Source organism: Parafrankia irregularis (assembly GCF_001536285.1).
Taxonomy (GTDB): Bacteria; Actinomycetota; Actinomycetes; order Frankiales; family Frankiaceae; genus Parafrankia; species Parafrankia irregularis.
In genome coordinates this window covers 288,358-345,538 of sequence record NZ_FAOZ01000004.1, presented here as the reverse complement: position 1 = coordinate 345,538, position 57,181 = coordinate 288,358, and the positions used below count along the sequence as shown (strand labels likewise).

General features: G+C 70.7%; 55 protein-coding genes (2 of these 55 running past the window's edge). 36 read left to right on the top strand and 19 right to left on the bottom strand.

Translation table 11 applies throughout. The annotated features are described in order from the left end of the window. Nucleotides 1-77: the final stretch of an SDR family NAD(P)-dependent oxidoreductase gene (locus AWX74_RS08535; protein ID WP_193209773.1), read on the top strand. It extends 694 nt beyond the left edge of the window; 77 of the gene's 771 nt are visible here — the last part of the coding sequence; its start codon lies off the left edge, out of view; its stop codon occupies nt 75-77. A gap of 71 nt (nt 78-148) precedes the next feature. On the opposite strand, the gene AWX74_RS08530 is transcribed toward AWX74_RS08535, so the two are convergent. Then, nucleotides 149-1,126, bottom strand: a complete 978-nt coding sequence (locus tag AWX74_RS08530; protein WP_091273424.1) for a TIGR03621 family F420-dependent LLM class oxidoreductase — start codon at nt 1,124-1,126, stop codon at nt 149-151. 228 nt (nt 1,127-1,354) lie between these two features. On the opposite strand from AWX74_RS08530, the gene AWX74_RS08525 reads away from it, so the two are divergent. The 5 genes from AWX74_RS08525 (at nt 1,355) to AWX74_RS08505 (ending at nt 5,985) form a co-directional block, all read left to right on the top strand. Beyond that, on the top strand, nt 1,355-2,545 hold the full coding sequence (locus tag AWX74_RS08525) for a CaiB/BaiF CoA transferase family protein (protein ID WP_091273421.1): 1,191 nt from the start codon (nt 1,355-1,357) through the stop codon (nt 2,543-2,545). Between the two features lie 46 nt (nt 2,546-2,591). After that, a complete protein-coding gene (locus tag AWX74_RS08520) occupies nt 2,592-3,887 on the top strand; it encodes an aromatic ring-hydroxylating oxygenase subunit alpha (RefSeq protein WP_091273762.1) in 1,296 nt (431 codons plus the stop codon). A 14-nt stretch (nt 3,888-3,901) separates the two neighbouring features. After that, nucleotides 3,902-4,270, top strand: coding sequence for a hypothetical protein (locus AWX74_RS08515; RefSeq protein WP_091273419.1), 369 nt, complete (start codon nt 3,902-3,904; stop codon nt 4,268-4,270). Between the two features lie 16 nt (nt 4,271-4,286). After that, a complete protein-coding gene (locus AWX74_RS08510; RefSeq protein WP_091273417.1) occupies nt 4,287-5,120 on the top strand; it encodes a TauD/TfdA dioxygenase family protein in 834 nt (277 codons plus the stop codon). 112 nt (nt 5,121-5,232) lie between these two features. Next, nucleotides 5,233-5,985, top strand: coding sequence for an SDR family NAD(P)-dependent oxidoreductase (locus AWX74_RS08505; protein ID WP_054570853.1), 753 nt, complete (start codon nt 5,233-5,235; stop codon nt 5,983-5,985). A gap of 142 nt (nt 5,986-6,127) precedes the next feature. Here AWX74_RS08505 and AWX74_RS08500 read toward each other — a convergent pair whose 3' ends face one another. Both AWX74_RS08500 and AWX74_RS08495 read right to left on the bottom strand, forming a co-directional pair. Continuing rightward, a complete protein-coding gene (locus AWX74_RS08500; RefSeq protein WP_193209774.1) occupies nt 6,128-7,318 on the bottom strand; it encodes an amidohydrolase family protein in 1,191 nt (396 codons plus the stop codon). Nucleotides 7,319-7,717: 399 nt separating this feature from the next. Then, nucleotides 7,718-9,535 carry a protein kinase domain-containing protein gene (locus tag AWX74_RS08495; RefSeq protein WP_091273411.1) on the bottom strand — a complete coding sequence of 606 codons (1,818 nt, stop codon included), beginning with the start codon at nt 9,533-9,535 and terminating at the stop codon, nt 7,718-7,720. A 394-nt stretch (nt 9,536-9,929) separates the two neighbouring features. Between AWX74_RS08495 and AWX74_RS08490 the strand changes: the two genes are divergently transcribed. Continuing rightward, entirely contained in the window at nt 9,930-10,706 is a 777-nt protein-coding gene (locus AWX74_RS08490) for an enoyl-CoA hydratase/isomerase family protein (protein WP_091273408.1), read from the top strand. Between the two features lie 929 nt (nt 10,707-11,635). Here the strand turns inward: AWX74_RS08490 and AWX74_RS08485 are convergent. The 3 genes from AWX74_RS08485 to AWX74_RS08475 all read right to left on the bottom strand — a co-directional run bounded on the left by AWX74_RS08485 (nt 11,636) and on the right by AWX74_RS08475 (nt 14,846). Then, the gene (locus tag AWX74_RS08485; RefSeq protein WP_091273405.1) at nt 11,636-12,421 is read right to left on the bottom strand and encodes an SDR family NAD(P)-dependent oxidoreductase; all 786 of its coding nucleotides are present in this window, start codon (nt 12,419-12,421) and stop codon (nt 11,636-11,638) included. 129 nt (nt 12,422-12,550) lie between these two features. After that, a complete protein-coding gene (gene nhaA, locus AWX74_RS08480) occupies nt 12,551-13,909 on the bottom strand; it encodes a Na+/H+ antiporter NhaA (protein WP_091273759.1) in 1,359 nt (452 codons plus the stop codon). Nucleotides 13,910-14,096: 187 nt separating this feature from the next. Continuing rightward, nucleotides 14,097-14,846, bottom strand: coding sequence for a response regulator transcription factor (locus AWX74_RS08475; protein WP_091273403.1), 750 nt, complete (start codon nt 14,844-14,846; stop codon nt 14,097-14,099). Between the two features lie 262 nt (nt 14,847-15,108). Here AWX74_RS08475 and mpaB point away from each other — a divergent pair, with 262 nt between their 5' ends. From mpaB to AWX74_RS08410, 16 genes are all read left to right on the top strand, one after another. Beyond that, a complete protein-coding gene (gene mpaB, locus AWX74_RS39885; RefSeq protein ID WP_193209775.1) occupies nt 15,109-17,385 on the top strand; it encodes a daptide biosynthesis RiPP recognition protein in 2,277 nt (758 codons plus the stop codon). Continuing rightward, nucleotides 17,382-18,332: a daptide-type RiPP biosynthesis methyltransferase gene (gene mpaM / locus AWX74_RS08470; protein WP_165615526.1), complete on the top strand. Its 951-nt coding sequence runs from the start codon at nt 17,382-17,384 to the stop codon at nt 18,330-18,332. Before mpaB ends, mpaM begins: the two co-directional genes overlap by 4 nt. Beyond that, nucleotides 18,329-19,696, top strand: coding sequence for a daptide-type RiPP biosynthesis aminotransferase (gene mpaD, locus AWX74_RS08465; protein ID WP_091273398.1), 1,368 nt, complete (start codon nt 18,329-18,331; stop codon nt 19,694-19,696). Before mpaM ends, mpaD begins: the two co-directional genes overlap by 4 nt. After that, nucleotides 19,693-21,063 carry an iron-containing alcohol dehydrogenase gene (locus AWX74_RS08460; protein ID WP_091273396.1) on the top strand — a complete coding sequence of 457 codons (1,371 nt, stop codon included), beginning with the start codon at nt 19,693-19,695 and terminating at the stop codon, nt 21,061-21,063. Before mpaD ends, AWX74_RS08460 begins: the two co-directional genes overlap by 4 nt. After that, complete coding sequence (locus tag AWX74_RS08455; protein WP_091273394.1) at nt 21,060-22,445, top strand: YcaO-like family protein; 1,386 nt, start codon at nt 21,060-21,062, stop codon at nt 22,443-22,445. The genes AWX74_RS08460 and AWX74_RS08455 overlap by 4 nt, the downstream gene beginning before the upstream one ends. A gap of 85 nt (nt 22,446-22,530) precedes the next feature. Then, nucleotides 22,531-23,754, top strand: coding sequence for an IS701 family transposase (locus tag AWX74_RS08450; protein WP_091273393.1), 1,224 nt, complete (start codon nt 22,531-22,533; stop codon nt 23,752-23,754). A gap of 177 nt (nt 23,755-23,931) precedes the next feature. Continuing rightward, nucleotides 23,932-24,087: a daptide-type RiPP gene (locus AWX74_RS39880; protein ID WP_165615525.1), complete on the top strand. Its 156-nt coding sequence runs from the start codon at nt 23,932-23,934 to the stop codon at nt 24,085-24,087. 53 nt (nt 24,088-24,140) lie between these two features. Further along, complete coding sequence (locus AWX74_RS08445; RefSeq protein ID WP_054570841.1) at nt 24,141-24,320, top strand: daptide-type RiPP; 180 nt, start codon at nt 24,141-24,143, stop codon at nt 24,318-24,320. Nucleotides 24,321-24,366: 46 nt separating this feature from the next. Then, the gene (locus AWX74_RS08440; RefSeq protein ID WP_054570840.1) at nt 24,367-24,549 is read left to right on the top strand and encodes a hypothetical protein; all 183 of its coding nucleotides are present in this window, start codon (nt 24,367-24,369) and stop codon (nt 24,547-24,549) included. Nucleotides 24,550-24,673: 124 nt separating this feature from the next. After that, nucleotides 24,674-24,829, top strand: coding sequence for a daptide-type RiPP (locus AWX74_RS39875; protein ID WP_165615524.1), 156 nt, complete (start codon nt 24,674-24,676; stop codon nt 24,827-24,829). A gap of 135 nt (nt 24,830-24,964) precedes the next feature. Next, entirely contained in the window at nt 24,965-25,195 is a 231-nt protein-coding gene (locus AWX74_RS08435; RefSeq protein WP_091273391.1) for a hypothetical protein, read from the top strand. Beyond that, complete coding sequence (locus AWX74_RS08430) at nt 25,192-25,953, top strand: ABC transporter ATP-binding protein (protein WP_091273389.1); 762 nt, start codon at nt 25,192-25,194, stop codon at nt 25,951-25,953. The genes AWX74_RS08435 and AWX74_RS08430 overlap by 4 nt, the downstream gene beginning before the upstream one ends. Next, nucleotides 25,931-26,674 (top strand): ABC transporter permease, encoded by a 744-nt coding sequence (locus AWX74_RS08425; RefSeq protein ID WP_091273387.1) that lies wholly within the window; start codon nt 25,931-25,933, stop codon nt 26,672-26,674. The genes AWX74_RS08430 and AWX74_RS08425 overlap by 23 nt, the downstream gene beginning before the upstream one ends. Nucleotides 26,675-26,800: 126 nt before the next feature. Further along, nucleotides 26,801-28,585: a daptide biosynthesis intramembrane metalloprotease gene (gene mpaP / locus AWX74_RS08420; RefSeq protein ID WP_131799431.1), complete on the top strand. Its 1,785-nt coding sequence runs from the start codon at nt 26,801-26,803 to the stop codon at nt 28,583-28,585. A 16-nt stretch (nt 28,586-28,601) separates the two neighbouring features. Then, the gene (locus AWX74_RS08415; RefSeq protein ID WP_091273382.1) at nt 28,602-29,801 is read left to right on the top strand and encodes a glycosyltransferase family 2 protein; all 1,200 of its coding nucleotides are present in this window, start codon (nt 28,602-28,604) and stop codon (nt 29,799-29,801) included. Nucleotides 29,802-29,892: 91 nt separating this feature from the next. Next, nucleotides 29,893-30,564 (top strand): GOLPH3/VPS74 family protein, encoded by a 672-nt coding sequence (locus tag AWX74_RS08410; RefSeq protein ID WP_207550280.1) that lies wholly within the window; start codon nt 29,893-29,895, stop codon nt 30,562-30,564. Between the two features lie 12 nt (nt 30,565-30,576). On the opposite strand, the gene mdoC is transcribed toward AWX74_RS08410, so the two are convergent. From mdoC to AWX74_RS08385, 5 genes are all read right to left on the bottom strand, one after another. Next, nucleotides 30,577-31,815: a glucans biosynthesis protein MdoC gene (gene mdoC, locus AWX74_RS08405; protein WP_091273378.1), complete on the bottom strand. Its 1,239-nt coding sequence runs from the start codon at nt 31,813-31,815 to the stop codon at nt 30,577-30,579. A gap of 652 nt (nt 31,816-32,467) precedes the next feature. Continuing rightward, nucleotides 32,468-33,061, bottom strand: a complete 594-nt coding sequence (locus tag AWX74_RS08400) for an SLATT domain-containing protein (RefSeq protein WP_091273376.1) — start codon at nt 33,059-33,061, stop codon at nt 32,468-32,470. A gap of 49 nt (nt 33,062-33,110) precedes the next feature. Next, entirely contained in the window at nt 33,111-34,139 is a 1,029-nt protein-coding gene (locus AWX74_RS08395; RefSeq protein ID WP_091273374.1) for an alpha/beta fold hydrolase, read from the bottom strand. Between the two features lie 52 nt (nt 34,140-34,191). Beyond that, a complete protein-coding gene (locus AWX74_RS08390) occupies nt 34,192-35,007 on the bottom strand; it encodes an SDR family NAD(P)-dependent oxidoreductase (RefSeq protein WP_091273372.1) in 816 nt (271 codons plus the stop codon). 50 nt (nt 35,008-35,057) lie between these two features. Beyond that, complete coding sequence (locus AWX74_RS08385) at nt 35,058-35,855, bottom strand: enoyl-CoA hydratase/isomerase family protein (protein ID WP_091273370.1); 798 nt, start codon at nt 35,853-35,855, stop codon at nt 35,058-35,060. Nucleotides 35,856-36,058: 203 nt separating this feature from the next. Between AWX74_RS08385 and AWX74_RS08380 the strand changes: the two genes are divergently transcribed. Continuing rightward, the gene (locus tag AWX74_RS08380; RefSeq protein ID WP_054570828.1) at nt 36,059-36,406 is read left to right on the top strand and encodes a VOC family protein; all 348 of its coding nucleotides are present in this window, start codon (nt 36,059-36,061) and stop codon (nt 36,404-36,406) included. 194 nt (nt 36,407-36,600) lie between these two features. Next, a complete protein-coding gene (locus AWX74_RS08375; protein ID WP_091273368.1) occupies nt 36,601-37,047 on the top strand; it encodes a nuclear transport factor 2 family protein in 447 nt (148 codons plus the stop codon). A 104-nt stretch (nt 37,048-37,151) separates the two neighbouring features. Here AWX74_RS08375 and AWX74_RS08370 read toward each other — a convergent pair whose 3' ends face one another. From AWX74_RS08370 to AWX74_RS08355, 4 genes are read right to left on the bottom strand one after another with little or no spacing between them, the layout of a single operon-like run. Beyond that, a complete protein-coding gene (locus AWX74_RS08370; protein ID WP_091273366.1) occupies nt 37,152-38,009 on the bottom strand; it encodes an SRPBCC family protein in 858 nt (285 codons plus the stop codon). Then, nucleotides 38,006-38,509: a (2Fe-2S)-binding protein gene (locus AWX74_RS41180; RefSeq protein ID WP_054570825.1), complete on the bottom strand. Its 504-nt coding sequence runs from the start codon at nt 38,507-38,509 to the stop codon at nt 38,006-38,008. The genes AWX74_RS08370 and AWX74_RS41180 overlap by 4 nt, the downstream gene beginning before the upstream one ends. Continuing rightward, the gene (locus AWX74_RS41175; protein WP_091273364.1) at nt 38,502-39,374 is read right to left on the bottom strand and encodes an FAD binding domain-containing protein; all 873 of its coding nucleotides are present in this window, start codon (nt 39,372-39,374) and stop codon (nt 38,502-38,504) included. The genes AWX74_RS41180 and AWX74_RS41175 overlap by 8 nt, the downstream gene beginning before the upstream one ends. Further along, a complete protein-coding gene (locus AWX74_RS08355; protein ID WP_091273362.1) occupies nt 39,371-41,758 on the bottom strand; it encodes a xanthine dehydrogenase family protein molybdopterin-binding subunit in 2,388 nt (795 codons plus the stop codon). Before AWX74_RS08355 ends, AWX74_RS41175 begins: the two co-directional genes overlap by 4 nt. Nucleotides 41,759-41,973: 215 nt before the next feature. Here AWX74_RS08355 and mftA point away from each other — a divergent pair, with 215 nt between their 5' ends. From mftA to mftF, 7 genes are read left to right on the top strand one after another with little or no spacing between them, the layout of a single operon-like run. Then, a complete protein-coding gene (gene mftA, locus AWX74_RS40670; protein WP_063793256.1) occupies nt 41,974-42,138 on the top strand; it encodes a mycofactocin precursor MftA in 165 nt (54 codons plus the stop codon). Further along, nucleotides 42,128-42,472, top strand: a complete 345-nt coding sequence (gene mftB / locus AWX74_RS08345; protein WP_207550279.1) for a mycofactocin biosynthesis chaperone MftB — start codon at nt 42,128-42,130, stop codon at nt 42,470-42,472. The genes mftA and mftB overlap by 11 nt, the downstream gene beginning before the upstream one ends. A 35-nt stretch (nt 42,473-42,507) precedes the next feature. Further along, entirely contained in the window at nt 42,508-43,728 is a 1,221-nt protein-coding gene (gene mftC / locus AWX74_RS08340; RefSeq protein ID WP_091273755.1) for a mycofactocin radical SAM maturase, read from the top strand. A 38-nt stretch (nt 43,729-43,766) separates the two neighbouring features. Further along, a complete protein-coding gene (gene mftD / locus AWX74_RS08335; RefSeq protein ID WP_091273360.1) occupies nt 43,767-45,050 on the top strand; it encodes a pre-mycofactocin synthase MftD in 1,284 nt (427 codons plus the stop codon). Between the two features lie 20 nt (nt 45,051-45,070). Then, nucleotides 45,071-45,925, top strand: coding sequence for a mycofactocin biosynthesis peptidyl-dipeptidase MftE (gene mftE / locus AWX74_RS08330; protein WP_091273358.1), 855 nt, complete (start codon nt 45,071-45,073; stop codon nt 45,923-45,925). Then, entirely contained in the window at nt 45,922-46,785 is an 864-nt protein-coding gene (locus AWX74_RS08325) for a mycofactocin-coupled SDR family oxidoreductase (protein WP_207550277.1), read from the top strand. Before mftE ends, AWX74_RS08325 begins: the two co-directional genes overlap by 4 nt. Further along, nucleotides 46,782-48,263: a mycofactocin biosynthesis glycosyltransferase MftF gene (mftF, locus tag AWX74_RS08320; protein ID WP_091273355.1), complete on the top strand. Its 1,482-nt coding sequence runs from the start codon at nt 46,782-46,784 to the stop codon at nt 48,261-48,263. The genes AWX74_RS08325 and mftF overlap by 4 nt, the downstream gene beginning before the upstream one ends. Before the next feature lie 10 nt (nt 48,264-48,273). Here the strand turns inward: mftF and AWX74_RS39440 are convergent, their stop codons facing one another. Next, nucleotides 48,274-48,465 carry a hypothetical protein gene (locus AWX74_RS39440; RefSeq protein ID WP_131799430.1) on the bottom strand — a complete coding sequence of 64 codons (192 nt, stop codon included), beginning with the start codon at nt 48,463-48,465 and terminating at the stop codon, nt 48,274-48,276. A gap of 164 nt (nt 48,466-48,629) precedes the next feature. On the opposite strand from AWX74_RS39440, the gene mftR reads away from it, so the two are divergent. Further along, complete coding sequence (gene mftR / locus AWX74_RS08315) at nt 48,630-49,274, top strand: mycofactocin system transcriptional regulator (protein ID WP_091273352.1); 645 nt, start codon at nt 48,630-48,632, stop codon at nt 49,272-49,274. Between the two features lie 104 nt (nt 49,275-49,378). Next, nucleotides 49,379-50,212: an SAM-dependent methyltransferase gene (locus AWX74_RS08310; protein ID WP_091273349.1), complete on the top strand. Its 834-nt coding sequence runs from the start codon at nt 49,379-49,381 to the stop codon at nt 50,210-50,212. A gap of 85 nt (nt 50,213-50,297) precedes the next feature. On the opposite strand, the gene AWX74_RS08305 is transcribed toward AWX74_RS08310, so the two are convergent. After that, nucleotides 50,298-51,707 (bottom strand): MDR family MFS transporter, encoded by a 1,410-nt coding sequence (locus tag AWX74_RS08305; RefSeq protein ID WP_226931138.1) that lies wholly within the window; start codon nt 51,705-51,707, stop codon nt 50,298-50,300. 196 nt (nt 51,708-51,903) lie between these two features. Between AWX74_RS08305 and AWX74_RS08300 the strand changes: the two genes are divergently transcribed. After that, nucleotides 51,904-52,485, top strand: coding sequence for a TetR/AcrR family transcriptional regulator (locus AWX74_RS08300; RefSeq protein WP_091273344.1), 582 nt, complete (start codon nt 51,904-51,906; stop codon nt 52,483-52,485). Nucleotides 52,486-52,773: 288 nt separating this feature from the next. Then, nucleotides 52,774-54,204, top strand: a complete 1,431-nt coding sequence (locus AWX74_RS08295) for an alkaline phosphatase PhoX (protein WP_207550275.1) — start codon at nt 52,774-52,776, stop codon at nt 54,202-54,204. 108 nt (nt 54,205-54,312) lie between these two features. Here the strand turns inward: AWX74_RS08295 and AWX74_RS39870 are convergent, their stop codons facing one another. Both AWX74_RS39870 and AWX74_RS08285 read right to left on the bottom strand, forming a co-directional pair. Further along, nucleotides 54,313-56,712 carry a protein kinase domain-containing protein gene (locus AWX74_RS39870; RefSeq protein WP_165615522.1) on the bottom strand — a complete coding sequence of 800 codons (2,400 nt, stop codon included), beginning with the start codon at nt 56,710-56,712 and terminating at the stop codon, nt 54,313-54,315. Nucleotides 56,713-56,931: 219 nt separating this feature from the next. Continuing rightward, a protein-coding gene (locus AWX74_RS08285; protein WP_091273337.1) for an NADPH-dependent FMN reductase crosses the window boundary here: on the bottom strand, nt 56,932-57,181 show its final stretch. It continues 332 nt past the right edge of the window; 250 of the gene's 582 nt are visible here — the last part of the coding sequence; its start codon lies off the right edge, out of view — the gene reads right to left on this strand; its stop codon occupies nt 56,932-56,934.

The following is a 57,181-nucleotide window of genomic DNA, read 5'->3' as shown; positions in this document are numbered from 1 at the left end:
TGTTCCTCGCCAGCGACGAGGCCTCGTTCATCACCGGTACGGCGATCCCGGTCGACGGCGGTTACGTCGCCCGCTGATCTCGCCCGGGTGGCCGCTCGCCCTGTGCGGCCACCCGGACCACCGGTGCCGCGCCCCGCGGCGGTCAGCGTCACCTGCCGGTCAGCCGCTCGACCACGGAGGCGAAACTTTCGACCTCCGACTGCTGGATGCTGACGTAGTTCACCCCGAACGCCTCGCGGCGTTCCTGCAGCCGCTCGACGATCTCGTCGGAGGACCCCACCAGCACGTTCGGGTGCAGCATCAGGCCGCCCGCGTCCACCTTCATCGTGGCCGCGACCCGACCGACGGCCTCCACAGCCTCCTCGGCGCCCCTGGTCACCCGGGTGAAGAACGGCGAGCTCTCGATGTCGAGGCCACCGAAGCGCTCACCGGCGGCGTCGCGCACGTAGCCGACCCGGCGCACCGCCTCCTCGGCGGGCGTCAGGCCGTCGGAGTTCACCGGGACGAACGGCACGTTGGAGATGCTGACGATGTCGGCCACCTGCCCGGCGAGGGAGAGCACCCGCCGGCGGCCACCGCCGATCATGATCGGTGGGTGCGGGCGCTGCACCGGTCGCGGCAGCCCCGCGTAGCCGGTGACGTTGACGAACTCGCCCTTCTCGTCGATCTCCTCTCCGGACCAGTGCGCCTTGAACAAGGAGATCGCCTCGGCGAGCTTGCTGATCCGGCGCCCCGGCGCGTCGAAGGCCACGCCCATGGCCTGGTACTCGGGCTCGCTCCAGCCAGCGCCGATACCGAACTCGAGGCGCCCGTCGGAGAGCAGGTCGATCGTCGCCGCCTCCTTCGCGAGGACGGCGGGCACGTGGTAGTCGACGCAGAAGACCCGACAGCCCACGCGCAGCGTCGTCGTCACCGCGGCCGCGGTGGCCATGGCCGCGATGGGAGCGAGGTACTGCGGTGGCCACCTGGCTTCCCGCTGTGCCGGCCCCGGGCCCAGGTAGTGGTCGGCGAGAAACAGGGTGGAGAACCCGAGGTCCTCGACCCGGCGGGCCAGGTCACGCCACTCGGTCGCCGACTTCGCCTTCGTGGCCTGGACCGCGAAGCGGAAGGGTCGCTCGTTCGTCACGGCCGGAGAATAACATGCGCGTCCGACTATAGGACGACCTCACATCTCGTGGTAGCGTCGTTTCCGGTCAGCTAGATCGTCGTTCTCATCCACCTTCCGAGAGGACGGGCCCATGGTCAAGGGGTCAGGGGCAGGTGCCGCCGCCCCGTGGATCGTGGGACGAGAACTCCCGGCTGAGCTGGGAATCGGCGCACTGTCCAACCGCGGGCACACCGGGAGCTGAGCAGCATGCACGCACTGCAGGGCGTCAGAGTTCTCGATCTGGGCACCTACCTCGCCGGGCCGTTCTGCGCGACGGTGCTGGGCGAGTTCGGCGCCGACATCATCAAGGTCGAGCGCCCCGGCACCGGCGACAACCTGCGCCGGTTCGGCACCGACACGGACTGCGGCGACACCCTGGTCTGGCTCAGCGAGAGCCGCAACAAGCAGTCGGTCACCCTCAACCTCGCCGACCCGCGCGGCCTCGAGATCCTCCGCGAGCTCATCGCGACGGTGGACGTGGTGATCGAGAACTTCCGGCCCGGCGTCATGGAGCGCTGGGGGCTCGGCCCGGAGCAGATCGCCGAGCTGAACCCACGGGCGGTGCTGCTGCGGGTCTCGGCCTACGGGCAGTCCGGGCCGAACCGGGACCTTCCCGGCTTCGCCCGGATCGCGCACGCCTTCTCCGGCCTCGCCTACCTCGCCGGCGAGCCGGACGGACCCCCGGTGACCCCCGGCTCCACCTCCCTCGCCGACTACATGACCGGGCTGTACGGGGTCATCGGTGTGCTGATGGCGCTGCGGGCACGGGAGAGCACCGGGAAGGGCCAGGTGGTGGACCTGGCCCTGTACGAGTCGGTCTTCCGCGCGCTCGACGAGATCGCGCCGGCCTACCAGCAGCTCGGCTTCGTCCGGCAACGGATGGGCGCTGACACCGTGAACGTCCTGCCGCACAGCCACTACCGGACAAAGGACGATCGCTGGATCGCGATCGCCTGCTCCAACGACGACATGTTCGCCCGGCTGGCCCGGGCCATGGAGCGCCCGGAGCTGGCCGACGCCGACCAGCTCGGCCCGAAGGCGAACCGGCTCGCCGCCCGCGGCCTGGTCAACTCCCTGGTGGGCGAATGGGTCGGCTCGCTGCCCTGCGACGAGGTGCTGGCCCGCTGCCGGCAGGCCCAGGTCCCGGCCGGGCAGCTCTACTCCATCGCCGACATCTTCGACGATCCGCAGTACCGGCACCGGCAGACCATCACCGTCGAGGAGTCCCGGATCGGACCACTCGCCGTGCCCGGTGTCATTCCCGCGCTCTCCGACACCCCGGGCGAGATCCGCTGGCTCGGGCCCGAGCTCGGGGCGCACACCGACGCCGTACTCACCGAACTGCTGCAACGGCGCCCGGAGGAGATCACCCAGCTGCGCGCCGACGGGGTGATCTGAGCCAGCGAAGTGCACGAAATCGATTCCGTGAAAGGGGATGAAGCCGATGGCCATCCAGGAACGGCTGGCGACCGGTCGTGGGAAGTACACGCCGGGTTACCCGGATCTCGACACCGGTCCGGTCGACTACGAGGACTCGATCTCCGAGGAGTTCTTCCAGGCCGAGCGGGAGGCGATCTTCAAGCGGACCTGGCTGAAGGTCGGCCGGGTGGAGCAGCTGCCCCGCAACGGCACGTTCTTCACCCGCGAGCTGGTCGGCCTCGGCTCCATCGTGATCACCCGGCACACGGACGGGCAGGTGTACGCGCTGCACAACATCTGCGCGCACCGCGGGAACAAGGTCGTCTGGCAGGAGCACCCGGGTAACGAGACCCAGGGCACCGCCCGGCAGTTCGCCTGCAAGTACCACGGCTGGCGCTACGGCCTCGACGGCAAGTGCACCTACGTCACCAAGCGCAACGAGTTCTTCGAGTCGCTGCCCGACGACCAGCTCGCCATGCCGCCGCTGCGCTGCGAGGTCTTCGCCGGGTTCATCTTCGTGAACTTCAGCCAGGACGCCCCACCGCTGCGCGAGTTCCTCGGCGAGAAGCTCGTCTCCGAGCTGGAGAGCTGGCCGTTCGAGAAGTTCACCAACCACTGGTCCTTCCGGACCAAGGTCAAGGGCAACTGGAAGATCGGCATCGACGCGCTGCTGGAGTGGTACCACCCCGCCTACGTCCACGGCCGGTTCCTGAACACCAACGTGGCCGAGGCGGAGAAGCTCGTCCCGCCGATGGACTCCTACCACTACGACCTGTTCACCCCGCACATGCTGACCTCGGTGCCCGGCCCGCCCGTCCTGAAGAAGAAGGACGGCTCGGTCGGCCCCGCCGCCCGCGACATGAACTGGGCCTACCGGCTGTTCCGGGCTGGTCTCTTCGGCCCGGACGACGTCCGCGAGGATCTCGGCCACCTGGCCGACAACCGCAACCCGGGCGGGATCCGCGCCTGGAGCAACGACCAGTACTGGCTGTTCCCGAACCTGTCGATCCAGCTCTGGGGCCGCGGCTACTACATCACCTACCAGTACATCCCGGAGACGGTCGGTACCCACGCCTACGAGGTCGACATCTACTTCCCCGAGCCGAAGACCGCCTCCGAGCGGCTCGCGCAGGAGCTCGTCGTCGACAGCACCGTCGAGTTCGCGATGCAGGACACGAACACGGTGGAGGCGACCTGGTCGCAACTCAACAACCGGGCGCTGCAGACCTTCCACCTGTCCGACATGGAGCTGATGATCCGCCAGTTCCACAAGGTCGTCCGGGACGCCGTCGCGGCGCACCAGGCCGGCAGCGAGAAGTAGAGGGGCCCGCCGCCATGACCACCACCGTGGACGAATCCGGGAACGCAGCCGGGAGCGTCTCGCTGCCGGAGCGGTTCAGTGCCCTGGAGCCCTGGGTCGCCGACTGGGCGCTGGCCACCCGGGAGGAGCGTTACCAGAAGCGGCTGTCCAAGACCATCGACGAGCTGCAGGCGTTCTACGACGCGGTCGCCCCGCTCGCCGAGGACGCGATCGCCTATCTCGACACCCGCGACGTGCACGCGCTGTCCGACCAGGACACCCGCCTGCTGCACCTGCTCTACTCGATGATCATGACCTCCTACCCGGTCAACATCTTCAAGCAGCCGCGGATCCCGGACTCGGGCGCCGCGTACTTCGACACCGCCGTCGAACCGGCCCTCTGAGAAGGCGAACCGCGCCATGGGCGTCACCACAAAGAAGATCACCCCGAACACGGGGACGGAGTTCAGCGGCCTGACGGGCACCCAGCTCGTCGACAAGGGCGTCGCCGCGGACGCCCTCGCGGCCCTGGAGGAGAGCGGCGTCGTCGTCTTCCGGGAGGCCGACATCGACGACGAGAGCCTGGTCGCCTTCGGCCGGCTACTCGGAAATGTCCTGCCGCTGCCGATGGGCGGCCACCGGCTCAAGGAGATCCAGCGGATCACCCGCGACGCGTCGCAGAGCAAACTGGCGGCGTACCGCGAGGCCACGTTCTACTGGCACATCGACGGGACCACCGGCGAGGTGCCGGACAAGGCCACCCTGCTCACGGCACGCCAGATCTCGGGGAGCACGGAGGGCGACACCGAGTTCGCCAACACCTACGCCGCGTACGAGGCGCTGCCCGACGAGGAGAAGGCGCGGCTGGAGGGTGTGCGTGCCCTGCACAGCTTCGCCGCCTCCCAGCTCGTGGCCAACCCCGACCCCTCGCCCGAGGAACGGGCGGCCTGGGACCGCAACCCGACCCGGGAGCAGCCGGTGGTGTGGACCCGCCGCAACGGGCGTAAGTCGCTGCTGGTCGGGTCGACGGCGGGCGAGGTCGTCGGCCTGCCCGCGGACGAGGGCCGGACGCTGCTCGACCGCCTGCTGGACTGGGCGACCCAGCCGCAGTTCGTCCTCCGGCACCGCTGGACCCAGGGCGATCTGGTGATCTGGGACAACACCGGGATGCTGCACCGAGCCCTGCCCTACGGACCGACGTCCTCCAGACTGATGCACCGTGCATCACTGGCCGGCGAGGAGCCCGTCGCGTAATGCTGTTCGCATGGTGCGAGAGCGCGTCAACCGCCTGGTGGTTCACTCGCTCTCGCACCGTCGAGGGATCACAGCGACGTAGCAACCAGCTACCACAGGGAGGTTCGGCACAGTGACCGAACGACGCACGGCAGTCGTCACCGGGGGTGGCTCGGGCATCGGGCGCGCCATCAGCCTCCGGCTGGCCGAGGACGGCTTCGCGACCGCCGTACTCGACCTCAACGAGGAGGCCGCCCAGGTCGTGGCCGAGGAGGCCCGCCAGAAGGGCGGCGAAGCCACCGCGTTCGCTGTCGACGTCTCCGACCGCGCGAAGGTCGACGCCGCGCTCGAAAAGGTGCGGAACACCTACGGCCCCATCCTGGTCCTCGTCAACAACGCCGGGATCACCGGTTTCAAGGAGTTCCTGAAGATCACCGACCCGGTCTGGGACCGGATCATCGCGGTGAACCTCAGCGGGCCGCTCTACTGCACCCAGAACGCCGTGCCGGACATGATCGAGGCGGGTTGGGGGCGGATCGTCAACATCTCGTCGTCCAGCGCCCAGTCCGGGCAGCAGTACATGGTGCACTACGTGTCGACCAAGGCCGGCCTGATCGGTATGACCAAGTCGCTCGCCCTCGAGCTCGGGCCGAAGGGGATCACCGTCAACACGATCCCGCCGGGCTTCGTCGACACCCCGATGCTGCGGGCGTCCGAGGAGCGCGGCCTGCTCGGCGGAAGCGTCGACAAGCACGCCGACCTCACCCCCGTCCGGCGCCCCGGCAAGCCCGAGGACATCGCCGCGGCCGCGTCCTTCCTCATCTCCGAGGAGGCCGGCTACATCACCGGGCAGGTCATCGGCGTCAACGGCGGCCGCAACACCTGAGCGAACCGCCGTCAGCACCAGAGCCGGCACCGCGGTCAGGCACCGCGGCCCGGCACCGCGGTCAGGCACCGCCGCGGTCGGCACCGCGGTCAGCACCGCGGCCCGGCGCCGCACTCATCGATGCGGCGCCGGGCCGAGCTCGTCAGGCCGGCACGCCGACGCCCATGAGCTGGGCGAGGTTGCCACCCATGATCTTGCGGACGAGCTCCTCGGGCAGGTGGGACAGCTCGTCGATGTAGCTCACCGGGTTGGCGAGGCCCTCCGGGTGCGGATAGTCCGAGCCGAACAGGACGTTGTCCTCGCCCAGCAGCTGCGCGAGCTCGCCGAGGTCATCCTCCCAGAACGGGCTCACGTAGATGTTCCGCTTCACGACCTCGACCGGATTCTCCAGGAAGTCCTGCGGCATCTTCTTGTAGAGCGCCTTCATCGCGGTGAGCAGTGGGGCGACCCAGCTCATGCCGTTCTCGATGACCGCGACCTTGAGGCCCGGGAAGCGGGAGAGCGCACCATGGCAGACCAGCGCCGAGACCGCGTCCTCGATCGGCCGCCAGGACTGCAGCATGCGGAACGTGTTCGGCTGGAAGGGCAGCATCTCGGTGCTCGAGCCCATCCACTCGCTCTGGTACCGCGAGTAGCCGCTGTCGGACGAGTGCATCGCGACGAGGATGCCCGACTCCTGAACCCGCTCCCAGAACGGGTCGAACTCCGGCAGGCCGAACGAGCGCGGGCCGCGCAGGCCGGGGACCGGCGCAGGCCGGATGAGAACGGCGCGCGCACCGCGCTCCAGCACCCACTCCAGCTCCTCGATCGCCCTGTCCACGATCGGCAGGGTGATCACCGGAGTGGTGAAGATGCGGTCCAGGCCCTCGTAGTTGAACTGCCAGGTCTCGTACAGCCACTCGTTCAGGGAGTGGATGACGGCGTGCACCAGATCCGGGTCGTCGCGCATGCGCTCCTCGATGAGGCTCGCCAGCGTCGGGAACATCAGGGTGCGCTCGATCCCCTGCTCGTCGAGCAGCTGGAGCCGAGAGGCCGGCTCTCGCCAGGCGTCGATGCACTTCACCGGCTTGCCGAAGATCTCCCGCCGGGACAGCCCGCCGGGGTTTCCCTTCCGGTAGTAGTCCTCCTGCGCACCGGGCCGGGCCACGACGTCGAAGGTCGGGTTCGGGATGTACTCACTGACCTGACCACGAACCATGATCTTCGTGCGGCCACGGACCTCGACATAGTCGACCGCACCCTTGTACCGGTCGGGCAGGAATTTCGTCAACGCCTCACGCGTCTCGTACAGGTGATTATCGGCGTCGAACACCGGAATGTCTGAGCGGGGCACGCGGCACCCTCCCATGGGTAGTCGGTCCGTAGGCGTGGGTAGTCGGTCGCAGAAGTCGGCCGGGGCAGGCCAAAGGCGGTCGGCGCAGGCCGACCGTTCGCGATAAACACCCATATCCTGACTACACGGCGAGGCCGCCACGCGCCACCGGTCGGCCCCGCGCCGCATTGCTGCGGCACCGGCGCCGCAGCACGGGCACGGCGATGTCAGGCCCGATGCCCGCCGGACTGCCCGTCCTCTCGCCTCCGCCGACCGATGTGGAGGCACACCGCTGTCCGAAGGCTCGGTCCCGCGCGTGCCAAGCCCCTCGCCGAGCCCCTCGCCCGCGGCCAACAGCCCATGGCTCCTGGCTCCTGGCTCCTGGCTCCGATGGCCTGAAGGTTCAGGTGACGTGACGGTTCAGCTGGGAACCTCGTCCGCGGAGCCGATCACCTTCGCCTCCCCGAAAACCACCCGCGAGTCATACCTGGAGTATCCCTCACCGGTGTCTCCGTCCGTATGAGTGATCTCGAGACGGAGTCGCAGGATTCCCCTTACATCGATGTCGATCGGGACGGATTCACCGAGCCGAATCGTATGATCGGCCAGCCGTTGGTTGTCTCCATAGATACTGACCTGGTACACCGCAGTACTACGAGCGTCATCCGCAAGCCCGACCACCGCCTGAAACTTCTGGAAATGACGCCCGAGATCGTAGTCGACCTTCCCGACGCGGTAGTTTGCGGCATACTTGTCACCCACGGCCCGGATGAGAATGCTACGCGTCTGCTGCTGGCCGTTCACCGCCACGGCTCCGGTCTCCACCGCTCCGGCGCTCTCCAGCGCAGTGAACTCGGAAAGGTAACGATCGACGCCCTGGGAAGCGGGACCTGCACTCGTGTCCGGCGACGGGCCGCTGCCACGGGTCGCCGTGGAGCCGCTGGAGCTCGTGGGCTCGCTGGAAAACGTGGGCTCGCCGGAGAAGGTGGGCTCGCCGGCACTGACAGTCCGGGGCGTCAGGCCGTCACCGGTGGCCCCCTTGTCTGACGAGTCGTTGTTCAGCGCCGTGAACACGATTGCCAGAAGGAGCGCTGCCGCGCCCAGACCACCGACCGCCCAGGCCAGCTGTTTCCCGCGCGGAGACCCAGCAGATGAAGGTGCAGCAACTGGGGGCACCGGCGGCGGGCCCCACTGCGACGAACCCGGCGGAACGGGGCTGGTCGGAGCATGGCCGATGGGGCCGCCCGGTGGCACCGGCGGTGGCGGCGGCGGGGTGAGGCTGTACTGGGTGAGATCCGCGACCACGGTGGCCGGTAGCCAGCCCTCGCCGATACGCAGCCGCTCGTCGGTGGATGCCTCCCGGCACAGGTCGATCAGCGCCGCCGGGGAGGGCCGGCGCGCCGGATCCTTGTCCACACAGACTTCCAGGAGCCCGCGGATCTGGTCCGGGCAACGATCCCAGGCCGGTGGCTTGTTCTCGATGCGGTAGAAGACCGAGGCGTCCGCCCCGAACGGAAGCTCTCCGGTCACGGCGTAGTAGGCAGTGGCACCCAGGGCGAAAATGTCCACGGTCGGGCCGAGGAGTGCCCCCTGGACCTGTTCGGGAGACATGAAGGCCGGGGTACCGACCCGTACCCCGGTCTGGGTGATGGCCCCCGAGGAGGCCTCGACGGCCCGGGATATTCCGAAATCGATGACCCGGGGGCCGTCAGCAGCCAGTATGACATTTCCCGGCTTGAGGTCGCGGTGAATGATTTCGGCCGCGTGAATCGATTGCAATGCCTCGGCCACACCAGCAATCAGGACCAGGACGGTCTCCACCGGCAACGCACCCTGGCGGCCGACCGTCACAGCCAACGAAGGTGCCGCGACGTACGCCGTGGCCAGCCATGGCTGCGGGGCGTCGGGATCCGCGTCGATGACGGGGGCGGTGTAGAGGCCCTGCACCCGCTGCGCGATAGCGACTTCTGTCCTGAATCGGCGCCGGAACTCCGGATCGGCCGCGAACTCCGGCCGGGCCACCTTGAGCGCCACCGGCCGCCCGCCAGGTGTGTAGGAAAGGAATACCGCCCCCATGCCACCTTCGCCGATCCGGGCCCGGATCAGGTATCCGCCGACTACCCGGGGATCCTGTGGGACCAGCGGAGAGAAAACGGCGCCCGGCACGGACTCCGGCCTGCCTGGCTCACCCATGGGCGCGCCCGATGGCATATTGATCATCGTCTCCCCGTAGTACATGCATCCGTTACCGAGGAAAAATACAATAAGCAGATCGAACGGGATCTTAACAGTCACCCAGGACACAGGAGCCGATGACTGGACAACACAGTCGAGGCTATCCGGGCCACCTGGCCAGAAATTTGTGTCCGCCCAGGTCAGCCGACATTCGACCGCCGCAACGGGACACCCCGACCCCGGCCGGGCAACGCCGAGGGTCGCCAACATCATTCTCGGAGAACAGAAGTTGATTCGCCATCAGCGAGAATGTAGTTTGCAAGCGTTGGGGACGAGAAGATGCGGTTCCGGATCGTCGCGGTGACCACGCGGCGTCCGGTGGGCATCGTCGAGGGCCACGCACCGGGGCCGGCCACCGACACCATCGCTACCCGGACCAGCGGATTGGACGTATGACGTGTACGACATGCCGGAGGAGATCGAAGTCCGCGCCGACGGGTCGCTGCGGATCATCACTCTGAACCGACCCGACGAGCTCAACGCCGTCAACGACGCCCTGCACACCGGGCTCGCGAAGCTCTGGCCACAGCTGAACGAGGACCGCGAGGTCCGGGCCGCCGTACTCACCGGCAGCGGCCGGGCCTTCTCCGCGGGCGGCGACTTCACCTACCTGAACGAGCTGTTCCAGGACCGGGAGCTGCGCGCCAAGTCGATCGCACACGGCCGCGACATCGTCCTCAACATGGTGCGGTGCCGGGTCCCGGTCGTCGCCGCGGTGAACGGCCCCGCGGTCGGCCTCGGATGCAGCCTGGTCGCCCTCAGCGACATCGTCTACATCGGCGAGAAGGCCTTCCTCGCCGACCCGCACATCCAGGTCGGGCTGGTGGCCGCCGACGGCGGCCCGCTCACCTGGCCGCTGAACACCAGCCTGCACCTGGCCAAGGAGTACGCCTTCACCGGCGCACGCATCTCGGCCGAGCGCGCCATCCAGATGGGGCTGGCCAACCACATCGCCGCCGACCCGCTGGCCGAGGCCCTGGCCTGCGCGAAGCGCATCGCCGAGTTGCCCCGGCAGGCCGTCGAGGCCACCAAGCGGCTGCTCAACATCCACCAGGAACGCGCCGTGCTCGCCAGCCTCGACTACGCGAACACCGCCGAGGAGCAGTCCTTCCAGACCGACGACTTCGCCGCCATCGTCGCGAGGCTGTCCGCCAAGAACGCCGCCAAGAGCTGATGAGGGCGCTGGCGGCCCCGGCCAGGTCGGCACCGGGGCCGCCAGCGAGCCGGCAGCCGCAGCGCGTCCACACCCGCGCCCGCACCCGCGCCGCGTCCACACCCACACCCACACCCGCACCCGCGCCGCGTCCCGGGATAACCACCGCCACAGCTGGCGCGGCCGGGACGAGATCTGAGAATCCTCGTCGCTGGAAGCTGGAAGAGCCTGTCGCAAAATCGCGCTTGCCCGGAAGCCGCAGCGGCAGCTGCGGGTTGCTGGCTGCGGGCTCTTCGCCTGGTCGATCTTCGGGTTTCTGACAGCACTGGTCAACTATCGACGTGGGCGCCGATGTTCCATTCATGAGACTAAAGGGCTCCGCGTTTCTCTTCCTCCAGATCTCTTGACATCCACGACTTTGCCAGTTTTGCAAGCCTTCGAGGGGCGGTCATCAAAAGAGCGACGAAGAGCCCTTTAGTTGTCGTTCCCGTGAACCTCACCGAGCCCCTACGGGGGTGGGATTTCGTCCACCCAGCGAGCCGAGAGGGCCAACGGCGGGCCCTTGAGCTGCTGGCCACGGGGGTCATTGAGGCCTAGCCGGTCACCCTGAAACCGTCTCGGGCTGATGTTGGCGGAGGCACGAGCCGCCCGCGGCGACCATCAAGCCCGCGGCGACCGGTCGCGACCCGACCGTCATTCATTCAACAGATGGGAACGATTCGACTTTCGGACGCCTCTGTCACTTTTCCGGGCGCGGGCTGGGAGGAGATCCGCGCCCGCCAGGATCGGTAGCCCGGCGAACGCCGCCGCTTCCGGGTAAGAGTGAAGGATTATGGTCGCCAGAACGACCAAAATCCTTCACTCTTCGCGCCACCGCCACCGCCACCGCTGTCGCCGTCACCACCGCCGAGGGGCGAGCCGCTCCGCGGCCTCCACGTTCCGCCGGCTGGTCAGAGTGTTCGGAACAGGCCGCCGTCGACGAGGATCTGGGCGCCGTTGACGTAGCCGGCGGCGTCGCTCGCGAGGAAGAGGCAGACGCCGACCATGTCGCCGGGCACGCCGATCCGCTTCATCGGATTCATCTCGGCGGCGAGGCGCTTGGCATCCGGGCCCCAGGCGTTGGTGATGTCGGTGTCGAACGCCCCGGGCAGGACCAGATTCGCCCGCACCTTGGGCGCCCAGGCCCCGGCCAGGCCGAGGGTCAGCGCATTGAGGGCTGCCTTCGCCATCGCGTAGGGCAGGTCGCTCGGGTTCGGCCGCAGCGAGCCGGCCGTCGTCACGTTGATGATCGAGCCGCCGTCGCCGGCCGCCATGCGGGTGCCGATCAGGGCGCTCAGCCGGAACGGCCCACCTGCGTTGACGGCGTGCACCTTGTCGTACAGCGCCTGGCTGACCGAGGGCAGGTCGTCGTACACGGGCGACATTCCGGCGTTGTTGACGAGCACGTCGCAGCGACCGAACTCCGCGTAGACCGTGTCGACGAGGCTGTCACAGTCTTCCCACCGGCCGACGTGGCAGGCGACGGGGAGGGCACGTCGCCCGGTTGCCGCCTCGATCTCGGCCGCCGCGGCCTTGCAGGCGTCGAGCTTTCGGCTCGCGACGACGACGTCCGCGCCGGCCGCGGCGAAGCCCTCGGCGACCGCCCGGCCGATTCCCCTGCTGCCACCGGTGACGACAGCCACCCGACCGGAAAGATCTAACATCTGACTAGGTGCACTCTTGTTTTCGGTCACCATGCGAGTCTCGCCTACCTCGCCCCTGGCAGGCACCTGTCTTAGCGACAAACATCGGAGCAGGTGCCCGGGCAGGCGGCGGCGCGAAACAGGCGACGGCCCACGGACAGGCGACGGCCACGGACAGGCCGGTCACCGGCCCCGCTGGTCGGCCTCGGAGGCCTGGTAGATGTCGGGGATGCCGTCGGCGTCGAGGTCGACCGTCTCCTCGGCGGCCAGCCGGCGGTAGACCCGGTTGCGTGCGCGCAGCACGATCGTGGCGAACATCGCCGCGGCCACCGAGCCGGCGAAGATCGCAATCTTGACGTGATTCGCCTGCCCCGCGTCGTCGTCGAACGCGAGCTCACCGAGCAGCAGGCAGACGGTGAAGCCGACTCCGGCGAGCAGCGCGACGCCGAAGACGTCCCACCAGGAAAGCTCCGAATCCAGCTCGGCCCGGGTGAACCGGGCCAGCAGCCAGGTCGACCCCAGCACCCCGGTCGGCTTGCCCAGCAGCAGGCCCAGCGCCACCCCGATGGCGATCGGATCGGTGAACGCCCCGCCGATGCCACCTTCGAGCAGGGAGACACCGGCAGCCATCAGCGCGAAGAGCGGCACGGCCACGCCCGCCGAGACGGGGCGCCAGAAGTGTTCGAAGCGCTCCGACATCCCCGCCTGCTCCCCGGGGCCGGGGCGAGCCGGGACAGTGAAGCCCAGGAGCACCCCGGCGATGGTCGCGTGGATCCCCGAGGCGTGCATGAAGGCCCACGCGGCGACCGCGAGCGGCACCAGCAGCCACCACCGCGGGACCGAACGGTTCACCAGCAGCCCGAACACGACGATGAGAGCCAGTGAGGCCAGCGCCGGGCCGGGGCTCAGATGATCGGTGAAGAACAGCGCGATGATCGCGATCGCCAGCAGGTCGTCGACCACCGCCAGCGTGAGCAGGAAGGACCGCAGCGCCGCCGGCAGGTGCGTGCCGATGATCGCCAGCACGGCCACGGCGAACGCGATGTCCGTCGCGGTGGGCACCGCCCAGCCGGTGGATGATCCGTCCGCGCTCACCGTGTTGACCAGCAGGTAGATCAGGACGGGGGTCACCATCCCGCCGACGGCGGCGACGACGGGCAGCACCGCCCGGCTCACCGACCTCAGGTCCCCCAGCAGGAACTCCCGCTTGAGCTCCAGCCCCACCACGAAGAAGAAGATCGCCAGCAGACCGTCCGCCGCCCACTGCTCCAGGCTCAGATGCAGGTGCAGCGAACCGGGCCCGAAGCTGGTCTCGACCAGCGAGTGGTACGACTCCCGCCAGGGCGAGTTCGCCCAGATCAGCGCGATCAGGGCACCGGCCAGCAGCAGGATGCCGCCGACCGTCTCGTCGCGCAGGATGCCCGCGACGTGCTGAGCCTGCGGCCAGCTCGGCAGGCCCAGCAACCGTGACCGGCGCGGCTGAGGGGCGGACGGGTGGGGTCCGGTACTTCCACGCGACTCACGGCGGGACGGATCGGGCATCGGCAGCTCTTCTCGGTCGGTTCGGAGCGCACTCATGCCCGGGCCGCAAAGAATGATCAGATAATTCCGATCACCGGCGGCCCTTCGTGTCCACGGAGACGAACCCCCGAGCCTCACGATTTCGGGCACAACGCACTGAACTGCCGACCAGGCTTCCCGGCGCACCTGCAACAACCCTACATGGGCCCTACCAGGCGGCACCAGACCATGATCTCGCCAGTTCGGTGGTCTCCGGCCTGGCCAGCGGACTGACCGCGACCGGGCCCTGCATCGCCACCGGGCTCAGCTGCCGCTCCAGGGCGACCCGGACCAGTTCCGCCTTGTTCCCCAGCGCCAGTTTGGCCCGGGTACGCCGCACATAGGTGTTGACCGTGGTGACCGCAACGCCCAGCCTCGTAGCGATCTGGCCATGCGTCAGCCCTTCCGCAATCAATCCAAGCACCTGCTCCTCCCGCTCGGACAGCCGTGGACGGACAGTGTCCGCAGCCGGCGCATCGAGCGCCCGATCCACGAAAAACGCCTCCGCGAGCGGGGACGGCAGATAGAATCCATCCATCGCGACCGCCCGCACCGCGACCGCAAAGGTCGAACAGGGCGCACTGCTCGATATATAGCCGCAGGCACCGGCTTTCAGCAGAGAAAACGCCTTTTCGCCGTCCAGCGACTCCGAAACGGCGAGTACACGGCCGATTGACCTGACACCGCGAACCGCCTCGACCGGTGAGGCCGCACCGGCACCGAAGTCGAGGATAACGATGTCGAGGTCGACGGCGCCCGCAGCTCGTAGCATTTTTTGTAGATCATCGCCACTTCTGGCAAGAAGAGCTTCTGTCATGTCCGGCTCACGAATCAGAAGTTGCTGGACCGCCCAGCCGAAGAGCGGGCGGTCACCAACGACTCCGATCCTCAGGGATGACGGGCAGACATGATCTACCACGATATCTCCTTTTCGGTAGGCCGGCTGCCGAGAGTAACGAGACGATATTTACTCACGAGCTACAGACCGTAAACGGACGATGAACATGCAGCCCGCTCCGTGTCGCCTTTTTTGGGGACACCGGGGAGGACAGACATCGACGGTAATAGGTGGCCATAGTTACGCTCGCGTGCGTTCCCTGCCGCGACGACAGCCACACACCGGAGGTGTTCAGTTGCGCCGCTTCACCCTCCTCGACTTGCGGAAACACAGCAGTGGCCAGGTGACCGAGATCCTCGGAACCCGGCCCAGCTGGCCGCTTCGTCTCACGCACGCCGCTCTGGCGAGCCGTGGCTATGTGGTCGACACAGCTGAGTCGGCCTGTTCACTGCCTCACCTGCGTGCGTTGGTCGCGCAGGACTCCGACGGCCTGCACAACCCGCCGTCGGTCGGCACGGAAATACCGACGGAATCCACGGTTCCGGCCCGACCGACAAAAGGCGAGGTCATCTGGATCGACCGTTGCGGATGCGACGACGCCTACTGCGGCCGAAAGTGGCGAGCCACGGTGGCGACGGCCGCTGACGGGGTGGCGGCGGGCGTCGCCGACGGCGGCCGACCAGCGGATGAGCCGGACGAGGCGGACGAGGCGGACGAGGCGGACGAGGCGGACGAGGCTGGTCCGGGGGCGCTGGCCGGCCTGCTGGCGCAGCTCTCGGTGCCGTGGCAGGCCGATGACCTCGACCGCAGTCCGTACCTCGACGGCGTCTCACCGGCGCACGAGGTCACCCAGGTCGGCATCTCGCTGGTGGCCGAGAACGCGGACGGCACGTTCGCGGACCGACCGGCCACTCTGCTGGCGGCCGAGCTGTCATGGCTTCGGTCGCAGGAGGAGATGCCGTCCTCGCCGGTTCCCCTGCACGGCCTGTCCGGATCGGTCGAGGACGTCCGGCGCCGGCTGGTCTCCTTCGCCTCGCTGGCCGGCCTCACCGCCATCGCCGACGGAACGGCGACACCCTGCTGGTCGGCGACGCTGGCGGCCACACTGATCGACGAGGCCGGCGTCCGCACCGTCGCCGAGCTCGCCGAGGCCGCCGGCATCGTCCAGATCCGGGTCACCGGAATCAGCGGGGCGGCTCAGGCGATCGGGCTGCTGGCCCTCGGCCGCCACATCGCTCTGGAGCTGGACCTGCGTGCGCTCGGCCCGGGAGACGTCCAGCGCGTCGCCTCGAAGGCGGGCGGCCAGCGGGTCACGCTGCGCGCGGGGACGACCGAGGACGGCCTGATGTCAGGCGAGCTCCTGACCCTGGCACCAGGCCTGCTGCTGGACGAGCCCGGCAGCGCCGAGCACATCCAGGCGATCAGCGGGCGGCTCGGGCGGTGGGCCACCGGCGGCCGGGCACCGATCGACGGGGACGAGCGTCCCGCCCCGGCTGCCGCCCCTACCGCCGACCCGGCGGCCGTGGCGGGCACCGGGCCGGGCAGCGGGCCGGAGGAGATCGTGCTCGCCTCAGCCGAGCATCTCGCCGCCGTCACCGATCCCGACACCGGTCTGGCCGACTTCCAGACCCTGGTGTTCACCCCGGCCGATCCGGGCACGCCGGTACCGGCCGCGGTCGTGGGCTCGCTCGTCCGCTACGCCGGCTCCGCCACCGAACCCGGTGACGACCTCCTCATCGGCGACGACTTCTTCCTGCAGACCTTCGACTACGCGTCCGGCGCCTACCTGTCGCTCGTCGGCCCCACCCTGCTGCGCATCACCTCCGAGATCGACTACTCGGTGTTCCTCGAGGACGCGGACGCGGCCCGCAGCCGCGGCGACTTCCCGGAACACCTGCTGCACCCGCTGGTCCAGCTCGCGGACAGTTGCGCGCTCGGAACACTGCACCCGTGCGCGGGCCGGCTGGGCCGCCGTCTGTTCGTCGCCGCCGACGGGACGGTTCGCCCAGCTCCCGGCGGCGCGATCTTCGGTCACCTCACCGCCGCCGGCTTCCAGCCGCTGGAGCAGGCGTTCGCGGGACGCACCGAGATCCTCGACGGGGTCCAAGCGGACGATCCCTGTCTGGCCGAGGTCGTCCCGGCCGAGGTGTCGAGGCAGGCCCGCCAGGTTCGGCCGTGGCTGTCACGGTTCCTGTGGAGCATCGACGCACTGCGGCGGGCCCAGCGCGAAGGGATCAGGAGGCCGACCGTCTCCGGTTTCGGCGGCCGGCTGGTCGAGGCGCTCGCCGGCGAACTGGCGGACGTCGACGCGCCGAACGCGCCGCTGATCGTGGGCGACCGCTCCGCGGCGCTGCTCGTGACGGCGGGCGACCTGCGGGTCTTCCGGATCAGCCCGGCCGCGGCCGCGATGGTCGAGATCCTGCTGGTCGTCGGCTCCGGCGAGCGTGCGGTCGAGCTGGCATGCGGCCACACCAGGGCATCCGCCGACACGGTACGCAGTGGTTTCGCCACTCTCATCGCCACGTTCGCGCGCTCGGGCGTCGACCTCGCCGGCATCGTCGCGCGGTCCGCCGCCCGGGAAGCCGTCGCCGTCGCCGCCGCTCCTGGCGCATCCCGGTGAGCGCCGAAGCCGCCGTCGAGGCAACCGCGGTGACGGCCACCGAACTCGCCACCCAGGCCACCGGACCGGGGCCCGACCGACCGGGATCCGACCGGCCCGGTACGGCCGGCGCCCTCATCCGGATGTTCGGCGACGCGCTCGCGGTCGAGGACATCTACTCGGAGCGGGGTTCGGTCCTCTACGACCTGCTCGGGGGCGAGGACCAGCATGAGATCAGCGAACTGCTGTCGGCGCTGGGCGGCACCCGGCGCTCGGTGCTCGAGCTGGCTGCCGGCTCCGGCCGGCTGACCCTGCCGATGCTGCGCCACGGCCACGACGTGGTCGCTCTGGAGAAGTCACCGATGATGTTGCGCCTGCTCGGCGCGAAGGCCGCGGCGGCGGGGCACGGTGACGGTCCGCTCACCCTGGTCGAGGGCGACATGAGCCGGTTCGACCTGGGACGCCGCTTCGACGCCGTCGTGCTCGGCGCCACCTCGGTGTCGCTGCTGGACGCGGCCGGGCGGGCCGCCATGTTCGGCGCGGTCAGGCGGCACCTCGCACCGACCGGCATGTTCCTGTTCAGCACCCTCCAGATGCGCCGCGGTCCGATGCTGGCCCAGCCGGTCCGCGAGAACACCCATGTGCTGACCGTGCCCGCGGCCGGCGGGCCCGGCGGGCCCGGCGGGTCGATGGTGGTCCTCGTCGAGTGGATCGACGGCCCGGGGCAACAGCGCCTGATCAGCGCGTTCCGTTCCGAGGTCGATCCGGCCGGCACCGTCGATCATCGCCTGTTCACCAGCGAGGTACGCCTCCTGGACGTCGCCGATCTCGAACGCGAGCTCGCCGCCGCCGGCCTGACCGTCGTCGGCCGTGAGCAGATCGCCGGCGGCCGCGAGCCCGACCGCTCGACCCTTCTGCTGCGGTGCGTCCCCTCCCCAGACCCGGACCCGGACGGAGCAAGGTCATGACCTCGGGAACACTCGACCTCGGCCCAGCCGTCGACCCGGCCGTCGACGGCGACGTCGAGCCGCTGTGGCAGCTGCTGTCCCCACCCAGCCGTTTCGATTCGTCCAATGCCCGGGTGCTGGGCGCCAGCGGGGTGCGGCTGCGCTTCGCGGACGGGGTGGACGCCCTGTGCGCCAGCAGCGGGCTGTGGAACGTCAACATCGGCTACGGGAACCAGGCCGTGGCGGACGCCGTGCACCGCGCGATGCTCGACGCGTCCTACCTGACGCTGTTCCGCCGCAGCCACCCGTGGGCGCTGGAGGCGGCGCGGACGCTGGTGGAGCTCTGCGGGGCGGACACCTTCGGCCGGGTGCTGTTCTCGACGTCCGGCAGCGCTGCCAACGACGCGATGATGAAGATCGTCCGGCATTACTGGGCGCTGCGCGGCCAGCCGGGCCGCCGCCTGGTCGTCGGGCTGCGTGACAGCTACCACGGGCTGACCTACGGAAGCTCCGCACTGACCGGCGAGGATCTCGCCCAGGATCTCTACCTGGTCGACCGCAGGTTCGTCCGGCATGTCGGGCATACCGACCCCGCCGCGCTGCGCCGGCTGGTGACCGGCGCGGGCGCGCAGATCGGCGCGGTCGTCGTCGAGCCGGTGCTGGGCACCGGCGCCCACGAGATCCCGGACGACTTCCTCGCCGAGCTGATCGCGCTGCGGGAACAGTACGGTTTCCTGCTGGTCGCGGACGAGGTGGCGACCGGGTTCGGCCGCACCGGCACGTGGTTCGCCTCGCAGGCCTGGCCGGCGACCCCCGATGTGATGGTCCTGTCCAAGGGACTGACCAACGGGACCTGCGCGGGCTCGGCGGTCGTGGTGTCGCACGAGATCCGGGCGGCCTTCGACGAGGCGGACGCGGTGCTGGCGCACGGCGAGACGAACGCCGGTACCCCGCCGACCTGCGCGGCGATCACCGCGACCGTCGCTCAGATGCGCCAGCACGACGTGGTCGCCCGCGGCGCGGCCCTCGGCGAGCGGCTCGGTGCCGGGCTGGCCGAGCTGGTGGACCGGCACCCGGCCGCCGTCGCGCACCGCGGCCGGGGCTGTTTCCGTCATCTCAGCCTGGTCCGCCCGGACGGCGAGCCCTACACGCCGGACGACGTCGTCGCCGCGCTGGAGGCGATCCGGCTGGCGGGGGCGGCCGTCCACCCGGGGCCGGCCGGTATCCAGCTCGTGCCGCCGCTGATCTACACGGACGACGATCTCGCCGAGCTCCTGGACTGCGTGGAGCGGGGACTGACCGCCGTCTGGACCGGCCGCGTCGACCAGCTCCGCGCGGCCCGTCACTCCGGGCACGCCACACCGGGCGTCATGGTGGCGAGATGATCACTTCGGCACCGGGCGACGCCGCACCGGCCGCCCCGGGGTGGCAGTGGAGCTGCCCGACCCGGGTGGTGGCCGGGCCGGGCGCGCTGATGCGGGTCGTCGACGAGCAGTGCCAGGCGGGACGGGCCGTCGGGCTCGTGGTGGACGTCGGTGTCGCCGCGTGCCCGGCCGTGACCGGGCTGCTCCGGGAGCATCCCGGCATCAGCATGATCGCGGTCGAGCCACGCCGCTCCGGCCTGGCCGAGGTGGCGGCCATGGCCGCCTGGCTGCGCGACGAGGCCGCGGCCGGACGGCTCGACACGGTCGCGGCCGTCGGTGGCGGCAGCCTGCTCGACCTGGTCAAGCTCGGCTGGCTCGCGCTGGCCGACGGTACCGCCCTCACCCGGCTGCGCACCGGCCGCGCCGGCGTCGTCGCACTCCCGTTCCCGCCCGGATCTCCGTCGTCGCTTTCGTCCCTGCCTGCGCTTTCGTCCCTGCCTGCGGCTTCATCCCTGCCTGCGCTTTCGTCCCTGCCTGCGGCCCCGCTCCCGCTGCGGGTCCTGGTGCCGACCACGGTCGGCACCGGCTCCGAGATCAGTGCGGTGGCCTGCGTGGACGTCCAGGACCGGCACCGGCTGGCGATCTGTGCGGGCATGCGGGCCGAGATCGCCGTCCTCGATCCCGAGGCGACCAGCGGCCTGCCCCGTCCGATGCTCGTCGAAGGGGTACTGGAGGCGCTGATGCGCCTGATGGGCCCGCTGGTGGGAAGCCAGCTGCCGCGTTCGGTCGGCGACGCCGCCGGGCTGGCCCTCGTCACCGAACTGGTCCGTCTCGGCGATCAGCTCGCCGCGGCCGCCGAGCCCACCGCGGCGCAGCGGCTGGCGGCCGCCGAGCTCTCCGCGTACACCCACGCCAGCTGGGCGCTGTGCGGACGCGATCCGTTCGGCGGGCGCGCCTGGTACCTCGCCAACGAGGTCTCGAGTGTGCTCGGTGTCAGCAAGATGGTCGCGACGGTGCCGACCGCCGCCGGGGTGTGGGCGCGCGTCGCGAGCGGCGACCGCCGGTTCGGCCACCCCGAGCGCCTGGCCGTGGTGTGGGACGCCGTGCGCGCCGCGAGCTCGGCCGCTCTCGGCGACGACGCCGGGGACGGCCTGCGGCGGCTTGCTGCCGGCTGGGGCGTGTCACCGTGCCCGACCCCCAGCGCACCGGTCCTGGATGTGATCGCCCGCCAGGTGACGAACGCCTTCGGTGGCGGGCTTCCGCCGCTCGCCGGTATCAGCGGCGCCGAGATCCGTGAGCTTCTGCGGCAGTCGCTGCGGCACCAGCCCGACCTGAGCCAGCCGGACCGGAGCCAGCCGGACCGGAGCCAGCAAGGAGCGATGGTGTGATCGACGCACGGGCGACCCTCGAACGCGCGGCGGGCATCGCCCGCGGCACCACGATGATTCCCCCGGCGGCGGACCAGCCGTTGTGGACCGTGGCCGTCGACATCGGCGGTCTGGACGCTACCGGGCACCGTGGCCTCGAATCCGACGACTACCCGCTGCACCTGGTCGGCGCGGCCGGGCTGCGTCCCGGAGACGCGCTGCTGCGCGGCGCCGGCGAGGCCGTGGAACGGTTCGCGCTGCGCCCCCCGGCGGGTCCAGGCCAGACCTTCGAGGCAGGCCAGACCGTCGAGGCAGGCCAGGCCGAGGGACGGCCGCTGCCGTTCGCCGACCCGCGGGTCGCCCTCGGCTCGCCGGCCGCGGACCCCACCGCCCTGCGCTGGATGACCGGCCGGGACCTGGTCAGCGGCGAGCCGGTGGCCGTCCCGACGGCTCTGGTGGACTACCCGGCCGCCGACACGGCCTCGCTGCGCTGGTTCGACCCCACCCCGTCGGGCACCGCGGCCGGCGCGGGCGCCGAGATGGCCCTGCGCAACGCTCTGCACGAGATCGTCGAGCGGGACGCCGTCATGGTCGCCTGGGCGGCCCAGCTACGGCTGGAGCGGGTCGAGCTGGCCGGCCTGGTGAACGCGACGACGACCAGGCCGGCGGCGGTCCGGGAGCTCGGCCGGCTCGCGCGTGTCGCCGACGAGCTGGGTCTGTCGGTGTCCTTCGGCGCCATCCCGACCGCGCTGCGAGGTGTCGAGTGCGTCGTCGCGGTGCTCGTCGACCGCGGCTCCCGGCGTCCGCTGGCAGCCGTTGGCTCCCGTGCCTCGACCTGCCGCGCCGACGCGGCGCTCGGCGCGTTCCGGGAGACCTTCCAGGTCCGCGAGGTGCTGCGCGGCGTCTGCGGCTGGTACCCCGACGAACGCGAGAACCCCGAGAACCCCGAGCACCGCGGGGGCCGCGGCCCTGGCGACGACCTGACCGCGTCACTCCCGCCGGTCTCCTGCGATCTCGACCGAGCCCGTCTGTGGACGACCCCCGAGGCGGTCGACGCGGTGGAGCGGTGGACCGAGAGCTTCCTCGAAGGCCAGCGCGGCCGGGTGCCTCGGGAATCGTCGGACGCCACGGCGGCCTCCGTCGCCGAGCTGGTGGAGGATCTCGCCCAGGACGGGGGACGGCCGACGGTCGTCGACCTGACCGATCGGCTGCCGGCGCCGATCCGTGCGATGGGCTGGCACGCGGTCAAGGTCATACCGGTGGGCCTGCACGCCCTGCGCATGGATGAGCGGCACGAGTTCACCTGGCTGCGCGGCCGGATCGACGACGCGCCGGACCGCCTGGCCGTCCCGGGTGGTGTTCCCGACCGCACCATCCACCCGTTTCCGCATCCCCTGATCTGACATCCCCTCGAAGCCGGGCGGACTGGCCGCGGCTCGCCGCCCGGCCGGCCACCGCCATGGCCTGAGCCTGCTGGAGGTGTGCTGGATGACCACGGAAGCCATCCTTGATCCCTGGTCGAGCGTCGAGGACCTGGCGCAGCCACAGGAGACAGCGGACGAGCTGGATCTTCTGCATGCCCGGGTCGCGCATCGGTTCGGCCGGCCGGAGCCACGCCGGCGAGCCCTCGCCTACCTGCGCGGGCTGGTCTCGGTCGACGGCGCGCGACACGGCCAGGCCCTCGCCGCCGCGGCCGGTGAGAGCAGCCCCGACGGTATGCAGCGCCTGCTGACGGCCGCCGGCTGGGACGCCGACCTCGTTCGCGACGACCTGCTCGGCTACGTGCGCCAGCGGCACGTCCACGCCGCGGCCGCGCTGGTCGTCGACGAGGTGGTGCTGCCCGGCCGGGGACCGCGCTTCGCCGGCGCGGCCCCCCGCTACCTCGCCGAGTCCGGACGGGTCGAGAGCTGCCAGGTCGCGGTGTTCGCCGCGTACGCCACCGGCGAGCGCTCGATCCTGGTGGACCGGGAGCTGTGCCTGCCAAGCCCCTGGGACACCGACCGCAGGCTGCGCCGCTCCGCCGGAGTCCCGGACGACCACGAGCAGGGCGGCTCGCGGGAGCTGGCGGCGGAGCTGGTGGCGCGGGCCACGCGACGGCTGCCGGTGCGCTGGATCCTGCTGGGGCCCGCGCTCGGCGGAGACGACCGGCTGCGGGCCTGGCTCGCCCGCAACGACGTGGCGTTCGTGGCCCGGATCGGCCCTGGCACGACCATCGGGACGACCATCGGCCGGCGCGTCACCGCTGCGGCGCTCGCCGCCGCCGCCGACCGTCGGCAAGGTGGCGAGGCCTGGGCACAGATACGGGTCCGCCCGTCCCGCGGCGGCCGCTGGGATCACCGTCTGTTGCTGCGGCGCAGGCCACAGTCGGAGCCACTCTTCTACGCCTGCCACGTGCCGCGGGGCACGTCCCTCAACGAGCTGGTCGACGCCGCGCGCCGCACCGGCGCGGTGCGCGACGGCGTCCGGCGGGCCAGGGCGACGGTCGGGCTGGACAGCTACCGGGTCCGAAGCTGGACCGGGTGGTACCGGCACATGACCCTCGCCATGCTGGCCGCCGCGGCGACCGGCGCGTCCGCCGCCGCCCCGTCCGCCGCCATCCCGTCCGGCGCCATGCCATCCGGCGCCATGCCATCCTCCGCCGCCTCGTCCGTCGCGGCCGGTTCCGGCTGGGGCGAAGTGCGGTTTCCCACGGAAAGCGCGGCCAGGCGATAACCCGCAGATAACGGCGGCACCGGAACGCGCGAGTTCACCATCGGTTCACTGACAGAGAAAAGCAGACCTCCTACTATTGGAGACACAGGGAAACAGAAGCGCACAGCGCGACTGAAAACCTCTCTGTAAAAACAGTGAGCCTGACGATGAGGCTCAATCTACGCGGAGGTGAAATTCATGGAGTTCGTTCCTTCTCTCGACCTGGCCGTCGAGGAGCTGGAGAACCTCGAGGCCCCGGCCTGGTGGCACTACGTGGTCGGCTTCGGTGCCGGCGCGGTTGTCGGCGGCGCCGCCCTCTACGGCGGCATCGCCATCGGCGTCGCCATCACCTGATCCGCGTTCGGCACCAGGCCGTTCGCTCCCAACACCGGAAAGGAGGTGCAAACATGTCTGTTCTCACCGCTGAGCGCCCGTTCGACACGAAGCTGCTCTCGCTGGACATCGAGGAGCTCGAGTCGCTCGAGGCCCCGTTCAACTGGGACGCCTTCTGGTCGGGCTTCCGCGCCGGTGTCGCCGTCGTCGGCGTCGGTGCGGCCGGTGTCGGCATCGGCATCGCCATCACCTGATGTCGGCCTCCCTCATACGACCGGTGAACAGCAAAGGAGGTGAGAGATGCTCGCGTCCGTTCTGACCGGGCCCGGGACCGACACCCCGTCGCTGTCGCTGGACGTCGAGGAGCTGGAGTCCCTTGAGGCCCTCTTCGACTGGGGTGCCTTCTGGCAGGGATTCCGGGTCGGTGTCGCGGTGGCCGGCGCTGCCGGCGCCGGTATCGGCATCGGCATCGCGATCACCTGATCGACCGGGGCCCTCGGCTCCACCTGAAAAGGAGGACGGAAGCGGGCGGATGGTAGCCGCCCGCTTCCGTACCCCTTTGGTACCGCCGTAATCGAGACCTGTCCATTCCGTCTGGAGGTGAAACATGAACACTCTCGACAGTGACCTGCTGGAGCTGGGTGTCGACGAGCTCGAGGCTCTGGACGCCCCCTTCGACTGGCGCGCGTTCTGGATCGGCGCCGAGGCCGGCGCCATCACGGTGGGCGTCGTGGGCGGCGCGATCGCGCTCGCGCTCACCTGATCCACCTGACCAACCTGATCTGACCGACCCGGCCTGGTCTGGTCCGGCACGATCCGACCCGATCAGGCCGGGGCCTGTCGCTGCCCGTGCACCCGTGCGGCTTCGCACCTTTGCACCCGGGTGAGGAGAACACTGATGAGTCGGATATTCGCTCTCTCCGCGGCCACCCGGCCGCAGGTCCTGGCCGCGCTGGTGAGCGGGATGGGCCTCCTCATCGCCGTCATCGCCATGTTCACCCCTCGTGGCTCGCACGCCGCCACATCCGCGCTGGGAATCGTCGGCATCGTGGCGATGCTCGCCCTGGTCACCGGCATGGGGGTACTCATCGGCCAGGCGGTGAGCCACCGAAGCGGTGGTGGGTCGTGACACCCGTCGTGCGTTTCGACGCCTTCACCAAGGCCTTCGGTGAGACGGTGGCCGTCAAGGACCTCAGCTTCGAGGTGGCAGCCGGCCGCGTCGTGGGCCTCGTCGGGCCGAACGGTGCGGGCAAGAGCACGTCGCTGCGCGGCCTGCTCGGCCTGGTACGCCCCACCTCGGGAAGCGCCACCGTCTTCGGCGGCCCCTACTCCGCCCTCACCGACCCGGCTCGCCGCGTCGGTGTGAGCATGGACGGCGTCGGCATCAACCCGGCGCATTCCGGGCGCCGGCACCTGACGGTCTACGCCCGGGCGATCGGGCTGCCCGACAGCCGGGTCGACGAGGTCCTGGAGCTGACGGGGGTGGCGGACGCCGCGAACCGCCGGCTGCGCGGCTGGTCCACCGGCATGCGCCAGCGCCTCGGCCTGGCCACGGCCCTGCTCGGTGACCCGGACCTGCTCGTCCTGGACGAGCCGACCAACGGGCTCGACCCCGAGGGCGTCCGCTGGCTGCGCACCTTCCTGCGTGACCAGGCTGCCGCCGGGCGCACCGTCCTGCTCTCCAGCCACATGCTCGCCGAGCTGGAGAACACCGTCGACGACATTGCGATCATCAATCGCGGCGTCCTCTTCGTCGGTGAGCTCAGCAGCCTGGTCAGCGACGGAGCCCGGCTGGAGGAGCGCTTCTTCGACCTGCTCACGAAACCCGCGTTGGCCGGAGTCGGCGCGTCCGGGGAGGGAAGCAATGCGCAGACAGATCCGCAGTGAGCTGCTGAAGGCACGCAGCGGCTGGCTGCTGCCCGCGCTCCTGCTCACCGCGATCATGCTCGATGCCCTGTCCATGCTCGGCACCTCCAGCGTCGTCCACGACGACATCGCGGCCGGCCGGACGACCCTCGCCGCCGGCTCGCACGACGTCGTCCGGCTCGGCTTCGCGAACCTGCTGTTCGCCGCCCTGTTCGGCGTGCTCATGGTCACCGGGGAGTATCGGACGGGAACCATCAGCAGGTCGCTGCTGCTCACCCGCTCGCGCCGGGACGTCCTCGCCGCCAAGGCGACCGTGAGCCTGCTCGGCGGTCTCGTCTTCGGCCTCGCCGGCGCGGCGACCGGCCTGCTCACCGGGTGGATCGCGATGGGCGCGCGCGGGGACGACCTCGTGCTCGACCGCGAGACCTGGCTCATCTGCCTCGGCCTGGTGCTCGTCTCGACCCTGTCCGCCCCCTGGGGGACGTTCCTGGGCTGGGTCATCCGCCAGCAGGTCCCCGCGGTGATCATCACGCTGATCTGGACGCTGGTCGTGGAGAGCGCGCTGAACGCCTGGGTGCCGGACTTCGCCCGCTTCCTGCCAGGTGGCGCCCAGGCCTCCATCTACCGGGACACCGCGACCGACGTGCTCGCGATGCCGTGGGGTGTCGCCCTGTTCTGCGGCTGGCTCGCGGTGGCCGGTGTCGCCGCCGAGCGACTGCTGCATCGACGCGACGTCACCTGACCGCACGACCTCCTGGCTCTCCCCGCAAGACCGACAAGGGGACGAACGACCATGTCCGTTACGACCACCACGTCCGTTACGACCACCAGGCCTCCCACTCCCCCCACCAACGACCAGGAACCCGCGGTGCCAGTGCCAGCGCCGGCACCGGCACCGGCACCGAAGAGCACGCAGGTCGCCGTGGCCGACCCGGTGCCGCGGCTCCCGGTGCTGGCCGCCGAGGCGTGCCTGCATCCGCCGGTGGACGTCACGGACGTCTGGGTGGCGCAGATCGGGCCGCACCGCTACATCCGGGTCGGCGCCGACGCGGCGGCCCTGCTCTCCGCCCTGGACGGCGAGCGGGATGTCGACGGTCTCGTCGTGGTGCTCGGAGCGCCGTGGACCGCCGCGCTGGTGGAACGGACCCTGCGGGCGTTCGTTCGGACCGGCCTGGTCGTGGACGCGGCCGACCTGGCAGCGGCCGAGGCGGCGGCCGCCGGTGCGGACGGCGCGGACGGCGCCGGGCGTGAGCGACGCCGGCGTCGATGGCTGCCCCGACGGCCCCGGCTGCCGCGGCGGGTGAGCTACCAGCCGCCGTTGTCGATCCAGCTCACCCTCGTCGACCCGAGCCGGGTGCTGGGGCGGTTCCGCCCGGCGCTGCGCAGGCTGATGTCACCCGTCGCCCGGGGGATCTACCTCGCGATCACGGTCGCCGGGCTGGGAGCGCTGGCCTGGCAGGGCGGGTCGCTGATGCGGGTGGTCAGCCACCCGCTCGGGCTGGGCGAGTACGGCATCGTGCTCGGTGGCCTGCTGGTCGTCACGGGCATCCACGAGCTGGGGCACGCCGCCGTCCTGACGGCGCTCGGCGGACGGCCGCGCCGGCTCGGGGTGATGTTGTTCTATCTGACGCCCGCGTTCTTCTGCGACATCTCCGACGGCTGGCGGCTGCGCCACAACCGCTACCGGGTCGCCACCGCGCTGGCCGGTGTCGCCGTGCAGTGGGTCTGCGCCGGCGTGGCCGCGCTCGTCAGCCTGGGGCTGCCCGCGGGCGACGTCCACGACGCGGTCGTGGCGCTGGCCCTGGCCTGCTACATCTACGGCGTCTTCAACCTCACCCCGTTCGTCAAGTTCGACGGATACATCGCGCTGATGTCGCATCTCGACATCCCGCACCTGCGGAAGAAGTCGATGGCCGACGCCCGGCGGGCCGCCGCGCGGTTCCTGTTCGGCGGGCGGTACCGCCGGGAGCTGCCCCGGCTGTGGTGGAGCTCGCTGTTCGGCCTCTGCTGCATCCTCTTCCCCGTCTACCTGGTCGGGCTGGCGGCCCAGTCGTGGCTGGGCGCGCTGGTGACGCTGGGCCCCGTCGGCGCGGCCGGCGGCCTCGCCCTGATCGCAGCCGTGATCGTCCTGGGTCTTCGGGCCGGGTGGAAGCTGCTCGTCGAGGCCAGGGAGAACGGAGCCGGGATCGTGCGGATCTCGGTGGTGTCGGTCCTGATCGTCGCGCTCTGCGCGGCCGCCGCGCTGCTCGTCGAGGTGCCCCGCACCGTGCGCGCCGGCTACCTCGCCGCCGACGGCCGGGTGCTGCTGGTGCTGCCGGACGGAACCGACCCCGCCGCCACCGACGCCGGCCACCGGGTCGACCTGTTGCGGACGGGCCTGCTGGCCGGCAGTGTCATCGCGGGCGCCACCACCAGCGGCGTGGCGGTGGACACCGGCTCCCGGTTCGCCCCCATGGGCACCGCGATCCCGGTTCGCGGCGGACCCGAGACCATCAGCGCGACCTTCCAGCGGCTGGACGGTGTGCGCCTCGAGCAGGGCACCGACCGGCTCCAGGACTCCGGTCTGGCCGACATCCATCTGGACCGGGTGAGCGTCGGTGGCTGGCTGATCGACACCTACGTCGCGCCCGCCGTTCGATCGATCATCGGCTGACCCGGGATCTGACCCGATGCCCAGGCCCGCAGTGTCGGTGATCTGCCCGACCTACAACCGGTCCAGCCGGATCCTGCCGACGCTGCGCTCGGTGCGGGCGCAGACCTACCCCGACTGGGAGCTCCTGGTCGTCTCGGACGGTTCCAGCGACGACACGGACGAGATCGTCACCGGATACGCAGCCGTGGATCCCCGGGTGCGCCTGCTGCGGACGTCCCGCCAGGGCCACCCGGCACCGGTCCGGGAGATCGGGCTGGCGCAGGCCCGTGGTGACGTCATCGCCTACCTGGACCATGACGACACGTGGCTGCCCGACCATCTGGCGGTCCTGGTCGACGCCCTGCACCACGGCGGCTGCGGCGCCGGCTCGGGCGCCGGAGCCCGAGCCGGTGCCGGCGCCGATGTCGCGGCCACGGGTGCCGTCCGGGTCGGCCCGGACGGCATCCGCACCTCGGTCACCGGCCTGTTGGATCTGCTCTGGCACCCGGAGCTGCAGATCGTCTCGCCGTTCTTCGAGCCGTCCCGGGTGGCGCACCGCGCCGGCCTGACCGAGACGGTGGGTGGCTGGCGCCAGCTGGACTGCGGCCTGGAGGACTGGGACCTCTGGCTGCGCCTCGCCGACGCCGGAGCGCGCTTCGTCACCGTGGACGCCCGCACGGCCGTGCTCGAGGACGGTGGCCCCAGCCGACGTACCCAGGTGCCGCGGCGACATCACCACCCGCTGGGGCACTTTCCCGACCTCCGAAGCGCCGCCCGAGCCGTCGCGGCCCTGCGCGCGGCGGAGTCGGCCGCGGCGATGCGGGACAGCGCCCGCGCCGACCAGATCGCCTGGTACCGCGACCTCGCCGCGACCGGTGAGCTGCGCTGGCCGCTGCGGGCCGAACGAGGCCGGGTCGAACGAGGCCGGGCCGGCGAGCCGGTCAGCCCCGCCGCGGTCGCCGAGCTGGTCGAGCAGGCCCTCGGGCCCGTGGACCAGACCGCGCCGCCCTGGCCGGACCTGGTCGTCAGCAGGCAGCCGGCAGACCAGGGCGGCGGCGCGGTCATCGGGCTTCCGCTCTGGTGCGGCACGCCGGAGCACGCCGAGCGGGTGCGGGAGGTCCTACGGCACCGCCAGAAACGCCAGCTCGGCCTGGCCAGCCGGCTTCTCCGCACCGCCGGAAACACCACCGCCGGAAAGTCCGAACCCTTTACATCGTCCGACAAAAACCGGAGGTAACCAAGAAATAAAAACAGGTGTATTTCAGCTAACATTCCGGGGGGAACGGCCTGCTTTGTCAGGACGGCAGGAAGCCGCGATGATGTCGGCCATGGACATCACCATGGCCGAGAAGTTCCTGCTCCTCGCGCTGGACGAGAGCGGGAAGGATGTCGCCGGCGTCGGAGTCGACGTGGGCCTTGCCGCGTCCCTCGTCGCCGACCTGCTGGAGGCCGGCAGCCTACGGTTCGACGACGAGACGCTGGCGTTGAGCACCGGCACGTCGGAGGTGCCCGACAGCCCGCTGCTGCGCTCTGCACACACCGCGGCCGCGAGCACGGGCGCCCCGGCCAAGCTGGATGACCTGCTCCCCGTCATCGCCACCGAGCTGTCCCCGCTGTGGGAGCAGGCGGCCCGTCAGCTCGTCGAACGCGGCGTCCTGACCGAGAAGAAGGAACGGGTCGCCCTGGTGTTCCAGGTGACCCTCCACCCCGTCAGCGAACCCGCGCCAGGGCAGGCCCTCCGGCAGCGGCTGCAGGCCGTGCTGGCTTCGCAGACCGCGCCGTCGCCGGCCGATTCCGCGCTGCTGGCGATCGCGCATCCGTTCGGCCTGCTCGATCGCCTGGTCCCCGCCGAAGGCCAGGCCGACGCCGCGCGGCTGGCCACCGCGGCCGCTGACAGCACCGCTTTCACCCGCGCGCTGGGGGCGGCGGTGGCTGCCGCCCGGCAGACCCTGCTCGCGGCGCTGGCAGCCTCGGTCGCCGGTGGCGCCGCGGCCAGCTGAGCCGGGGCTCTGTCAGCGAGCCGAAGAAACACGCTCGATCTGGGCGGCCGGGCGACCCGCGGTGTCGGCCGGCCGTCCAGGCAGGTCGATCGACGTCACGGCGCCGCCCTGCATCTCGCGCGCGCCAGCTGAGCCACGTATCGATCTCCCGTTGAAGATCCTGCGCAGCAACACGGAACGCCGCACCACGAAATGGTGGCAGGCGAAGGTGGCTGCGTACGTCGCCACGACGAGCACCGCCATCTGCGCGAACCCGAGACCCGGGTCCATTCCCAGCAGCCGCGCGAAGGCGAAGATCCAGAAGAAGTGCAGAAGATACACCGTGTAGGACGCATCCGAAAGGTACTGGAAGACGGGTTGCGGTCGGGACCCGAAACGGTTGGCCACGGCGAAGAGCGTGGCTATCACCGGCAGCGCGAACAGCGTCTCGACCAGAGCACGGCCGGTGCCCGCCGACAGCACGCTCACCCACCGGCCCCAGGAGACCGCGAGAAGCAGCGCATACACCACCAGCACCACCGGCGCGGGTCGGCTGAAGAGCGGCAGCAGCCGGGCGCGGTCCAGGTGAAGCAGCACCCCGAGCAGAAAGAAGGGCAGGAACTCCAGGACGCGGCGAAGCAGGTCGGCATGGAAGCCCGAGCCGAGAACGGGCTCGAGGGCGCCACTCCAGCAGGCCCGCCCGGCGGCCATGAGAGCCAGCACCGCCAGCGTGATCGCGGTCATCGCGCGCAGCCGCCCCGCGGTGGTCAGCTGGTAGGCCCGGGTCGTGGTCACCGCCCTCAGCGCACGCACCGCGGCGGGGGTGAGCAGCACATACCCGACCAGCACCAACAGGAACCACAGATGCAGGTACCAGTTGAGCCGGCCGGCGAGCGCCTCCCCGGAACCGAAACTCAGGAACTCGGCGAAGGACATCTCGTGACCGCTGTGGAAGACACTGCTCATCCACAGCGTCGGCGGGTTGAAAACCAGCTGGGTGGCCAGCAGCGGAACCCCGACCGCGACAAGCCTGCGGCGCACGGCACGAGACGCGCCGTATTTCGCGACAAGCATCGTGGCGAGAAATCCGGAGACCACGAAGAAGGTCTCCATCCGGAAAAGACCGGAGGCCCGGGCGATGAAGTCGAAAACCGGGTCGACCCCCAGGGTCGAGACGTGGACGAAGACGCCCACCAGCATGAGGACCCCACGCAGCGCGTCGAGATCGTGGTAGCGCTCACCTTCGACGGGCTTACCCACCGGCTCCGCCACAGGTATTTTCCTCTCACCGTCTCGCCCGGGACCGATGCCATTTCCGCGCAGCCGCGCGACCGCCCACCCACCCGCGCACCGTGACAACAGGCGTGGGTACCGGCGAAATGCTACGCATCAGCCGGCGCCGGCCGTTGATGAGAAATGACACCGCGAGAAGAAGGTCGCCCGGCTGCCAGGACGAAAGACCGGAGAGATTCCAGGAAGGCGGTCCACTGCCGCCCGCCACACGGCCACCCACAGGGGCTCCCGTGCCGGCCGCGCAGCGCGCGCGGTGCCACGCCCTGCCAGCAATTCCCAACAAGATCCGCAAAACGGGTATGCGGGTGCCCGCCACGAAACCATTTTCAACCAGGATCAATATGACCGGGGGTGCGACCGGGATCACCACCACCCAAAGATCATGGAATCTTGGTCGTTCCGACGACCAAAATCCTCAAGTCTTGTCTGGTCGCAACGGTTACCCGAGGTTCGGGATTCTGCTATGGGCTCGCGAACACCTGACAATCCGCAAGCGTGGAGGATTTCGGTCGTCGGAGCGACCAGAATCCTCCACGCTTGCGACTCGCCCAACCAGGCCGCCGCGCTCAGGTGCCCAGCCAGAGTCCTCGGGTCCTCGGCCGGCGGCGGCCGGCGGCGGCCGGCGGTTCTGCTATGCGGCGGCCTGGGCGTCCCGGATCGCGCGGACCGTGGTGAGAAGCTCCTCCGTCGCCGTGTAGCAGGCACGCGGGCCCTGCTCGGGATCGGCGGCCGGGACGCCGTCGCTGACCGCCAGTTCCCAGCGCAGGAGCGCGTCGGAGAGCGCGTTCTCGGTCCGCCGCAGTCGGGACCCCACCTCGTCCCACCGGTAGAACTCGCGCAGCCCGGTGAGCACCGCCACGCAGACGCCCACGACGGACAGGGCCACGTCACGGTGGTCGAACCGCAAGCCGGCGAGCAGCGGCAGGCTGACCGCCAGCAACAGCGTGGCCAGCCCGCTGAGACGGTAAAAGAGCTGGTGCCGACTCGCTCGCCGCCGATACCGGTCGCGCAGCGGACGGACCTCGGCGTCGACGATCCCGCGGCAGCTGGCAACGGCCTGCGCCCACGCCGCATCCGGCGGATCGGGAACCGGAACAGGAACTGGCGCCTCCGAGGCCGGCGCTTCCGAAGCCGGCGCCTCCGAGGCCGAAGCCGGCGCCTTCGGAGCCGAAGCCGGCGCCTTCGATGCCGAAGTCGACGTATCCGAGGCCGGGCGCGTGCGCATGGGCTGATCCTCCCAAAGGGGCCATTCCCGACCGATCGGGAGCCCTCGTTCAGCCGGCGGATCGGGTTGCGGCCCGGGCCACGTGGGCGATGAAAGCGTCGAGACGTTCCCACAGCAGGCCGCGGGTGTCCGCGAAGTTGTGCATGTGCGCCATCCTGGGCACGACGAAACCCGCGAGATCGGTGGCCGCGACGAAGCCGGCGAGCTCCACGGTGAGCGGGCGGCAGACGTCCCGCTCACCGGTCGCGAGCAGAACAGGGACGTCGATGCACGCGATCTGGGCGCTCACCACCCCGGGCAGCATCGACTCGAAGCCGAATCCCGGGGCGGTGAGGCTGCCCCACGGTGGGGCGGTCCGCCGTGCGGGGAGGCCTCCTGCCAGGTCCGCGGCGATCAGGGAGGCCCGGTCCCACGGCGTGGCCGGCGGGTTGGCGTCCGGGCCACCGACGGTGTCAGCGCCGTCAGGACTGTCCTGCCAGTGGAAGACCCAGGGCCAGTCGGTGTTCGCCAGCGCGAGCAGGGCCGCGTCCGCGTCGGGCGTTCCCGCCGGGATCTCGACTTCGGGGGTGCCCGGGCGGACGGGCATGGTGGTGGCGGACATGCTGCTGCCGAGCATCGCCACGCCGTCGAAGGTGCGGTGGTCGGCCTGCATCGCGGCGAGCACGTGGCCGCCGAGCGACTGGCCGGCACCGATCACGGCGGAGACCTCCAGCGGCGGGACGCCCGGCGCGACCGTGCCGCCCCGCAGCCGTGCCAGCAGGTCGGTGACGACGGTGTGGTTCGCGGCGGCAAGAGTCGCCAGGGTGGTGACCGCCGGCGGTGGAACGGTACTGTCACCGACCCCGAGATGGTCGATCGCGACGACGACGGTGCCCTGCCGACAGTGGTGTTCCGCCTGGCTGAATCCGGCGGCTGGCAGGTCGAAGTAGCGCCGGTTGTATCCGCCGCCGGGAAGCGCGACGAGAACGGGCCGCGGGCCTGCCGAAGCAACCTCCCCCGCCGGCAGATGGATGCTTACCGCGATCTGCCACGCTCCATCCGGTGCGGGCACATCGACGGCCAGTTCGACCGGGCACAACGGCGGTAATGACCCTGATTCCTGCACTGATTTCCCTACTGTCGCTGAGACGTCAGGCGATCTGCGTTCCGCCGTCCACGCAGAGCACCTGGCCGGTCACGAAGGCTGCGCCGTCGGAGGCGAGGTAGACGGCGGCGGCGGCGATCTCGGCGGGGTAGGCGGTCTGGCGGGTCAGCACGGTCCGGCGGCCGATCGAGTGGAACTCCTCGGCCCGGGTCGCGGCCAGTCGCGCGAAGACGCCCTGTGGATGCCAGCGGCTGCCGGCGCTGACCTCCTTCTGGAAGTCCTGCGGAACCGTGCCGTAGGGCGCGACGGCGTTCACGGTGATGCCGTGCCGCCCGACCTCCTTGGCCAACACCTTTGTGAAGGTGTGTACCGCGCCCTTCATCGCCGAATAGACGGCGAGCAGCGGGTCGCCGACTATTCCGGATGTCGAGCCGATGTTGATGATCCGCCCACGGCCTTGTTCGATCATCCGGGGCAGGAGAGCATGGGTGCAGTTCAGCGTGCTGGTGAGGTTGAGCGCGATGTCGCGTTCCCAGGTGTCCGGGTCGGAGTCGGCGAACGCGTCCATGCCGACGTTGCCGCCGACGTTGTTCACGAGGACGTCCACCGGGCCGAACCGGGCGTGCACGGCAGCGGCCATCGCCGCGACCTGGGCGCGGTCCGTGACGTCCGCGGCCTGCCACAGCACGCCCCGGGCCCCCTGGCTGGCCAGGTCCTCGCAGACCTGGCGGCCCTGTTTCTCGTCCCGGCCCACAATGACGACGTTGCAGCTCTCAGCGGCGAAGGCCAGCGCCACCGCCCGCCCGATGTTGGCGTTCCCTCCGGTGACGACCACCGTGCGCCCGCCCAGTCCGGTCTCCATCACAGGCCTCCGCGGCTCAGACAGTTGGCGTCATCGCCGGACAGGTGGCGTCATCGCCGGCCGCCGCCGTTCGCGAACTCCGCGGGAATCCAGGCGGGCGCGCGCTTCTCCATGAAGGCGCGCATTCCCTCGCGCGGTTCCGGCGAGTTCTCCAGCGACCAGGTCATCGTCTGGTAGTCGATGAGACCGTAGCGCTCGTTGAGCATGCGCTTGACGTGCATCCGGGCCTCCGGAGCGGTCTGCAGGATCTCACCCGCGGCCTGCAGCGCGGCCTCACGCAACTGGTCGTGCGGGACGACCCGGCTGATGACGCCCAGGCGCTGTGCCTCGGCCGCGTCGAAGCGGCGGGCGGACAGCAGCAGATCGCGGGCCATGGCAAGCCCGACGTGCGCGGGCAGCACGGCGGCGTAGGTGGCGTCGGGGATACCGCGCAGCAGTTCGGGCACCCGGAAGACGGCGCGGTCACTGGCGACCGCGATGTCGGACATCATCGCGATCAGCAGGCCACCGGCCTGGCAGATGCCGTTGACCGCGGAGACGACGGGCGCCCGACTGTCACGGACCGTGAGGAACGGCAGGATGTCCTCGCTCCTGAGGTCGGTGGGGTAGGAGTCTCCGGGCTCGGACCTGCCTCCGAGGTCACCTCCCGGCGCGAACACGTCACCGGTGCCGGTGATGATCAGCGCGGACAGCTCGGGATCCGTGTTGACCAGGCGGACGGCCCGCTTGATGCCGTAGTACATGGCCGGGGTGAGCGCGTTACGGGCCGCCGGCCGGTCGATGATGCACCAGCCGATGACGCCCTCCCGCTCGAAACGCAGACCAGCCGCTCCCAGATCGTCCGCCATCCCAGCTCCTCCGCCTTGCCTATTCTCCGAATTCCGGTCATTGACATTTCGACCGGGCAGGACTAAGTGGTTCCGCCACTCGGATTCCTCCCGGATTCAGGCCGTCAGTGCGGGCCCGTCCTACCGGGTGGGAACTGTACGCCGACCGTAACGTCCGACGCCAGCCACTGGAACTCGGCCGCATCTGATGCCAGCGTTGGGGCATGCCACGATTCCACCACGCCAACCTCGGCGTTCCGCCCGGTCTTGAGGATGCCGAAGGCGCGTTCCTCGTCGACATCCTCGGTTACCGCCGGATCGACGTGCCCGCCGACCTGGTCGGAGTCGCCCGCTGGTACGAGGCGGACGATGCCAGCCAGATCCATCTCAGTACCGACCCGGACCATCGGCCCGCAGCCAGGGCACACACCGCCGTGGAGATCGATACCGAGGTCGAGTCACGGCTACGCGCCGCCGGCATCAGCTACCGGACCACCGGCCGAGACGGCCTGACCGTGCTGTTCTGCGCCGACCCGGCTGCCAACCGCTGGGAGCTGCGGATTGCAGGTTGATTGCGCACATCCGGCCGTGGTAAGACAACTGACGTTCCGCCGTTAATACCGGCTTCCGCGCGCCGGTATTACACGCATGCCCGCATCCGGTCTGCATTCGTACGCACGATCGGCGGCGCGCTGTGCGAGCGTATGTTACTCATCGACCACGCCAGGCGCCACCCGTGAACGAAGATTTTCGAGGAAGGAACCGCATGGGCTTACAGGAGCTGGCCGACAAGATCGAGATTCACGAGGTGCTGGCCCGGTACGCGCGGGGCGTCGACACCAGGGACTGGGATCTGTGGCGGACGGTTTTCACCGAGGACGCATTCATTGATTACCGGGCAGCCAGCTCGTCGGACACCAGCTTCGGCTCACGCGACGAGATGGAGGTCTGGCTGACGAACGGCATCGGCATGATCCCGATGACGCAGCACTACATCACCAACATCGAGATCGAGCTCGCCGGCGACACCGCGAAGGTGCTGGCGATGTTCTTCAACCCCATGCGCCTGCCGGGGACGACCGGTCTGTCCTACTGCGGCGGCTTCTACAACCACGAGATGGTGCGCACCGACGAGGGCTGGAAGAGCCGGCGCCTGGTCGAGGAGAACGTCTGGTTCGAGGCCGCGCCCGGGGCAGCCCAGCTGCGCCAGTAGCCCAGCTGCACCAGTAGCCCGGATGGCTGGAGCCGGTCGGCGGCCGGTTCCGCGGAACCGGCCGCCGAGAGCATCCGGGGGCTGTCCTGGCTGCGTGCCCGCGGTCAGCGCCTGGTGCCCGGGCCGGGCGGAAGGACCACGTTGACCACGATGGGGCGTGGCTTGCGCCGCGCCACGGCGACGACCAGCAGCAACGCCCCGGCCGGCGCCGCCGCGGAACGCGCGAGCGGGAGGTAGCGCGCGAGCGGGGCGAGACGGATGAGCAGCGGCGTGAACTTGGTGAGCAGTCCCGCGCTCGCCGTGGCCAGCAGGTCGAGAGGCTCGGCCATCGGCGCCTCCGGTGCCGCGGATGCCGCAGGTGCTGCCGGTGCCGCAGGTGCGCCGGCGGCCGGTGCCTCGGTTGCCGCCAGCGGCACGGCGGGTGGCGCCGCGGCCGGTTCCGCGGAACCGTTCGCCGCGGCCGGCGCGGCTGGCACGGCAGGTGTTTCGGCCGGCGTGGCCGGTGTCTCGGTGGGAGTCGCGGTCAGCTCGTTGGCGAGGTTCGTCGCGAACTTTCCGACCAGGGTTCCGGCGACCTCGGCGAGCACCCCGCGGCCGAACTGCGCGGGCTTTCCGGTGATGTCCAGGTCGGTCTCGACCTCGACGTTGGTGGACGAGTCACCGGAGTCCACCAGCCGGCAGGTGACCAGCGCCTTGGCGGTTCCGTTCCCGCGCAGCTCCCGGCCGCTGGCTTCGAGCACCGCGACCTTGGCGGCCTCGTCCTGGGTGACGAACTTGATCGTGCCGTTGTAGGTCAGGCCGACCGGGCCCACCTTGACCTTGATCTTGCCCTGGTAGCTGTCGCCGTCCTTGGACGTGAGCACCGCGCCTGGGACGCACGGCGTGATGCGTTCGACGTCCAGCAGCACCCGCCAGGCCTCATCCGCCGGCACGGGAATACTGAGTGTGTTCTCCAGTTTCATTCGGATTCCTTCGCAGAGCCGGCGCCTTCGGCCAGGGCTTCCGCCGCGGCCCGGACGGCGTTGATGATTCCCTGGTACCCGGTGCAGCGGCAGAGGTTCCCGGACAGCGCGTCCCGGATCTCGTCGTCGGTGGGCTTCGGGTTCTCCTCGAGGAAGGCCGTCACCGAGACGACGAACCCCGGTGTGCAGAACCCGCACTGCAGGCCGTGGTGATCACGGAAGGCGGCCTGGACGACGGACAGCTCGCCGTCGGGCTCCGCCAGCCCCTCCACGGTCGTGATCTCGGCGCCGTCGGCCTGCACGGCGAAGATCAGGCAGGCGCGGACGGCCTCACCGTCGAGGAGCACCGAACATGCGCCGCAGACACCGTGCTCGCAGCCCAGATGCGTGCCGGTGAGCCCGCAGTTGACCCGCAGGAAGTCGGCGAGGATGAGCCGCGGCGGCACACTGGCCCGCCGCGCGATCCCGTTGACCCGTACCTGGATGTCGACGTCAGTCACCGACCGCCTCCTGTAAGGCCCGCTGCCAGGCCCGGGCCACCATGGCCGCGCCCACGCGCTTGCGATAGCTGGCCGACCCGTGCAGGTCGGTGGGAACCGAGTCGAGGCCGGCCATGGCGGTCCGCCCGATCTCGTCGGCGTCGCTGTCGGCGGGTGACGTGCCGAGCAGCTCGGTCTCCACCTCCGTCGCCCGGCGGGCGCACGGGCCCAGGCCGAACAGGGAGATGGCGCACCGGTCGATCCGCCCGTCCGAGCCGACACCGACGGCGACGCAGGCACCGGCCATCGCGAAGTCGCCGTGACGACGGGCGAACTCCTCGACAGCGAACCCGGCACGGCCCTGCCAGACCGGGAAGGTGATGCCGGTGAGCAGTTCGTCGTCCTCCAGCTCGGTGCTCCACGTGCCGGTGAAGAACTCGGCCGCGGGGATGGTGCGGCGCCCGCGGGGTGACAGTGCGTCGAGCTCGACGTCCAGGGCGAGCGCGACCGCCGGGTATTCGGCGGAGGCGTCGGCATGGGCGATGGAGCCTCCGATGGTCCCACGGCTGCGGATCTGGAGGTGGCCGATCAGCGGGGTGGCCCGGGCGAGCAGCGGCACGTTGAGGCCGATCGACTCGGAGCGCCCGATGGTCGCCTGGGTGGTGCCGGCACCGATCCACACCGACCCGTCGCGCGTCTCGATACCGCGCAGCTCGTCGACGCGGCGCAGGTCGACGAGGTTCTCGAAGACCGCCAGCCGCAGGGCCAGCATCGGCACCAGGCTCTGGCCGCCGGCGAGGGCCTTCGCGTCGTCCAGGTCGGCGAGCAGGCCGACGGCTTCCTCGGCGCTGGTCGGAGCGTGGTATTCGAACGTCGCCGGCTTCATCCCGCCACCGCCGTCCGCGCCGCACCGGCCGCGCCGGCCGCGCCGCGCTGGGCCGCTTCCTCAAGCAGGTCGATGATGGTCGACGGGGTCAGCGGCAGCCGGGAGATGCGCACGCCGAACGGCGCGAGCGCGTCGGCGACCGCGTTGATCACCGCGGGTGGGGCGCCGATGGCGCCACCCTCACCGACACCCTTGTAGCCGCCGGGGCCGATGCTGGGTGTCTCGACGTGCCCGAGCTCGATCGTGGGCACCTCCGCCGCGGTCGGCAGCAGGTAGTCCATGAACGTGGTGGTGACGGGGTTGCCGGCATCGTCGTAGGCGAGCTCCTCGTAGAGCGCGCCACCGATGCCCTGGACGGTGCCGCCGAAGATCTGGCCCTCCACGACGTTCGGGTTGATCATAGGCCCGCAGTCCTCACTGACGATGTAGCGCAGCAGCTTCACCTCGCCGGTGACGATGTCGACCTCGCAGGTGCACACGTGCGTCGCGTTGGCCCACAGCATGAGGTGCTGGGCCCGGAACCGTCCACTGACCTCCAGGCCCACGGACAGCTCCGCGGGCAGCGAGCCGGACTTGAAGTAGGCGGTCTCGGCGATCTCCGCCAGCGTCACCTGCTTCTCGGGGCTGCCCTTCACCGAGGCGACGCCGCGGGTGAACTCGACCTCGTCGACCGGGACGCCGCCGAGCAGGTGGGCGGCCAGGGCCAGGATCCGTCCGCGCAGCTCGGTGGCGGTCTGGTTGACCGCGCCGGCGGTCATCGGGCCCGAGCGGCTTCCACCCGTGCCGCCACCGAACGGGGTCACGGCCGTGTCGCCCTGGATGCTGCTGACGTCCGCGATGTCGACGCCGAGGGCGTCGGCGGTGAGCTGGATGACCGTGGTCTCCAGGCTGTTGCCGCACGAGCCGCCGGCCACGTACACGTTGACCTTGCCGGACGGTTCGACCCGGATCGTCGCGCCCTCGGTGCCGTACAGCGCGCTCGCGCCCGCGGTCGGCTCCACGTAGGTGCAGGTGCCGACGCCGATGTAGCGCCCGGCGGCCCGGGCCTGCTCCTGCTCGCGGCGGAACGCGTCGTAGTCGAGGATCTCCAGGGCCTGCTCGAACGTCTCCAGCGGCGTGATGTCGCTGTAGGGCATGCCGTTGCAGTTCGCCGTCGGCAGCTCGTCGCGGCGCAGCATGTTCTTGCGGCGCAGCTCGACGGGGTCGATGCCGATCTGGCGGGCGGCGACGTCGAGGAGGCACTCGCGGGCCACCGACTCGAACTGCCACGGGCCGCGGTAGGCGACCCGCCCGCTGGTGTTGGAGAAGGCGAACCGGGAGTTGAACGTCCCCTCGGGTATGCGGTACGGCCCGGGGAAGATCAGCCCGACCGCGATACCGCTGCCCACCGGGTTCGGTGACGGGTACGCGCCGGCGTCCTGCACGTGGTCGATGGTGGCGGCGAGGATGCGGCCGTCGTCGTCGAAGGCCATCCGCGCCTCGCCGTGCTCGTGGCGGGCCTGGCCGGCGGCGAGCAGGTGCTCCTGCCTGTCCTCGATCCACTTCAGCGGGGCGGGCACCTTCGTCGCCGCGATCATCATGCACATGTCCTCGCGCAGCGGCAGCACCTTCTGCCCGAAGCCGCCGCCGGTGTCGCGCATGACGACCCGCACCGAGTGCTCGGGGATCGCGAGCAGGCGGGCGCAGAATCCGCGCACCTCGTGCGGGGACTGCGTCGCCGTCCAGATCGTCATCGTCCCGTCGGACGGCGACCATTCGGTGACGATGCCGCGGGTCTCCATCGGCATCGCGCAGTAGGCCTGCTGGTGGTACGTCTCGCTCACCACGTGCGGGGCACTGTCGAAGGTGGGCGCGAGGTCGGCCATCGGCCGGCCACCGATCTGCCCGACGAGGTTTCCGGGGTACGCCTCGTGGACCAGCTCGGACGAATCGAACGCGGTGGCGTAGTCGACCACCGGCGGCAGCTGGTCGTAGTCGACGATCACCAGCTCGGCGGCGTCCTCGGCGATGTAGCGGTCCTGCGCGATGATCATCGCCACCGGGTCACCGACGTGGCGCACCTCGCCCTCGGCCAGCGGCGGGCGGGGGGTGTCCGGCGCGTGGCGCCCTTCCAGGCTGAACCACTGCTCGTGGACGTGGGGGTTGATGTCGGCGGCGGTGAGGACCGCGTGCACGCCGTCGAGGGCGAGTGCCTCGGAGATGTCGATGCCGGTGATCCGGGCCCGTGCGACCGGGCTGCGGACGAAGTTGACGTGCAGCATGCCGGGGCGCACCACGTCGTCGACGAAGGTGCCTCGCCCGGTGAGAAGCCGTGCGTCCTCGACCCGTTTCACCCGCCTGCCGGCGTAGCGGTCGGATTCTGTCGCCTGCTGGGAGCCACTCATCGGCTCTCCCGACGGCTCGGGGGCGCGGCCCTGTCGGCGAGCAGCGCCAGCAGGGCAGGCAGGGCGGACAGGACGGGTAACGGCGGTAACAACCCGGGCGGTGGCCTCATGGGGCTTTATTTTAGCCACAGGTGCCATTAATGTGACCGCACACCACCGAGCGCGCCGGCTGCCGGCCGGTACGTGACCACCGGTACGTGACACGAGGAGGCAACATGCGCAGGCCCAGCACCCAGGTCGAGGCGGAGCAGGTCGGCACCACCGGCCCCGCCGCCCCCACCGGCCCCGCCGCGCAGATCCACCACGGCACCGAGGCACCGCTGGTCGAGGACACCCTGATCGAGGAGGTCTCGATCGACGGGATGTGCGGTGTCTACTGACACCCTCAAAGACCGCACCCTCAAGGACCGCACCCTCGAGGACCAGACCCTCGACGCGGCCTGGGAGCTGTCCCGGTCCGTCGCGCTGCGCCCCGAGTCGTTCGGGGCGCTCGCGTACCACTTCGGCAACCGCCGTCTGATCTTCCTGAAGCGCAGGGAGCTGGTCGAGGTGGTGCGAGGCCTGGGCGACGCGCCCGACGCCCGCACCGCCCTGCGCCGAGCCGGTGTCCCCGCCGAGCAGTGGCCGTCGTTCGCGGCCGCGCTGCGCGGGCTGGCCAACGCCGACGTGATCCGTCCCCGTGAGCCACGTGAGCCAGAGGGAGAAGCCAGTTGACCATCCTGACCGAGCCCGCCGACACCGAGCGGGCGATGCCGCTGGTGGCGCGGTTCGAACGTGGCCTGGCCGCACCGATCTGCCTGACCTGGGAGCTGACGTACGCCTGCAACCTGTCGTGCGTGCACTGCCTGTCGGCGTCCGGCCGGCGTGACCCGCGGGAGCTCAGCACCGAGCAGTGCGAGTCGATCATCGACGAGCTGCAGGCGATGCAGGTCTTCTACGTCAACGTCGGCGGCGGCGAGCCGACCGTGCGCCCCGACTTCTGGCATCTGCTCGAATACGCCGTCAACCACCAGGTCGGGGTGAAGTTCTCCACCAACGGCGTGCGGATCGACGCCGCTCGGGCCCGCTACCTGGCCTCGACCGACTACGTGGATGTCCAGGTCTCCCTCGACGGCGCCACCGCGGCGGTGAACGACCAGGTCCGCGGCGAGGGCTCGTTCGCGATGGCGCTGCGGGCGCTGGACAACCTGACCACCGCCGGTTTCCGGGACGCGAAGATCTCGGTTGTCGTCACCCGGCACAACGTGAACCAGCTCGACGAGTTCAAGCGCATCGCGGACGACCACGGCGCGACCCTGCGGCTCACCCGGCTGCGCCCGTCGGGGCGCGGCGCGGACGTGTGGGACGAGCTCCATCCCACCCACGACCAGCAGCGTGACCTCTACGAATGGCTGGTGCGGGCCGGCGAGAAGGTGCTCACCGGCGACTCCTTCTTCCACCTCGCCGGCTTCGGCGAGAAACTGCCCGGGCTGAACCTGTGCGGGGCGGGGCGAGTGGTCTGCCTCATCGACCCGGTCGGCGACGTCTACGCCTGCCCGTTCACGATCCACGAGACGTTCCGTGCTGGGAACATCGTCACCGATGGTGGTTTCGCCCAGGTGTGGCGAACCAGTGAGCTGTTCGGCCGGCTACGCGAACCGCAGGGCGGCGGGGCGTGTTCGGCGTGCCAGCACTACGACGTGTGCCGCGGCGGCTGCATGGCGGCGAAGTTCTTCACCGGCCTGCCCCTGGACGGGCCGGACCCCGAATGCGTCCAGGGCTACGGGCAGGCCGCGCTGGCCGACCCGCAGCGGACCGTCCCGGCGCTGAGCCTCGACCATTCGCACCGGCGGGAACCCGCCGGACGGCGCGAGCCGGTGCTGCTCCAGCTCGGCACCCGGCCGGACGCGGCCACCCTGGCAGCTCCGGCGGCCCCGCCGGTCTCCGCGTGCGCCGAGAACCCGCTGGCGGGATTCACCCCGGCGCGCTGAAGCACCGGCGAAATATTGAAGCGGCAAGAAGGTGGAGCATGGGTAACACTTGGTTCGAATCAGTCGCCGAAGCGCAGCGGCGCGCGCAGCGCCGGCTCCCGAAATCGGTGTACAGCGCACTGCTGGCCGGTTCGGAAGCCGGTGTGACCTACCGCGACAACACCGGCGCGTTCGACGAGCTCGGTTTCGCCCCGCACGTGGCCGGGCTGAAGGAAAAGCGTGAGCTGGCGACGACCGTCCTCGGCCAGGAGATCTCGCTGCCGGTCATCATCTCCCCGACCGGTGTCCAGGCCGTCCACCCCGACGGGGAGGTCGCCGTCGCCCGGGCCGCCGCGGCCCGCGGCACCGCGATGGGCCTCAGCTCGTTCGCCAGCAAGCCGCTCGCGGAGGTCGTCGCCGCCAACCCGCGCACGTTCTTCCAGATCTACTGGATGGGCACCCGGGAGTCGATGGTCCGCCGGCTCGAACGCGCCCGCGAGGGCGGCGCGGTCGGCCTCATCGTGACCCTCGACTGGTCGTTCTCGCACAGCCGCGACTGGGGCAGCCCCTGGATCCCTGAACGGCTCGACCTGAAGACCATGGTGAAGATGGCGCCGCAGGGCCTGTCCCGCCCGGCCTGGCTGGCGAGCTACCTGCGTACCGGCAAACTCCCCGACCTGTCCGTGCCGAACCTGGCCGAACCCGGCCAGCCGGTGCCCACCTTCTTCGGCGCCTACGGCGAATGGATGCAGACACCCCCGCCGAGCTGGGACGACATCGCCTGGCTGCGCCAGCAGTGGGACGGGCCGTTCATGCTCAAGGGCGTCAGCCGGGTGGACGACGCCCTGCGTGCCCGCGACGCCGGCGTCAGCGCGATCTCCGTCTCCAACCACGGCGGCAACAACCTCGACAGCACCCCGGCCCCGATCCGTGCCCTGCGCTCGGTCGTCGAAGCCGTCGGCGGGGACATCGAAGTGGTGATGGACAGCGGCATCCGCCGCGGCGGGGACGTCGTGAAGGCCCTGGCGCTCGGCGCGCGGGCCGTCATGATCGGCCGTGCCTACCTGTGGGCCCTGGCCGCGAACGGGCAGGCCGGCGTGGAGAACGTCCTGGACGTGCTGCGCAACGGGATCGACTCGGCGCTGCTCGCGCTCGGCCACACGTCCATCCACGACCTGACCCCGGACGACGTCCTGATCCCCAGCGGCTTCTCCCGCACGCTCGGCGTCGTCGTACCCGCGCCGACGCCGTCGCCGGAGTCGGTGCCCGCGGCGGAGTCGGTGCCCACGGCGGAGTCGGTGCCCGCGCCAGAGCCGGTGTCGGTGTCGGTGCCGGCGCAGTGACGGTGCCATCGGGAGCGTCGGTGACGCTGGCGGCGCGGGCATGGCCCGCCGTGCCGCCGGCGCCGCTGGTGCTGGTCCCGGTGGGTTCCTGCGAACAGCACGGGCCGCACCTGCCGTTGACCACCGACACCACGATCGCGGTGGCGGTGGCCGAAGGCGCGGCCGAGCACCTGCGCCAGCACCAGCGCCTTGGCCAGCACCAGCGCCTTGGCCAGCACGACGCCGCCGTGCCGGTGCTGGTCGCCCCGCCCGTCATCTACACGGCCAGCGGGGAGCACCAGGGGTTTCCGGGCACGATGTCCATCGGCACGCAGGCGCTGCGGCTGCTGCTGGTCGAGCTGGCCCGCTCGATGCGGGACTGGAGCGGACGGATCGTGTTCGTCAACGCGCACGGCGGCAACCTGCGCGGACTCGCCGAGGCCGTCGCCCAGCTGCGCCACGAGGGCCACGACGTGGCCTGGCTCGCCAGCGGTGCCGGTCGCGACAGTGCCAGCCGCGGTAACGCCGGGCACGACAGCGCCGGGCACAACAGCCCCGGGCACGACGACGCCGGCCGCGACGCGGCGACCGATTCACATGCCGGGTTCACCGAGACGTCCCTCATGCTGCACCTGGCGCCGGAACAGGTGCGGATGTGCGTGGCCCAGGCCGGCAACACCGCCCCGCTCACCGAGCTGATGCCCGCCATCGTCGCCGGCGGGGTGGCGGCCGTCGCGCCGTCCGGCGTGCTCGGTGACCCGACCGCGGCCAGCGCCCGGGCCGGCGAGGAACTGCTGCGGGCAATCATCGAGAACGTATCCGCCCTCATCGATCACGGCGAACCGGACCAGCACGGCCGGCTGCGTCCTCGGCTGACCGCGGAGCGTCAGCCGTGAGCGGCGCCCGGCCCGACACCGGGCAGGTCGACTCCGGACCGCCCGACACCGGACCGCCCGGCACCGGGCGGGTCGCGCTGGTCACCGGCGCCGGCCGCGGAATCGGCGCCGCGACCGTCCGGGCCCTGTGCCGGCGCGGCTACCGGATCGTCGCGGTCGACAGCGGCGCCGGCGACACCGCCACGGACCTGCCCGGGGTCGACTACCCGCTGGCGAGCCGCGAGCAGCTGGCGGCAGTGCGCGCCGAACACCCCGACCAGATCCACACCGTGCTCGCCGACGTGCGTGATCGCGCCGCCCTCGACGCGGCGGCGGCCACCGCCGTCGAGCGTTTCGGCCGGCTCGACGCGGCGGTCGCCGCCGCCGCCGTGATGGTCGGCGGCCAGCCGCTGTGGGAGACCCCGGCCGCGCACGTGCAGACCCTGTGGGATGTCGACGTCCTGGGGGTGTGGAACACCGCCGCCGCCTGCGTGCCGCACATGCTGGCCGGGCCGGACCCGGGCGGTTGCCGTTTCACCGCCGTCGCCTCCGCGGCCGGCACCCGCGGACTGTTCCACCTGGCCGGTTACAGCATGGCCAAGCACGCCGTCATCGGCCTCGTCCGCGGCCTCGCCGCCGACCTCGTCGGTACGGGCGTCACGGCGGTGGCGGTCTCACCCGGTTCGACCCGCACCTCGATGCTGGCCGCCACCGCGGCGCTGTACGACCTGGACGACGTCGAGTCCTTCGCCTCCGGGCAGCTCACCGGACGGCTGATCGACCCCGGCGAGATCGCCGAGACCATCGCCTTCTGCTGCTCGGTCGCCGGCGGGGTGCTGACCGGCTCCGTCGTCAGCGCCGAAGGCGGTTTCCGAGGATGAACACCGGGCCCGGCACCGGCACCGGTGTCGACCTGGATCCCGGTGTCGGCCTGGATCCCGGTGTCAGCCTGGGGCTCGTCGTCGAGCTCGGGGAGCGCGTCCGGGTCTCCGAGGGCGGGCGGGTGCTCGTCGGCGGTGCGCCGATGCGGCTGCTTCGGCTCAACGAACGCGCGGCGCGCTACCTGGACGGGCGCCGGCTGCGGGTGGTCGACGCGACGTCCGCGCAGCTCGCCGACCGGCTGCTCGCCAGCGGCGTGGCGAACCCGGTGCTCGGCGAGCTGCCAGCGGCCGAGCTGTCCGCGGTCACGGTGGTCGTCCCGGTCCGCGACCGGCCCGGGACGCTCGACCGGCTGCTGTCCGGCCTCGCCGGCCAGCTCGAGGTGATCGTCGTCGACGACCGCTCGCGTGACCCGTCGGCCATCGCCCGGGTGGCCGACCGGCATGGCGCCAAGCTCGTCGCCCTGCCCGTCAACCGCGGCCCGGCAACGGCCCGCAACACCGGGCTCGCGCAGGTGACCACACCGCTGGTCGTCTTCGTCGACTCGGACGTCGTCGTCGAGCCGGCTGCGCTCGCCCTGCTGGCCCGCCACTTCCACCAGCCCCGGGTCGCCGCCGTGGCACCCCGCATCCTCGGGCTGGCCGAGCCGGGCGGCACGAACTGGATCGGGCGTTACGAGGATGCCCGCTCGTCACTCGACATGGGCCCCGTGGCTGCGCTGGTGCATCCGCGCTCCGCGGTCGGCTGGGTGCCCGCGGCGTGCCTGATGGCCCGGGTCGCCGCGCTCCGCCCCGGATTCACCTTCACCGACGGCCAGCGGGTCGCCGAGGACGTCGACCTGGTCTGGCGGCTGGCCGCCGCCGGCTGGCAGGTGCGGCACGAGCCCGCCGTCACCGCCCGGCACGATCATCGTTCCGGCCTCACCGCCTGGCTGGGGCGCAAGGCGTTCTACGGCACCGGAGCGACCGTCCTCGCCAGCCGGCACGACGACGCGGTGGCACCGGCGGTCTTCGCGCCGTGGAGCGCGGGCGTCGCCGTCACCCTGCTCGCCCAGCGACGATGGTCGCTGCCCACCGCGGCGGCCATCCTCACCGCCCAGTCCGTGCGCCTCGCCCGCGCGGGGATCTCGCCTGGTGTCGCCCGCCACGGACTGGCCGCGAACGCAAACCAGACCAGCGGCCTGCTGCTGCGCCACTGGTGGCCGTTGAGCCTGGCCGGCTGCCTGGTCTCCCGCCGCCTGCGCCGCGCCGTGCTGGCCGCCGCGGTCGTCGACGGGCTGGTCGACTACCGCCGGTGCGCCCCAGGCCTTGATCCGGCCAGGTTCCTGCTCGCCCGCCGCCTCGACGATCTCGCCTACGGCACCGGGCTGTGGGCCGGCGCACTGCGCGGCCGGACCCTTCGACCGCTGCTCCCAGCCCGACCAGGCCGACCAGCCCGACCAGGCCGACCAGCAAAGCCCGGCCAGCCTGGCACCCGCTGAAGGCCTGGCCTCACCCATCCGCCCGGGTCGCGCGCACGATCGCGGTCCTCGGGTAGGGAAGAATCGGGTCATGCGCGCGGACCTCGCCCTGTTCCTGGGCACTCAGCAGGGCTCCGCCATGCCCGCTGGCACCCCACGGGCGCGCCGCGCTGACGGGAGCGCCATCGCCGCGCTCGATCCTCGCGAGCGTGACCGCTGCCACCGAGCAGGACCTGCGGACTGTGGTCGCGGGAACAACCGAAATCCTCAGCTCCTCGAGTCTCGGCTTCGAGCCGCTGGCGCGGCTGAAGTTGCTACTTGGCAAGATCTGACGATTTTGGTCGCGGGAACGACCGAAATTTTCAACTCCTCGAGTGGCCCGCTTCGGTGAGCACCCCAGACACCCCGGACAGTCCAGGCACACCGGACAGTCCAGGCGCGCTGGACAGCCCGGCCCGCCGGCCGAAAGGGCGCCCGCCCGTCACTGATCACGCCTCGATCGAGCGGGCCGCCTTCGCGGTGTTCACCGAGCACGGATTCGACGCCACCACCCTGGACGCGATCGCCGCGGCGGCCGGGGTCGGGCGCCGAACGCTGCTGCGGTACTACCCTTCCAAGAACGACATCCCGTGGGGGCAGTTCGACGAGAGCCTGGTCGGGCTGCAGAAGACCCTCGCCGCCATGCCGACGGACATTCCCGTCCACGAGGCGGTGCATCGGGCGGTGCTCGCGTTCAACCATGTCGACGCGGCGGCTGTGGCCCAGCACAGGCAACGGATGACCCTGCTGCTGAGAACTCCGACGCTGATGGCCCATTCGGCGCTGAAGTACCGGCAGTGGCGTCGGGTCATCGCCTCCTATGCCGCCGAACGCCACGGGCTGACACCTGAGGACCTGTTGCCGCGCACCGTCGGCCATGTGGCCCTGGCAATCGCGGTCTCCGCCTATGAGCAGTGGCTGGACGACGAGCAGCGCACGATTGAGGAGATCCTCGACGAGGCACTGGGCGCGCTGCGGACCTACCTCGGGTAGTCGGGTGGGTCGAGCGGACATCCAGGGCGATACGCTCCGCAAAGCACATTCGCCGGCGTCGTCGAGGTCGCCGGATTCGACGAGACAGCTGGCGAGGCGGGCTGATGGGCTGGAACTTCAAATCAGCGGTGTCCGAGAGCGACGGCGGTGACCCCGGCGCCGATCTTCGGACGGACCGGCCGACCCCGGCCCGCATGTACGACTTCTTCCTCGGGGGCAAGGACAACTTCGAGGTCGACCGGACGGCCGCCGCCGCGGTCGACACCGCCCTGGGCAAGACGATGACGTTCGACATCGTCTGGGAGAACCGCCGTTTCCTGCAGCGGGCGACCCGCTGGCTCGCGAACGCCGGTATAGACCAGTTCCTCGACATCGGGACCGGCCTGCCGACGCAGGGGAACGTGCACGAGATCGCCCAGCAGGTGAACCCGGATGCCCGGGTCGTCTATGTGGACAACGACCCGATCGTCCTGGCACACGGTCGCGCGCTGCTCGCGACGAACAAGACGACAACAATTATCACCGCGGACGCACGCGAGCCCCGGTCGATCCTCGACCATCCGGACGCGGGCGCCCTCATCGATTTCTCCCGGCCCGTCGCCGTTCTCTCGGTGGCCCTGTTCCACTTCATCCAGGACGGCGAGCGGCCCCGTGAGCTGCTCGCCGAGTTCATGAGCGCGGTTCCCGCCGGATCCTTCCTGACGCTTTCGCACCTGACGACGGACGGGCCTCCGGCCGAGGGCGTGGCCCGGACGGAGGCAGCCTACGAGAACGCGACATCGCCAATAATCTTCCGGCCGCGTGCCGCCATTGAGGGTTTCTTCTCCGGCCTCGACCTGGTCGAACCCGGAATTGTGCGGCCGTGGCAGTGGAACCCGGGAGACGACGACAGCCCGCGCACCGACTGGCTGTTCGCAGGCGTGGCCCGCAAGCCCTGAAAGCGCTCGTCTGCCCTACGCCGACGCAACGGCTTCCCCCTGTGCCGGCGCAGGGACTTTCCCTGTGCCGGCACAGCGGCTTCCTCTACGCCGGTGCGGCGACTTCCGCGTCGACGTCGGCCGACTCGGGAACGAACGGCGCGGTGGGGCGGCCGGGCAGCAGCAGGCAGAGCGGGACGGCGACGGCGGTGAAGGCGATCGACCACCAGAAGGCCTCACCGAAGGCGTCGGCGACGGCCTCGGGGGTGTGAGCTCCCCCGGCCGTGTGCTGGAGGACCACGGCAAGAACCGCGGTACCCAGGGAGCCGCCGATCTGCTGGCCGACTCGGGTGATGACGCTGGCGTGCGGGATCTCCGCATGGCCGAGGCCGATGTAGGCGGCACCGGCCAGTGGGATGGTGGCGGCGCCGAGGCCGAGCCCGCGCACGAAGAGCGCGGCCAGCAGCGGCACGTCGCCCGTGCCGGCCGTGACGAACGCGAACGGCAGGGTGGCCACGCAGGCGAGGGCGAATCCGGTCAGCGCGACCCAGCGGGGCCCGTACCGGTCGGTGTACCTGCCCGCGAGGTTCCGGGAGAACAGGGTGCCCACTCCCTGCGGGATCAGCAGCAACCCTGCCCCGAGGGCGTCCTCACCGCGAGCCTGCTGCCAGAACAGCGGCAGCAGCAGCATGGAGCCGTAGAGGGCCCCACCGAGGACGAAGCCGACGGCGGCGGATGACGCCAGCGGGCGGTGGCGGAGCAGGCGCAGGTCGACCAGCGCGGCCGTGGAGCGCGCCAGGGCCCAGCCCACGAATGCCGCGATCAGGGCGAGGCCGACGAGCAGCGGCAGCAGGACCTCCACACTCGCGAAACCCGCGCTGCCCTCGACCCGGGAGAGACCGAAGATGACGGCGGCGACGCCCGGCGAGATCAGCAGCAGGCCGAGGACGTCGAGGCGGGCTCGGGTGCCGCCCCGCGGCCGGTCGTCGGGCAGGTTGCGGGCGGCGAGCCAGGCACCGACGACGCAGAAGGGGATGTTGACGAAGAACATCCAGCGCCAGTCGCCGACATGCAGGATGACGCCGCCCAGGACCGGCCCGAGGATGGGCCCGAGGGCGGCCGGCAGCGAGATCGTCGCCATGACCTTGCCGATGTTGCCGCCCCGCGCCGCCTGCATGATCAAAGTGATCATGAGTGGCATGATGATCCCGCCACCGATGCCCTGGACGACGCGGAACACGATGAGGCTGTGCACATCCCACGCGGCCGCACACAGGACCGAACCGAGCAGGAAGATGCCGAGGGCGGCGATCCACAGCCGTTTGCCGCCAAGTACCGACTGTGCCCATCCGGCGACGGGGATGGTGACGAACATGGCCAGCAGATAGCCGGTGCTCACCCACTGGATGGTGGAGAGCGAGGTGTCCAGCTCGCGGGTGAGATCATTGATGGCGACGCTGACGATCGTGGTGTCGAGGATGACGGCCAGCGCACCCACGATGACGGTGATCGCCATGCGCCACACCGCCGGGTCGATACGGTCGGAGGCGACTGGGCCCTGCTGCGAAGCGGTTGCGGTCCCGTCGGAGGTACTCAATGAACGACCACCTAAGATACATCGTCGTTTCTTGCCGGAGGCGATCGTAGGCGCCCTCCATAAGATACGCAAGCGTGTCTAAGGCGGAACGGGTAGAACAGGGGCCGAAGGGAAGATGACGGAGCGTCGCCGCGGGGCCGCGCTGGAGGCAGCACTGCTCGACGCGGCCTGGGCGGAGCTGACCGAGCACGGCTATGCCAACTTCACGATGGATGCCGTCGTCCAGCGCGCCGGAACCAGCCGCCCCGTCCTCTATCGCCGCTGGTCCGACCGGCACGAACTCGTCCGCGCCACGATCATCCGCGCCCTCGAACGGGACGAGATCACCATCCCCGACACCGGCAGCCTGCGCGGCGACATCCTCACGCTCATGCGGCAGTTCAACGACACCCGGATCCAGCTCGTCACCCTGGTGAGCGTCCACCTGGCCGACTACTACCGGGAGACCGGCACCAGCCCCGCGGACCTGCGCCGCGTCCTGAAAGGGGACCGCAAGGACGGGCTCGACGCCCTGTTCGCCCGCGCCGCCCAGCGGGGGGAGATCGGCCCCACTCCCCTGCCCGACCGGGTGAAGTCGCTTCCGTTCGACCTCCTGCGCCACGAGGCCCTGATGACTCTCGCGCCGGTGCCCGAGGACGTCCTCACCGAGATCGTCGATACGATCTTCCTGCCACTCGCACAGCGAGCCTCAAACTAAACTTAGGTTTACCAAACATAAGCGGAAGCCTTTTCTGTGGATTCGACACCGGAATCGGCAACGCTCGGTATTCATTGCGGGAACCCGACGTGCACGGCTTTCCCCGGCCCGGGAATTTCTGCGCCCAACAGACGCGGCCCAGCCGGTGCCCGGGGGCCCAACCTGCACGCACGCAGCAATCGTTTCCCAGCTGTTGGCCGTCCGGCCACATACCGACAAACGAGGTGTCAGGTCGACCCGACAATGTCCATGGCGTCCCAGTTAATAATGATCTTTGGAGGCACGCCGGTGACTTCTTCCATTTCCCGCCGTAACCTGATGCGCACCGGCGCGGTGGGCGGCCTCGGCCTGGTCGCCGCCGGCAGCATGGACGTTCTCGCCGGCACCGCCGCGCAGGCCACGTCCCGCTCCGCGACCGGCTACGGCGCCGTCATCGCCGACCCGGCGGGCCTGCTCGCGCTGCCCAAGGGCTTCTCCTACAAGATCATCGCCCAGACCGGCGTGACGACGCTCGAGTCGGGCGAGCCGACCCCGGGCGCCCCGGACGGCACCGCCTCCTTCCCCACCCGCAACGGCGGCTCGGTGCTGGTCAACAACCACGAGCTCAGCGGCGCCGCTGCCAACCCGGTGCCGCGTATCGCGGACTACACCTACGACCCGGGAGCCCCCGGCGGGACCACCAACATCGTGGTCGACCGGTTGGGCAACCGGGTCCGCGAGTACGTCAGCCTGGCCGGGACCCTCACCAACTGCGCCGGCGGCTACACCCCGTGGGGCACCTGGCTGACCTGCGAGGAGACCGAGCAGAAGGCCAACGCCACCTACAAGTACGACCACGGGCACGTCTTCGAGGTCGACCCGGTGGACCAGGCCGCGAACAAGAACCCGGTGCCGCTGAAGTTCCTCGGCCGCTTCGCCCACGAGGCCGTCTCCGTCGACCCGAAGACCGCCGAGATCTTCCTCACCGAGGACGCCAGCAGCCCGCACGGCCTGTTCTACCGCTGGACGCCACCGAAGAGGTTCCGCGCCGGCAAGGGCGCGCTGCGTGCGCTCGCGCTGAGCGCGGGCGGCGACACCGCCGGCTCCCTGCAGGCGCTGAGCGCCAGCAACGGGTCGCAGCACATCGTCGACCTCTCCGAGGCGACCACGGTCGGCACCAGGTACAAGGTCAGCTGGGTGGACGTCCCCGACCGCAGCGCGGCCACGGTCTCCATCCGCAAGCAGTTCACCACCGACCAGGTCACCAACAGCCGCAAGCTGGAGGGCACCTGGTGGGGTGACGGCGGCGTGTACTTCGTCTGCAGCTACGCCCGGGTGAGCGACGGCAGCCCCAAGGAGCACGACGGCCAGGTCTGGTTCTACAACCCGAACAACGAGACCATCACCCTCAAGGTGATCTTCGGCCTGAACCTGGACCCGACCCAGGACGTCGACTTCGACGGCCCGGACAACATCACCGTGTCGCCTTACGGCGGCCTCATCCTGGCCGAGGACGGCGAGGGCGTCAGCCACCTGATCGGTGTCACCAAGAAGGGCACGGCCTACGCGCTGGCGCGCAACGAGCTCAACGAGAGCGAGTTCACCGGCCCGAACTTCAGCGCCGACAAGAAGATCCTCTTCGCCAACATCCAGAGCCCCGGCTACGTGCTCGCCATCACCGGGCCCTGGGACGGCTGCGACGACCGCGACTACCACGACCCCCGCGGCGACCACCGCTGATCATCCGATCGGCGCTCTCTGAGCACTGACAGCACCTGCTGACGGCGGGCCGGCCTGAGCTCCCTCAGGCCGGCCCGCCTGCGTATGCCATGGTGCGAGGCACGACGGTCACCGCCGCGAGACCTTGCCCTGGGTGTCCACGAACGTGGGCGAGCACCGTTTCCCACCCGGATCCGCCGCGTTCCAGACGCAGATCCGCTCCGAGTAGCTGTAGTAGCCGATTACGAGAAAACTGCCCGGCTTGGAGTTCGCGGTGGCGTAGTTCGACGCCTCGAGCCGCTTGGTGGAGGAGCTGGTGTTCGCCTCACCGTTCACGATGACGTCGGCGACACATGACCCGGCGCCGGCGGAGAGCTTTCCATACAGCACGCCCTCGAAATTCAGCCAGCCCGTGCAGCCGGAGACACTCACCTGTGAGCCCTCCTGGTACCTGTCGCCGCTGCCTGGGCCCGCCGGGGCGGCCTGGGCCGAGTTGACGGGAGGAGCCGTCGTCCTCGTCACGGTAGGAGGCCTGGTGGTGGTGACCAGGTCCGTCGGCCGGCTGGCGGGCGAGGTCGTCGGAGCGACCGGAGCCGTCGAGCCGACCGCCGAGGTCACCGCGGTTGGCGTGGGGCTCATGGTGGGCGTGACGACGGTGGTGGGCGGCGAAGGCACCGGGGTCAGTTTCACCGTGCCGCCCGAGCCCTGGGAGCCCGTCGCATCGCTCGAGTCCCCGCGAGTGCCACCGAACAGGTTCCCGGACATGACCGCCCCGACCGACACCGCCAGAACGGCCAGGACGACACCGCAGATCGTGGCCAGCCGTGCCGTTCGGCGCCGCGACCTGCGCCTGCGCGCACGCTGCCGCTCGCGCCGGGACACCGGGCCCGGCGTGTCCAGGTCGGCCGCGGCGTCGGGCGCGGGCTCAGACGCGGGCGCATGCGCGACCTCGGGCTCAGACGCGGGCGCGACCTCGGGCTCAGACGCAGGCTCAGACGCAGGCGTGGGCTCGGTGACCGGCGTGGTCACGGTCACCGGTGGAACGCTCGGGACGCCGCCCGCGGGATGCCGCTGGGGCGGTATCAGCGAGTTGATCGCCGGTGCGCCGACGGGCGTGGGAGCGACGTCGATCTCGGTGCGGGCCGGACCGCTCGCGGACCCGCTGCGAGCCGCGTCGAGCTGGTCGAGCAGGATGCGCCGCGTCTCGTCGGCGGACGTCCCGGTGAGATCGACGTTCAGACCGCCGGCAGGCAGGTCGGGCCAGGGGCAGTCCGCGATGCGTACCGGTATCAGAGTGCGGGCGAACCGAGCCCCGTCGGAACCCGAGGCGGCGTTCCATTCAGGCCGCCCGAGCACCGTTTCCAGATAGGCCGGGGAGAGGAGCGCCAACGTGTGGGCGGCGTACACGGTGCCCTCGAACATGCCGGTGCTCCAGTACGGGACCGGCGTTTCGTCCCAGGCCTGCAGCAGCACCCGATGGCCGGCGGCGACCAGCTGCCCGGCTATCCATTCCGCCCAGGCACGATCGGCCCTGGCGTACGAAACGAAGAAGTCCCAGCTGGGCCGCTCCGCCCCGCCTCGGCCGCCGGCACCCCCGTCCGTGACCGTGCCGGGCCTGGAATCGCCGGAATCGAAGGGATCGCGGGGATGGAGGGCGAACCGCCGGACGGTGTCCAACAGGTGTAACGACAGCCCCGTCCGGGCGGCCCAGCCTGGCCCGAACACCTTGGTCGCGGCCCGCGCGAGGTCGAGGGCGAAGGCTGGTGCGTCCCGGTGGCGGTCGGCGGGTGACTTCGCCAGGGCACGCAGCACGACGTCGGCCAACGGGGCCGCCACACCGGTCATCGGGGGCGGAGGCTGCGTCAGGTGCTGGAACATCACCGCTGGCACCGACTGCCGGTCGCGGCCGAACGGCGGCGTCCCGACCAGCAACTGGTAGAGCACCACTCCGAGCGCGTACAGGTCGACGCCCGGCCCGAGCCGGCCGCCCTGGATCTGCTCCGGCGCCATGTACAGCGGAGTGCCCGATCCGCTCGCGGTCGCCGCGGAGCCCTCGAACATCTTCACCAGGCCGAAATCGCCGACGACGGGCGTGCCGTCGGCGCCGAAAAGAATGTTCTCGGGCTTGATGTCGCGGTGCAGCATCTTGTGGCTGTGCGCATGCTCCAGCGCCGCCGCGACAGCCAGCCCGACCCCGCACGCCTGTTCCGGGGTCATACCGAGCAGCCGATCAGCCAGCGTGCCGCCGGCCATCAGCTCCATCACCACCAGACAGAGGCCCTCGGCCTCGACATAGTCGTGCACATGAAGCACATGCGGGTGTTTCAGCTTCTCGAGGGCCTTCGCCTCCTCGGCGAACCCGCTCGCGGCGCCCGCCGTCCCGTCGCCGGCCATCACTTTGATCGCGACTCGACGGTCCAGCCACCGGTGTTCACCGGCCAGCACCGCACCGAACGACCCCGAGCCCAGCTGCTCGCCCACCCGATAGGCGGGCAGCGCTCGTTCCACCCACCCGCGATCGAAGATCACCGTGAGTATCCGATGTCGTGCAGTGTTTCCCGCTGCCCCGCCATAGTTGGATCAGCCTATACAGCTGGCCACAAATCACTACGGGCCGGTCGCCGTCCCGACATTTGTCTGGCGCAGGGGCAGTGGCAGCGCAGAAACAGGCGCGGGCAGGCGCCGGCGGTTCCGCGGAACCGCCGGCTCGGATGACGTGCTGCCGTCAGACGGCGTACAGCCGGGCGGTCAGTCGCCCGCGGGCGACTGCAACGGGATGAGCGCGGTGCCCACCGTCACCAGCTCGTCGAGCATCCTCTTGGCGGATGCGTCGATCAGCTCGTCGCTGCGGAAGGCGCCGGACTCGTCCAGGCGCTGGCCGAGGAACGGCACCGAGACGGCGTCGGTCACCGGCACCATGCGCAGCGCGGCGAGGACCGGCTTGAGCTGCGTGACCGCGCGCAGGCCCGCCGAAACCCCACCGTAGGAGACCAGGCCG

Coding starts and splice junctions, on each gene's coding strand:
- AWX74_RS08525 (WP_091273421.1), top strand. CDS start 1,355: ATGCACGCACTGCAGGGCGTCAGAGTTCTCGATCTGGGCACCTACCTC.
- AWX74_RS08520 (WP_091273762.1), top strand. CDS start 2,592: ATGGCCATCCAGGAACGGCTGGCGACCGGTCGTGGGAAGTACACGCCG.
- AWX74_RS08515 (WP_091273419.1), top strand. CDS start 3,902: ATGACCACCACCGTGGACGAATCCGGGAACGCAGCCGGGAGCGTCTCG.
- AWX74_RS08510 (WP_091273417.1), top strand. CDS start 4,287: ATGGGCGTCACCACAAAGAAGATCACCCCGAACACGGGGACGGAGTTC.
- AWX74_RS08495 (WP_091273411.1), bottom strand. CDS start 9,535: ATGTACTACGGGGAGACGATGATCAATATGCCATCGGGCGCGCCCATG.
- AWX74_RS08485 (WP_091273405.1), bottom strand. CDS start 12,421: ATGGTGACCGAAAACAAGAGTGCACCTAGTCAGATGTTAGATCTTTCC.
- nhaA (WP_091273759.1), bottom strand. CDS start 13,909: ATGCCCGATCCGTCCCGCCGTGAGTCGCGTGGAAGTACCGGACCCCAC.
- mpaD (WP_091273398.1), top strand. CDS start 18,329: ATGACCTCGGGAACACTCGACCTCGGCCCAGCCGTCGACCCGGCCGTC.
- AWX74_RS08460 (WP_091273396.1), top strand. CDS start 19,693: ATGATCACTTCGGCACCGGGCGACGCCGCACCGGCCGCCCCGGGGTGG.
- AWX74_RS08450 (WP_091273393.1), top strand. CDS start 22,531: ATGACCACGGAAGCCATCCTTGATCCCTGGTCGAGCGTCGAGGACCTG.
- AWX74_RS39880 (WP_165615525.1), top strand. CDS start 23,932: ATGGAGTTCGTTCCTTCTCTCGACCTGGCCGTCGAGGAGCTGGAGAAC.
- AWX74_RS08445 (WP_054570841.1), top strand. CDS start 24,141: ATGTCTGTTCTCACCGCTGAGCGCCCGTTCGACACGAAGCTGCTCTCG.
- AWX74_RS08440 (WP_054570840.1), top strand. CDS start 24,367: ATGCTCGCGTCCGTTCTGACCGGGCCCGGGACCGACACCCCGTCGCTG.
- AWX74_RS39875 (WP_165615524.1), top strand. CDS start 24,674: ATGAACACTCTCGACAGTGACCTGCTGGAGCTGGGTGTCGACGAGCTC.
- AWX74_RS08435 (WP_091273391.1), top strand. CDS start 24,965: ATGAGTCGGATATTCGCTCTCTCCGCGGCCACCCGGCCGCAGGTCCTG.
- AWX74_RS08425 (WP_091273387.1), top strand. CDS start 25,931: ATGCGCAGACAGATCCGCAGTGAGCTGCTGAAGGCACGCAGCGGCTGG.
- AWX74_RS08415 (WP_091273382.1), top strand. CDS start 28,602: ATGCCCAGGCCCGCAGTGTCGGTGATCTGCCCGACCTACAACCGGTCC.
- AWX74_RS08410 (WP_207550280.1), top strand. CDS start 29,893: ATGGACATCACCATGGCCGAGAAGTTCCTGCTCCTCGCGCTGGACGAG.
- AWX74_RS08400 (WP_091273376.1), bottom strand. CDS start 33,061: ATGCGCACGCGCCCGGCCTCGGATACGTCGACTTCGGCATCGAAGGCG.
- AWX74_RS08390 (WP_091273372.1), bottom strand. CDS start 35,007: ATGGAGACCGGACTGGGCGGGCGCACGGTGGTCGTCACCGGAGGGAAC.
- AWX74_RS08385 (WP_091273370.1), bottom strand. CDS start 35,855: ATGGCGGACGATCTGGGAGCGGCTGGTCTGCGTTTCGAGCGGGAGGGC.
- AWX74_RS08380 (WP_054570828.1), top strand. CDS start 36,059: ATGCCACGATTCCACCACGCCAACCTCGGCGTTCCGCCCGGTCTTGAG.
- AWX74_RS08375 (WP_091273368.1), top strand. CDS start 36,601: ATGGGCTTACAGGAGCTGGCCGACAAGATCGAGATTCACGAGGTGCTG.
- AWX74_RS08370 (WP_091273366.1), bottom strand. CDS start 38,009: ATGAAACTGGAGAACACACTCAGTATTCCCGTGCCGGCGGATGAGGCC.
- AWX74_RS41175 (WP_091273364.1), bottom strand. CDS start 39,374: ATGAAGCCGGCGACGTTCGAATACCACGCTCCGACCAGCGCCGAGGAA.
- AWX74_RS08355 (WP_091273362.1), bottom strand. CDS start 41,758: ATGAGTGGCTCCCAGCAGGCGACAGAATCCGACCGCTACGCCGGCAGG.
- mftA (WP_063793256.1), top strand. CDS start 41,974: ATGCGCAGGCCCAGCACCCAGGTCGAGGCGGAGCAGGTCGGCACCACC.
- mftC (WP_091273755.1), top strand. CDS start 42,508: ATGCCGCTGGTGGCGCGGTTCGAACGTGGCCTGGCCGCACCGATCTGC.
- mftD (WP_091273360.1), top strand. CDS start 43,767: ATGGGTAACACTTGGTTCGAATCAGTCGCCGAAGCGCAGCGGCGCGCG.
- mftF (WP_091273355.1), top strand. CDS start 46,782: ATGAACACCGGGCCCGGCACCGGCACCGGTGTCGACCTGGATCCCGGT.
- AWX74_RS08310 (WP_091273349.1), top strand. CDS start 49,379: ATGGGCTGGAACTTCAAATCAGCGGTGTCCGAGAGCGACGGCGGTGAC.
- AWX74_RS08305 (WP_226931138.1), bottom strand. CDS start 51,707: ATGGCGATCACCGTCATCGTGGGTGCGCTGGCCGTCATCCTCGACACC.
- AWX74_RS08300 (WP_091273344.1), top strand. CDS start 51,904: ATGACGGAGCGTCGCCGCGGGGCCGCGCTGGAGGCAGCACTGCTCGAC.